Here is a 56921-nt window from a genome sequence, read left to right as displayed (position 1 = left end):
ATCCCGCCGGACTTCGCACAGCAGATCGTCGACCAGGTCACCACCTCGGCGCTCGGGCCGTTCTTCGACGAGGTCCGGGTCGATCAGCTGAAGGTCACCGACACGGGTCTCGAGTTCGCGATCAGCGGCTCGGACGTCCAGCTGACCAACGAGATGACCGGGAACGAACAATCGAGTTGCTCGGTCTGATCGATGGTCGCTCGGCTATCGGCGTTCTCCGGGCGGGTCGATGCGGTGAATCCACACCGTCGGCCCGCCGGTGAGCGTGAACTCGCCGCGGACCGGCGCGTCCCATCGGCGGACGTAGACCTCCGACATGGTGGCGTCGGCGGTCCCGGCGACCACCGGTAGATCATCCCGGCGTCCCATCTCGATCACCTCGTCGAGGAGGCCGGCCAGCGTGCCGCCGCGTCGATGTCCGGGATGCACGAGCGCGAAGAGGATCTCGATCGCGCGACCGTCGGTCACGGCGTCTTTCTGAGTCCGACGCAATTCGGTGAATCGATCGGCGAATCCGTCGAGTGCTCCGACGAAATGACGAATTCGTGCCATGAGTTCGTCGTCGACACCTCCGGCCGGACGGGTCGGATAAGAGAGTGCGATCAGCGCGATCAGGGTGCCGGTCCCGTCGAATACACCTCGGAGTCCGTGGAAATTCTCGGCGACGAGGACTTCGCCGTACCACCGATAGGCCTCGGTAGGTGCATCGTCACCGAGTAGCCACTGATACATCGGGGTTTCACGCAGACCGTTCTCGAGCAGGTCGAGTGCACTTTCCCGATCGGACTCCGTCAGCGGGCGAGAGCCGTTTCGGGCTGCCTGGATGCCTTGCGTCACCGCTACATATCAGCACATCGGCGAAACGGTGAGGTGTTCCTCCGCCGCGTTGGGGCGGTGGGCGAGACGTCGATATGTAGACTTCACAACCGCCTGGCGACCTTTCCGGTATGTGAGGCAGCAATGGATCGGCGACGATATCCGACGCCGATTTCTTCCTGTTCCGCCGTCGTAGTTCGGAGTGGTCTCGCCCGATGCCCGTCCCACCGTCGTTGAACAGAGGTCAGGTGCGAGCGCTCGTCGGCCTCGTCGGCACCGCGCTGAGGGCGTCACCGTGGGTGGTCGCGGGATTCGTCGTCTTCCAACTGGCCAGCGTGTTCACGTCGCTGGCCCAGCCGGCGCTGAACGCCGCGATCATCGACGACGGAATCCTGCGCGGCGACGTGGGGACCATCAAGGTCGTGGGGCTGCTGATGGTCGCGGTGGCCGTGGTCAACCTCGCGGTCTCGCTCGGTGCCACCTACCTCGCCTCGCATCTGTCGGCGAGCTCCGCCCGCGATCTGCGCGGCCGGGTCAACAGCCGGATCGGCATGTTCACCGACCAGCAGGTCGCCCGGCTGGGCCTGTCCAGCCTGCTGACCAGATCCACCGGCGACGTGGGACAGATCCAGGGCTTCCTGTTCATCTTCCTCACGGTCGTCGTGACCGCGCCGCTCATGCTGTTCGGTGCGCTGGTGCTCTCCCTGTCGCAGGCGTGGCAGATGGCCCCGGTGATCTTCGTGGCCGGGCTGGTCCTCGTCGCGCTGGTCGGGGTGCTCGTGCGGCGCATCGTCCCGTGGGCCGCGCGCCTGCAGCGTCGGCTCGACACCATCAATCGCGTGCTGCGCGAACAGTTGCGCGGCATACCCGTGATCAGGACGTTCCGGCAGGAGGCCCGCGAGCGCGCGCGGTTCGCGGTGGAGAACGACGAACTCACCGACGTCGCCTTGCGGCTGGGACGGACTCAGGTACTGCTCCTCCCGACCGTGACCGTGGTGTCCAATCTCGCCGGGGTCGCGGTGGCCGCCCTGGGCGCGATCTTCGTGGACCGCGGCCAGATGCAGATCGGCCAGATCGCGGCGGCGGTCGGATACCTCGGCCAGATCCTGCTCGCCGTGTCATTGCTGACCGTCATCGCCGGCGTCATCCCGCGCGCGGTCACCAGCGCGGACCGCATCGCCGAGGTCCTCGTCACCGAGGTGCTCGATTCCGGCGACGCCGAGGCCGGGGTGACGTCGTCCGCACCCGCGGTGGTCTTCGACGCCGTCTCCGTCGGCTTTCCCGGCGCCGACGCGCCCGCGGTCGACGCGATCTCGCTGACATGCGCCGCCGGCACGGTCACCGGACTCCTCGGCGGTACCGGCAGCGGGAAGTCGACATTGCTGTCGTTGCCGTTGCGCTTCGCCGACCCCGACTCGGGCGTCGTCCGGTGGGATGGCACGGACGTGACCGGCCTGGCGCCGGCGTGGGTACGTGCGCGGACCGCGTTCGTCGGGCAGGGTGCAACGCTGGTGACCGGCACGATCGCCGACAACCTGCGGATCGGTCGTCCCGACGCCACGGACGAACAACTGTGGAAAGCGCTCGAGGTGGCCGCGGCCCGTGACTTCGTCGAGGCGCGGCCCGAGGGGCTCGACGCTCGCGTCGCGCAGGAGGGCCGCAACTTCTCGGGAGGCCAGCGACAGCGCCTGGCGCTGGCCCGCGCCGTCCTCCGACGTCCCGCGCTGTACGTGCTCGACGATCCCTTCAGCGCCCTCGACGTCGACACCGAGCGCGAGGTCATCGCCAATCTGCGACGAGCCCACCCGGAGGCAACGGTGCTGATCGCGGCCCAGCGGGTCTCGTCGGTCCGGCATGCCGACGCCATCGGCGTGCTGGAGGACGGCCGTCTCGTCGCCGTCGGCACCGACGAGACCCTGCGCACCGACAGTGAGATCTACCGCGAGATCGCCTACGCCCAGGCGGTGACCGATGCCTGATACGAACCGGCGCGACGGTTCACTGCGATGGCTGATGCGGCAACTCCACCTGAGTCGGGGTCGCGCCGTCGCGATCTCGCTGTGCGCGATCGTGGCGTCGCTGGGCGCGGTCGTCGGACCGATCCTGTTCGGTGTGGTCACGAACGTGATCGTCGACGGGACGATGGGCGCGGAAGGCATGGACTGGCGGCGACTCTGGACAGTGCTCGGCGTGCAGGCGGCGATCTATGTGGCGGTCGCCTGCCTCGCGTTCACGCAGGGGCAGATGTTGACCATCGCGGTGCAGCGGTCGGTGGCGGGGTTGCGCGCGCGCATCGAGGACAAGGTCCATCGGCTCCCGCTGCGCTACTTCGAGTCGAACAACCGTGGCGTGCTCGTCAGCAAGCTCACCGCGCACACCGACAATGCCGCCACCGTGATCGCTCCGGTGCTGGTCACCGTGCCCACCAACGTGCTGACCCTTTTCGTGGTCACCGTCGTGCTGTTCGTCGTCTCGCCGCTGTTGGCGACCGTCGCGCTTGTCGCCGCGCCGGTGTCGGCAGCGGTGTCGGTCGTCATCGCGCGGCGGGCACGACCGTTCCTCGAGACCCGGTGGACCACCACGGCCGCCCTCACCGGGCACCTCGAGGAAGAGCTGAGCACGCGCCGCATGCTGCAGGCGTACAACGCCGAACCCATCGCCCGGCGTCGGTTCGACGCCCTCAACGAGAAGCTCTTCGGTTCGACGCGTTCCTCCCAGTGGGCCGCCGGCACACTCGCGCCGGTCCTCACTGCGATCAACGCCGTGGTGTTCCTGACCCTGGCGGTCCTCGGCGGCCTCATGGTCGTCGACGGAACCCTGAGTCTCGGTGCCGCCCAGGTGGCCGTGATCTTCGCCCAGCAGCTGTCCTCGGCGGTACGTGAACTCGCTGGTTTCGTGACCAAGGTGCAGTCGGGCACGGTGTCGGCGGGCAAGGTGCGCGAGGTGCTCGACGAGCCGGAGGACGGCGCGTCGGAGACCGGCGAGGTGGGGCCGGACCAGGCTGGGCGTCATCGTCGACCGCCGGAGATCGTGTTCGACGACGTCGCCTTCGCCTACGAGGAGAGCATGCCGGTGCTCGGCTCCGTGAGTTTCCGGATGGAGCCGGGTACGACGACGGCGATCGTCGGCTCGACCGGCGCGGGCAAGACGACCATCACCAACCTGCTGCAGGGCTTCTACCGTCCGACCGGCGGTTCGATCACCATCGACGGTGACGATGCCGTCGACCTCGGCCCGCAACGGGTGCGCGACGGAATGGCGGTCGTGACCCAGGAGCCATGGCTGTTCACCGGGACCGTCCGCGAGAACATCGCCTACGGGATGTCCGACGACGACGCGGTGGACCGTGCGGTCCACGACGGACATCTCGACCAGATCGTCGCGACGCTGCCCCAGGGCATCGACACCGTCATCGGCCAGGAATCGGAGAACCTCAGCGCGGGGGAGAAACAGCTCGTCACCGTAGCTCGGGCCATCGCGGCATCGCCCCGCATCCTCATCCTCGACGAGGCGACCAGCGCCGCCGACCCCCGCACCGAGCTGCTCGTGCAGCGGGCGCTGCAACGTCTGCGCGCCGACACGACGACGCTGCTGATCACCCACCGGATGGCCACGGCCGCGCTCGCGGACCAGATTGTCGTTCTCGAGGAGGGGAGGATCGTCGAATCGGGAACGCACGATGAGCTGATCAGCGCCGGCGGGGTCTATGCGCGACGATGCGGCGTCGATTCGGCATCGCGTGCCGAATGAATCGCCACAGGTCAGGGTCCTTTTGCGTGCATAACAATCCGTTTCGTGAAACGCATTGGCGTATTCGTCCCATTTGAACAAGCGCTTGACCCACTTACCGATGGAGTATGGAATCGAAACCTACCGATCGGAAAGTTACGGTGACGGAGGTTTGGCGCGATTTTGAGTCGATACGCCACCGAAACGTTGCATCAACGTTGCTAATGGCCATTGTTTTCGCGGGTTTGATGGACGATCGTCCCACTGAATTCCATTGTTCGTATTAACGCAGTGGTGTGAGCTGGACTTTTGTGACATCGGTCGATGGCGAAAGAAGTATTCGTGACAAGTCCCCGGGAATAATGGAGACATTGTCGAGACGGATATGTAATCTCTGTCTCGAGCCGCCGCACAGGTGGGAGCAGGCGCTCACATCGAATCTTTCCCCCATGAACGAAGGAGTTCCCATGAGCTTTGGAATTGGCGATGCAATCGAAGGTGCCGTCACCGACGCGATCACCGAAGCGATCCTCGGTGTGTTCACCGGCTCGCTCGAGAGCGGTTCCGACACGCCGGAGTAGTCCGACCAGTCTTTTCGAATCGCCTCACGGCCCCGGCTGTGAGGCGATTCGTGTCGAGCGGGGCCGAACAGTCGTCAGCGGGGAGTCCGGGCGGTTGAATGATCCGCGGTGCGTGTCCGCCCGGCAGCCCGACACGATACGGTCCATCTGACAAGACCCATGCCCGCCCCGGGGCCTGTCGGGGACTCGACGAGGAGGAATGCATGAACCAGCGTCTGCGCAGGTGCGGCGCCGCGATCGCGGTCGCTCTGGGCATCGGGCTCACGCTGTCGGCCACCGGCACCGCCGGCATGGCAGCCGCGGCGCCGAGTCTCGTGACCGCGGGTTCGCCCACCGAACGGGTCACCGACATCGTCGTGCATTCCGATGCGATGAACAAAGACATCCCGCTGACGGTGATCAAGCCGGCCGACGAGTCCAAGCCACGTGGGGTCCTCTATCTCCTCAACGGCGCGGGCGGCGGCGAGGACGGCGCCAACTGGCTGGCGAAGACCGACATCGTCGAGTTCACCAAGAACAAGAACCTCTACGTCGTCATCCCCAACCAGGGGCAGTTCAGCTACTACACCGACTGGGAGAAGCCCGACCCCGAGCTCGGCGTCCACAAGTGGTCGACGTTCCTGGGCAAGGAACTGCCTCCGGTCTTCGACGCGAACTTCAACACCTCCGGGCGCAACGCGATCGGTGGCATCTCCTCGTCGGGAACCTCGGTCCTGAACCTCGCGATCGAGCATCCGGGTCTTTACGAGGCAGTCGGTTCCTACAGCGGCTGCCCGACCACCGCCGACCCGTTCGGCCAGAACAGCATCCGGCTGGTCGTCGAGGTCCGCGGCGGCGGCGACGCCAGGAACATGTGGGGCCCGTACAACGGACCCGGCTGGCGTAAGCACGATCCGGTCATCAACGCCCACAAGCTGCGTGGCACCAAGCTGTACATCTCCAATGCGACCGGCCTGCCCGGGCAGTACGACAACCCGGCGTACGTGAAGAAGACCGACACCCTCGCCGATCAGATCCTGGTCGGTGGCGCCATCGAGGGCGGCACCATGACCTGCACCCTGCAGCTGGTGAACCGGCTGCAGCAGTTGAACATCCCGGCGACGGTCGACCTGCCGCCCACCGGCACCCACTCCTGGGGCTACTGGCAGGACCAGCTGCACCGCTCGTGGTCGTTCTACGAGCGGGCCCTGAACTAGTCGAAGTTCCGAACTAGTTGAAGATCACGGTCTTCCGGCCGTGAACGAGGACGCGGTCCTCGAGGTGCCAGCGCAGGCCGCGGGACAGGACCAGCGTCTCGATGTCGCGGCCCTGACGCACCATGTCGGTCACCGAGTCGCTGTGATCGACTCGGATCACGTCCTGTTCGATGATCGGTCCGGCGTCGAGTTCGGCGGTGACGTAGTGGCACGTCGCACCGACCAGCTTGACGCCCCGGGCGAATGCCTGGTGGTACGGGCGGGCGCCGATGAAGCTCGGCAGGAAGCTGTGGTGAATGTTGATCGCACGGCCGGCCCACGCTTCGCACAGTTTCGGGGGCAGGATCTGCATGAACCGTGCGAGGACCACGGCGTCGGGCTGGTAGCTGTCGACGATCCGGGCGAGTTCGGCAAAGGCATCGGCCTTGCGCTCACCGAACGGGACATGGTGGAACGGGATCTCGAAACGCGTTGCCAGCTCTTCGAGTTGGGGGTGGTTGCCGACGACGGCCCGGATGGTCGCCGGCAGCTCGCCTCGATGCGCACGACCGAGGAGGTCGATGAGGCAGTGGGTTTCCTTGCTCACCAGCAGCACGACGGACTTGGTGTCACGGGTGTCGGTGAGGCGCCACTCGGTCTCGGGGCCGAGTTCGGAGGCGACCTCTTCGGCGAAGCGCGCGCGGAGTTCGTCGGCGGTGAACGACACCTCGTCGGCGCGGATGGCCTGCCGGGTGAAGAACCAGCCGGTGTCGTCGTCGGAGTGGTACGCGGCCTCGGTGATCCAGCCCCCGACATCGGTCAGGAAGGTCGAGATGCGGGCGACGATGCCCGTGCGGTCGGGGCAGCCGAGCGTCAGCACATAGCGATGCTCGGTCTGGTCGGTGGGGGTCAGCTGTCCGCTTGTCACGACCCACAGTGTGCCAAGCTCGTCGATGTGACGAACACGGACCTGCGGCGTAGCGACGTCGCCGCCATCATCGACCACACACTTCTCAAGCCCGAGGCCACCCGCGCGGACGCGGAGGCCACCGTCGCCGAAGCCGCCCGTCTCGGCGTGTTCGCGGTGTGCCTGTCGCCGTCGATGCTCCCGATCGACACCGGTGAGCAGCGGACCTGCGTGGTCGCCGGCTTTCCCTCGGGTAAGCACCACTCGCTGGTCAAGGCCGCCGAGGCCCGGCTGGCGGTGGACTCCGGGGCGCATGAGGTCGACATGGTGATCGATGTCGGCGCGGCGGTCGACGGCCGGTTCGACGAGGTGTTCGCCGACGTCCTGACCGTGCGCGAGGCGGTCGGGGATTCGACGCTGCTCAAGGTGATCATCGAGTCCGCGGCGCTCCTGCAGCTCGCCGGTCCCGACACGGTGACCGAGGTGTGCCGCCGTGCCGAGCAGGCCGGCGCGGGAATGGTGAAGACCTCGACCGGTTTCCATCCCGCGGGCGGCGCGAGCGTCGAGGCGGTTCGCCTCATGCGCGCCGCGGTCGGCGACCGCGTCGGGGTGAAGGCGAGCGGTGGCATCCGGACGGCCGAGTTCGCCGCCGAACTCATCGCGGCGGGCGCCACCCGGCTGGGCCTGTCGTCGTCAGCGGCCGTGCTCGACGGCTTTCCCGCGTAGCACGTCGGCCATCACCAGATCGGCGTTGATCGCCGCACCGGCCGACACCCCTTCGCCCATCGCGACGGTCACCACCGCGTTGAGTGTGGTGTTGTTACCCGCCGCCCAGACGCCGGGGATCGCGGTCGCGCCCATCGGTCCGGTCTCGATGACCTCGCCCATCGGGGTTTGCGACAGCGTGCCGCCGAGTCGTTCGTAGAGGTCGCCGCGCACCGCGAATCTCGGTGCGACGACGACGGCGTCCGCCTTCAGGACCGTGCCGTCGGACAGTTCGACGCCGTCGAGGCGAGCTGTACCGGCGTCGTCCCGGGTGCGAAGCCGCTTGACGGTGTCGTCGATGATCGACACCCCGGCGGCGGCCAGGTTCGTGCGGTCCTCGTCGCCGATGGCATCCGGAGCCTGCGCGACGAGGGTGACGTCGTCGCTGAGCTGTGTGAACAGCAATGCCTGGTGGGCGGACATCGGGCTCGTCGCGAGCACCACGACCCGTGAACCGCGAGCCTCGTAGCCGTGGCAGTACGGACAGTGCAGCGCGTCGCGCCCCCAGAGTTCGGCGACGCCCGGGATCTCGGGCAACTCGTCGACGAGGCCCGTCGCCAGCAGGAGGCGTCGCGCCCGCACCGTTCCGCCGGATGCCAGCGAGAGGATGAACCGATCGCCGTCCGGGCGGGCGTCGACGACGGTGTCGGAGCGGACCTCTCCGCCATAGCCGCGGACCTCGTCGCGTCCCCTGGACAGCAGCTCTAGCGGGGAGATGCCCTCCTGACCCAGCACGTTGTGTGCACCCTCGGCCGGTGCGTTGCGCGGATCACCACTGTCGATGACGACGACGGAACGCAGGGAACGGGCCAGTGTGGTCGCGGCGCTCAACCCCGCGGAGCCCCCGCCGATGATGGCGACGTCGTGATCGCCGGCCGGCCGCGCTATCCACAGCCGGCGTCCGGCGGTGAGGGTGAGGTCGGCGCGCCGATGCAGCGACGCGGGGTCATCGGGGTCGATGAGGGAATCGAGAAGTGCCAGGTCGGAATCCGCGAGCACCTCGGCCAGCCGGTGCCGGAACTGACCGAACCAGTGGACCGCGTACCGGGCGATGGTCTCGTTGGGGCCGGTGCGTGCGATGCGGATCGTGTCGCGGTGGACGACGTCGAAGCCTGCCTCGCCGAGGGTTTCGGTCCAGTCGGCGAGCGCCTCCCATCCGGCACCGGCCGCGGCCTGGTGGCAGCGGTCCTCGAGCGTGCCCAGGGCCGAGTCGGCATCGGGCGCGAAGCGAGGGAGGCCGTCCATCTCGACGATCGCGACGACGCCGCCCGGAGCGAGCGCGGACGCGGCCTCGCGCAGGAGAGCCGCGGGGTCGGCGACATGGTGCAGCGACAACGCGGCCCAGATGACGTCGGGGGAGTGCAGCGGTGGCAGACCGTCGTCGAGGTCGGCCACCACGGTGGTGGTTCGCGACTCGAATCCGCCGGCGCGGGCCCGTTCGCCGACGCGAGTGATCATCTCCGCGGAGCTGTCGACCGCGATGAGGTGGGTTGCACCGAACCGGCGGGCGAGGGCCTCGGTGCCGGTGCCGGTTCCTGCGCCGAGGTCGACGATCCGTTGCGGTGCCCGTCCGAGATGTCGGGTGATCACGGTGGCCGCGTCGTCGATGTAGCTGCCGAGGAGTTCGGCATCGAGGTCGAGCGCCGACGCCAAGTGGTCGTGGTCATGGTCGTGTCCATGGGAGCGGGAATGCGAGTGGGTCATGGCGTCGACGGTAGCGCACCCATGCTCGATGGGCATATATTCTTGCCTATGACGCAAGAACTCGACGCGGTGGTCCGGCAGCGCATTCGTGGTCTCCGGCTGGCCAAGGGCTGGACCCTCGATGCGTTGGCCGCGCGGTGCTACCTCTCCCCGTCGACGCTGAGCCGTATCGAGACCGGTCACCGCCGGGTCGCGCTGGACCAGCTGGTCCCGATCGCACGGGCGCTGGGAACGACACTGGATCAGCTCGTGGAACCCGCCGATGACACCGACGTCGTGATCCGTCCCCAGCCGCACACCGCCGAGGGGATGACGATATGGCTGCTGTCCCGGGAGAACAGCCCGCAGGGGGTGACGGTCGCGAAGATGCGCTTCGAGCGTGAACAACCGCTCGGGGACCTGCGGGTTCACCCCGGTCGGGAATGGTTCACGGTGCTTTCCGGGACGGTGCGGCTCCTGCTCGGCGACCGCGCGATCATCGTCCCGGAGGGGGATGCGGCGGAATTCTCGACCATGATCCCGCATGCGATCTGCGCTCACGACGGCCCGGCCGAGGTGCTGTCGATCATGGACCACGCGGGCGAGCGCGCCCACATGCCGTCCGCGACGACCGCCGCCGACGATCCGCAACCGTGAGTCGTCAGCTCCGCGAACGACAACCGCAGATCGGTAGGCTTGTTCGGGTGATGACTTCTCAGGCCCCGGTGAACCGACGTGCTGTGCTCGCCGCGGCCGGGGTCGGCGTACTCGGGGTCGCGATCGCGGCGTGTACGGGTTCCGGTTCCGGCCCGGGCGACGACAAACCTGCCGAGCCGAAGGTCCAACTGACCTTCACCCCTCCGCTCGACGGTGAGGCGCCCAGTCCGATCGCCGAGATCGGCGTGCAGGCCGAGGGCGGCACGCTCAACCCGGACGTGAAGCTGACGAACCCCCGTGGGCGGGTGGTGAACGGGCGATTGTCGGAGGACCGGACGAGCTACACCATCGCCGAGCCCCTGGGATACGGCACCGAATACACCTGGAGCGGGACGGCCATCGGGACCGACGGCAAGACCGAGCCGGTCGCCGGGAGCTTCACCACCCTCGAACCGTCGAGCCAGCTGAACGTCGTGGTCAACATCGGCGATGGTCAGGAGGTTGGTATCGCCGCGCCGATCATCCTGAAGTTCAACGGAACCGTCGAGGACAAGGAAGCGGTGGAGCGGGCGCTCACCGTCACGACCACGCCGCCCACCGAGGGGTCGTGGGCGTGGCTCGGCGAGGACAACGGTTCACGTGTCCACTGGCGTCCCCGCGAGTACTGGGCACCCGGCACCAGAGTCCACATGGACGCCAAGCTGTACGGCCTCGATCACGGTGGCGGCGCCTTTGGGGCCGCGGACGTGACGAGCGACTTCTCAATCGGCCGCGCGCAGGTCGTGAGGGCCGTCGAGTCCTCGCACCGCATCGACGTGCTGCGTGACGGCGTCGAACTGATGTCGTTGCCCTGCAGCTACGGCGGCGGCGACCTCGACCGCAACGTCACCCGTTCCGGCATCCACGTGGTCACCGAGAAGTACGAAGAGTTCTTCATGAGCAACCCGGCGGCCGGTTACTTCAACATCCGGGAACGCTGGGCCGTGCGCATCTCCAACAACGGCGAGTTCATCCACGCCAACCCCGAGACGGTCAACGTCCAGGGCACGGCGAACGTCACCAACGGGTGCATCAACCTGTCCGAGGCCGACGCCGAACGTTACTTCCGGGTGGCCGTCTACGGTGACCCGGTCGAGGTCTCGGGTACGCGAATCCCGTTGTCGGAGGCCGACGGTGACATCTACGACTGGATCTTCGACTGGGAGACCTGGCAGGGCATGTCGGCGATCAAGGGTGAGGTGACGGAGTCGTCGGTGCCGGCGACGCCGAGCGGCGCCCCGACCTCCAACGTTCCCGCACCCCGCTAGCCGGTCTTGATGTTCCGGCGAGCCGACGCCTGATCGCGCGGCATGAGGACGATCTGGTCGAGGTTCACGTGCGGCGGCCGTGACGCGACGAAGCCGACGACCTCGGCGACGTCATCCGCGGTCAGCGGGGTCAGGCCCTGGTAGACGGCGTCAGCGCGTTCCTTGTCGCCCTCGAACCGCACGAGGGAGAAGTCGGTCTCGACCATGCCCGGGCAGATCTCGGTGAGACGCACCGGCTTGCCGAGGAGTTCGTATCGCAGAGTGCGGTGGGTGACCGCCTGGGCGTGCTTGGCCGAGGTGTAGCCGGAGCCGTTGTCGTAGGCCTCCAGCGCTGCGATCGAGGTGATCGCGACGATCAGTCCGTCCCCGGATGCGATCAGTGCGGGGAGGAGGGCCTTCGTGATCCGCAGGCTGCCCAGGACGTTGGTCTCCCACATCCAGCGCCAGTCGTCGAGGTTCGCGGTGGACACCGGGTCGAGGCCCTTGGCGCCGCCGGCGTTGTTCACGAGCACGTTCACGCGGTCCAGGCCTTCGACGAACGCGGCGACCGAGTCCTCGTCGGTGACGTCGAGCTGCTTTCCGGTTCCTCCGATCTCGGCGGCGAGCGCCTCGACGCGATCGACGCGTCGTGCGCCGAGCACCACGTGGTAGCCCTGCTCCGCCAGTTGGCGAGCAGTGGCGGCACCGATCCCGGAACTCGCGCCGGTGACGACGGCGATCGGTCGCTGGTCGGTGGTCTGGGCGGTGGCGTCGGTGGCGGTGTCAGGGCTCATGGGCCCACCTTACGATGCGTGCCAACCTCGCCCATGACACCGCCGGAAGCCTCGGCGTGCACTCGCGCACTGCTACATTCGTCCCATGCGTGGGGGAGTGATCCCGGCGGCGCTGCAACTGACGTCCACTCCGGCGGCCGCGGTGTTGCACGCGATCCGGGTCGGTGGGCCGGTGACCAGGGATCAGCTCGCCTCGACGACCGGGCTGTCCGCCGCGACGATCAACCGTCAGGTCCATGCGCTCGCCGCCCACGGTCTCATCACCGAACGTCCCGATCTCGTGGGGCCGAAAACCATTGGCAGGCCGAAGAACCCGCTGACCATCGACCGGGATTCGCTGTGCGTCGCGGGACTGCACATCGGTGCGCGGCGCGCGGTCCTGGTCATCGCGGATCTCGGTGGACGCACCCTGCACAGCCATGCCGTGCTCACCCCGTCGGGTGACCACCAGGAGGCGATCGAGCAACTGTGCACGCAGCTCGCCGAACTCGCCGGCCGGTTCGGCGGACGCCGTCTGCTGTGGGGCGGTGTGGCGCTCGGCGGTGCGGTGGACGCGGAGACGGGTGTGGTGGATCACCGGGTTCTCGGGTGGCACCAACTTCCGGTGGGCGAAACCCTTGCGGACCGACTCGACACCCCGGTGTCGGTGTGTGAGCACGTGGAGGCGATGGCCGCCGCGGAACTCCTGCTGGCCGGATCGCGCGACGAATCAGGCACCGGACTGTTCTTCTACGCACGCGAGACCGCCGGTATGGCAATGACTCTCGAAGGCCGGGTCCACGTCCCCGAGCGAGGGGCCGGGACCATCGCGCATCTGCCCGTGTCCGCGCCGGTGCTCGCCCCGGGACACACCCGGGTGCGGCTGCAGAACGTCATCGGCGACGCCGCCGCACAGGCGGCAGCCCACCGCCTCGGCATCGATCCGGACTCGTCGCGCATCGTCGACGAACGCGCGCGGGTCCTCGGGGAGGCGGTCGCGATGATCCGCGACGTGATCAACCCGGACACGATCGTCGTCGCCGGCGACGCGTTCTCAGCGCACCCGCACGGACTTGCCCCGGTGCAGGCGTCGTTCGACGAGGCGTCGACGCTCGACCGGCCGCTGGAGATCGCGCCGTCGAGATTCGTTGTGCACGTTCAGGAGAGCGCCGCGGTCGTGGTCGCCCTCAGCGTCATCTACGCCGATCCGATCGCCGCTGTCGCCACACTCTGAAACGGCATGTCGTTCGCGTGCGGCACCGCCGTATGTGCCGGGCGGGAAGTCATCACCTACGGTGGGGACATGACCCTGCCCCGCGATGTGTCCGCCCGACTCGAGGTGAGCATCGACGACCCGACCGAACTCGAGATGCAGATCACGGTGGCGAAGCGGCCCGGCCTGCAACTGCAGGAGGAACTCAAGATCGAGCTGGGCGGCAGTCCGGTCGCCGTGGAGGAGCTCGTCGCCGATCACGGATCGCGAATCCACCGGATGCAGCTCGACCGCGGACTGCTGACGATCGACTACACCGCCGAGATCCTCACCCCCGCGGACCCGATCCCGGTGGAGAGCACCGACCGGTCGCGATACCTGCGCCCCAGCCGATACGCCGAGTGCGACAAGTTCTTCGGATTCGTGGCCGGCCAGTTCAATCTGTCGCTGCCCGAAGAGGAGCTCCTCAACCAGGTGGTGGCCTTCGTCGAGCATCGGCTCAACTACCTGCCCGGGGCGAGCGATCCCATCGACGGTGCGGTCGACGCCCTGCTCGCCGGGGCGGGTGTGTGCCGCGACTACGCGCATCTCGTCGTGGCGCTCCTGCGGGCGCTGAACATCCCCGCCCGGCTCGTCGCCGTATACGCGCCGGGGTGCTCCCCGATGGACTTCCACGCCGTCGCCGAGGCGATCATCGACGGCGAATGGGTGGTCGTCGACGCGACGCGTCTGGCGCCGCGGCAATCGCTCGTGCGGATCGCCACCGGGCGCGACGCCGCGGACACCGCATTCCTCGACAACCACCGCGGCACGATCACGCTCAACAACTACGAGGTGACCGCGACCGTTCGCGGTGCGCTGCCCTACGACGACTCGACCGCCCGGGTCATGATCGGCTGAACCGGCTCAGGCGTCGAGCGCGGCTCGGCGTTCGGTGGCCACGTAGTCGAGGACGGCTGCGACGTCGTCGGTGTCCTCGATGCGGAATCCGGCTGCGGTGGCACCGTCGCCGACCTTGATGCCGATGTCGCCGGCCTCGGGCCGCAGGTGTGCGAAGGCTTTCTCGTCGGTCACGTCGTCGCCGAGGTAGATGACTACGTCGCAGTCGAGCCGTACCCGCAGGGTGTCGAGCGCATGCCCCTTGCTGGTCTCGATGACCGCGAGTTCGAGCACGCACTTGCCCTCGGTGGAATGCACGCCGTCCCAGGAGCCGGGGCCCGATCGTGCGCATTCGAGTGCCGTCGCGGCGTCGTCGGGATCCGCATTGCGCACGTGCAGCACGGTGCTCGCCGGTTTGGTCTCGACCGTCGAACCCGGGAAACGTGCTGAGATGTCACGCAGTTCGTCGATGAGCCGGACGAGCAGGGAGCGCGCGGCGTCGGTCACCTCGACCGCGAACCCGGTGTCGAACTCGCTGCCGTGACTCCCGACCAGCGTCACCGGTACACCCAGGCCGGAAAGGCTTGCGAGGACGGCGATTTCACGACCGGAGATGACCGCGACCTCGGTGTCGGCCAGTGCTGCGGCCGACTCGAGTGCGGTGATCGACGCCGGGTTCGGGACCGCGTCCTCCGGGCGCGACACGATCGGCGCCACGCATCCGTCGTAATCGGATGCGACGAGCAACCGGCGAGCGCGTGCGGCCGCGGTGAGGGCCGCACGCAGGTCCGCGGGAATCCCGGTGTCACTCATGCGTCGTCGAGGGAGTCGGTGACCAGGTGCACACCACGGTTCGGTTCCAGCTCGGTCTCCGAGTTCTCCCCGAGCGTGCCGAGGAAGCTGCGGGCCCACTTGTCGACGTCGTGTGCGAGCACCTGGCGGCGCAGCGCCCGCATACGGCGGCGTCCCTCGTGTTGGCTCTGGTTCACCGCGGCCGCGATGGCGTCCTTGATCCCGTCGAGATCGTACGGGTTGGCCTGATACGCCGAACGCAGTTCGGCTGCGGCACCGGTGAACTCGCTGAGTACCAGAGCGCCGCCGAGATCGCTGCGGCAGGCGACGTACTCCTTGGCCACGAGGTTCATACCGTCGCGCAGCGGTGTCACCAGCATGACGTCGGCGGCGACGAAGAAGGCGATCAGTTCGTCGCGTGGCACCGGCCGGTGCAGATACTGCACGACCGGGCGGCTCACCGTGTGGCTGTAGTTGCCGTTGATGTTGCCGACCAGCTGCTCGATGCCGGCACGCATCTGCTTGTAACTCTCGACGCGTTCCCGGCTGGGCGTGGCGAGCTGGATCATCACCGTCTCGGACGGATCGAGCCGTTCCTCGGCCAGTAGCTCCGAGATCGCCTTGAGCCGGACGTCGATGCCCTTGGTGTAGTCGAGGCGGTCGACGCCGAGCATGATCGTCTTGGGATTGCCGAGTTCGCGGCGGATCGCGGCGGCCCGATCCCGGATCTTCTTGGTCTTGGCCAACGCTGCGAGTTCACCGGAGTCGATCGAGATGGGGAACGCGCCCACGCGCACCGTGCGGAAGCCGACCTGCACCACGCCGAAACGGGAGCGGACGCCGACGGTGCCCTTGCTGGTGGCCTGGCCGGCCAGCCGGCGGGCGAGGAAGAGGAAGTTCTGTGCGCCGCCGGGGAGATGGAAACCGATCAGGTCGGCGCCCAGGAGACCTTCGACGATCTCGGTGCGCCACGGCATCTGCATGAACAGTTCCACCGGCGGGAACGGAATGTGCAGGAAGAAGCCGATCTTCACATCAGGCCGCAGCATGCGCAGCATCTTGGGGACCAGCTGCAGCTGATAGTCCTGCACCCACACGACAGCACCTTCGCCGGCCGCCCGCGACGCGGCCTCGGCGAACCGCCGGTTCACCTCGACGTAGGTGTTCCACCATTCGCGGTGGTACTCGGGTTTGACGATCACGTCGTGATAGAGCGGCCACAGGGTGGCGTTGGAGAAGCCCTCGTAGTACTCGGCGATCTCCTGGGTGGACAGCGGCACCGCGTGGATGTCGATGCCCTCGATGTCCGGGGGATTGTCATCGGAATCGGGGATGCCAGACCAACCGACCCAGGCGCCGGTGTTGGCGCGCAGGATCGGCTCGAGGGCGGTCACGAGACCGCCGGGACTCCGCTTCCAGTTGATCGTGCCGTCGGGCAGGATCTCCTTGTCGACGGGGAGACGGTTGGCGACGACGACGAACTCTGCGCCGTCGTGCGGAGCAGCCCGGTTCGGCCCCTCCCCGGACTCGTTGTCACGGATGGGGGCGGTCCCGGTTCCAGCCGGTCGCGGCGTCACCGGATCAGGCGTTCTCGCCCGGTGCGATCCCCAGCATTGCGAGCAGCATCCGGCACTCGTCGGCGTCGGTGGCGTAGGCGGCCACGACGCGGCGCGCCGAATTGGCGGTCTCGTCGGCTACCGGTTCCAGTTCTTCGTCGGCGATGTCGGTGGTCTTCGCGGGCATGTGAGTCCCCTCGTCGTGCGTGCGGTGTCGCGGTGTGGCTCGAAGCGGTGCGGGCTGGAGCGGCCGATGGGTGGCGCGCCCGATTCGCCATTCTACCCGGGTCGCGGGGGTGCTCAGAACCGCCGCGGTGGGGGCGGCCACCGACGGTTCTGACGGACCGTTCGGCCCTCGCGGGCCTCGCGCTGGGCGAGGAGGCGGCGCCGCAGACTCCAGTCGGGTCGTGGCGGGAGTTGGGGGCGGCGCAGCGACCGGGCGACGAACTCACCGAGGGTGACGCCGGCGGCGAGCGCGCAGCCGATGGCGAGGGCGTTCGCGATCCAGGTGAAGCCGCTGAGCGTCTGTTCGCTGAGGATGCCGTACAGACCGCGGTAGACCGCGAGACCCGGGAGCAGCGGGGTGATGCCCGCGACCGCGACGACGAGCGGCGGCGTCAGCGCACGACGGGCCAGGAGGCCACCGACCAGGCCGACGAAGGCCGCGGCGAAACCGTTGGCGATGACGTCGCCGATCGAGGTGAAGGTCGCCGACGCCGCGACCGCGGTGCCGATCAGGCCGCCGAGGAAGGCGACGCCGAGCGCGCGGGTCTCGGCGTAACTGGCCAGCGCGTAGGCGCAGGCGGCGAAGGCGCCCGCGGCCACTCGGACCGGCAACTCGACCGCCTCGAAGCTGGTCGAGGTGGTGATCGTGGGCAGGAAGATGCCGCCCGCCTCGAGCAGTCGGATGGCGATACCGACGCCGGCGATGATGCCGCCGGTCATGAGCAGGAGTTCGAAGAACCGGGCGACGCCGGTGATCGGAGCGCCGGTGATGGCGTCCTGCACCGAACCGACGAGCGACAGCCCCGAGAGCAGGACGACGATGCCCGCGGCGATGACCTGCGAGGGTGCGATCTCCACACCGAGTCTCTCGGCCGCGCCGAAGACGAGGGCCGCGGGGACGACGGCGATGAATCCGCCGGAGAGCTGCTGGAAGAAGACGGGCGTACCGATCCGGTTGAGGTTCCGGTTGACCAGGACGATCGCGACCGTGGTGACGAAGGCCAGCGCGGCGACCAGGTACTGACCGCCGAGCAGGACGGAGATGCCCGACGCCATCGCGCCCCACGCCACCGTCGCGACCCAGTGCGGGTACGGGTGTGGGGCGGTGATGATCTCGTCGACCATGCGGTGAGCGGTCGACGGCGTGATGCCGGAGTCGCGGATGCGCCGGACGAGCCGATCCACCTGGGCGAGTCGGGTGAAGTCCATCGAGCGGTAGTAGACCTGCTCCATCGTGGTGATCGGCGGAAGCGTCGCGCCGCGTCGCGAGCTGACGACGATCGTGTTGTAGGTGACGTCGACGTCCACGTCCTCGAGACCGTAAACACCTGCGACGAACTTGATCTGGGTCTGCGTGTCGATCGCGCCGGTCCCCGAGTCGAGCAACACGGCGCCGATCTTGGTGGCGAGGTCGAGGACCTCGGTGATCGCCGCGACGTCGAACGGTTCGATCGGCTTCCGCGGCGACACCATGATGCTGCCGGGCTCGATCGTGTCGATCGTCGCCTGCCGGGTTCCGGTGAGTCGACGAAGCGCGCGGCCGAGGAACTCGCGCACGCATGCCTCCTTGTGTCAGTCGAGCATTCGCGTTCGGTCGGGAGTCGTCGAACATCGTCGACTGCCGCTTCGATCTTGGCACCGAATCGATCTCAGATGTGAACTACCCGGACACGGCCGGTCCCACGCAGCGCTGCGAGCCCCCACCGCACTCTAGGATCGCGGCATGTCATCAGTGCAGATCAACGGTCCCCTCGACGGTCACACCCGCAGCGCGACAGTGGCCCCCGGCAGTCTTGTCTTCACCGCGGGCGCTGCGCCGATCGACGAACAGGGCGCCACCGTCGCCCCCGGGAACGTCAGCGAACAGGCACGGCAGTGCATGGCGAACCTGGAGGTGGCACTGGCGGAGGCCGGTGCGTCGCTGTCCGACGTCGCCAAGGTGACCGTCTTCGTCGCCGAACACCTGCAGGCCGACCTCGTGGTCGCCTGGGATGCGGTGACGGCGGCCTTCGGCGATCACAAGCCGGCCGGCAGTCTGCTCGGTGTCTCGGTCCTCGCCTACGACGACCAGTTGGTGGAGATCGAGGCGGTCGCCGCGATCCCGGGCTGACCGGGTCCGCTGGGGCAGGCGCATGCGCGGTGGATATACTCGCGCACGCACGCCTCCTTAGCTCAGTGGTAGAGCACTCGCCTTGTAAGCGAGCGGTCGTCAGTTCAATCCTGACAGGGGGCTCCACGAGGGCTCCGGCCCGCGGGGGGAGCCAGATGACGAACGGTCACACCGGACCCGAGAGTCGATGGCCCCGCCCGCCTGCGCGACACCGACACCGACGCCGCACGAGGTGGTGGCTGGTGGGTTTCGTCGCGGCGGTGGCCCTGCTGGGGCTGGTCGAGCAGCTGCGGCACTCGGGCGCCGGGTCCGAGGTCAAGGAATCCTCGATCGGTCAGATCGTCGCGCACACACCGGACGGCGACCGGGTGGTGTCCTTTCGGGTCATCACCCATGTCGGCGCATTCGGCCGTCCCGCCGAGAAGACGAATCACGACCTGGTCACCGTCCGGCCCGAACCGACGATGTGTGTCTATCGCCTGGAGATGGTCACCAGATGACGGCGAGTCCGGCAGCGAGCAGCGACAAGGCGCCGGCCGTCCAGAACAGCGCCCGCGGAACCGGTTCGCCGGTGCGCTTCTGACGGGCGCTGCCGATGCCCAGGATCGCGCCGAGCACGAGCAGGATCACCAGCTTGATGCCGATCTTCGGGTAGTTGAGATCGATTCCGGCGGGCCACGGTGCCGCCAGTGCCAGGCCGGTGAGCAGCGAGAGCAGGATGCCGTAGTCCATGGCCCGGGTGAAGCGGAACTCGCGGGCGACCACCTGTGCGAACCAGGCACCGAACGTCACAGCGAAGCCGACGATGTGCAGCAGAATTACGACGTTGCGTAGTACATCCATGGCCGTACTCTACCCAGCCGGTGCCCGACATTCCCGCCGCGGGGAACGCGTGCCCGGAAACGGGTTCTCGGTGCACGATGTATGGATGGAACACGACGAACCGGGTACCTCAGCCGTGGCCGAGGCGGCCTCGGCACCATCGGCCGCGGATCCGCTCGCGCGTACCGCCCTCGGCACCTACCGCGGAATCGCCGGTGAGCGCGCCGACGTGTGGCGCGGCATCCGGTACGCGAGACCTCCGCTGGGCGAACTGAGATGGCGTCGCGCCCAGCCGTTGCTCCCCAGCCGTGGCGCTGCCGACGGCGACGGAAGCTCCGAGACCGTCATCGACGCCTCCTCCTTCGGGGCCGTCTGCCCCCAGGAACTCAATCCCGCGGTCCGGCTCGGTCCGGACGTCGTGATGGACGAGGACTGTCTGTACCTCAACGTGTGGACGCCGCCGGGTGCCTCGACCCACGCACACGACGCTGTCGCGCTGCCGGTCATGGTCTGGCTCCACGGCGGGGCATATGTGCTCGGCTCCGGCAGTCAGCCCTACTACGACGGCGCGGCGCTCGCCTCCACCGGCGACGTGGTGATCGTGACGCTGAACTACCGGCTCGGTGTCCTCGGGTTCGCCGACCTCTCGTCGATCGATCCCCGCTTCGAGTCGAACGTCGGGCTCAGCGACGTCCTCACCGCGCTGGCATGGGTCCGCGACCACATCTCGGCCTTCGGCGGAGACCCCGACAAGGTGACCGTGTTCGGCGAGTCGGCGGGCGCCGGCCTCGTCACCGCGCTGCTGACGGTGCCCGCGGCCGAGGGGATGTTCGGCCGGGCCATCGCCCAGAGTTCCCCGGTGACGTCGATGTACGGCTCCGACCGGGCCGCCCGCGTCGCGCGCATGTTGCTCGACGCCGCCGGGATCGAGGACCCGGGCGACTCGGCGGAAGTGGTGAAACGACTCGAATCCCTCGACGCCGCACGGTGTTCGACGCTCACCACCGAGCTGTTCGAGAAGGTGCCCACCGAATCTCCCGGCACCATCGCCTTCGCGCCGGTCGTCGACGGCGACCTGCTGCCCGACCATCCCCTCGACGTCATCCGTAACGGCCGGGCACTGCCCGTACCGCTGATCATCGGGACCAACCGCGACGAGGCGAACCTCTTCAAGTACATGAAGTCGCCGCTCATGCCGATCACCGCCGAGGAGATCGAGCGGATGTTCGCCGGCATGCGCGAGGAGTACCCCGACATCGTGTTACCCGAACGCGCACAGGTGCTTTCGGCGTACTCGGGCCTGCGTCCCAAGGTCACCGGGCTCGGCGTGGCCCGCGACGTCGCGTTCCGCATGCCGACGCTGTGGCTCGCCGACGCCCACGCCCGCCGGGCTCCTGTCTACGTGTACCGCTACGACTGGACCACCAGGATGTTCCGGCTGCTGGGTCTCGGTGCCGCACATGCCACCGAGGTGCCCTACGTGTGGGGGAACCTGGGTTCGGGTCCGCGCGACATCACCTTCCTGCTCGGCGGACGCAAGCACGGAGAAGCCGTGTCGCAGAGGTTGATCCGCCGGTGGACATCGTTCGCGCACGGTCGCGCACCCGATACCGGATCACCCGGCGACGAGTGGCCGACCTACGACACCGGCCGCCGTCCGGTGTTGCGCATCGACGCCGAGGACCGGGTGGTCCAGAACCTCGACGGCGACCTCTGGGAGGCGTGGGGCGACGAGGTGCTCAGCTTCCGCTGACCGTTGCGTCGCAATCGCTTCGGAGGTAGGCGCGGGGCAGGTACGTCGACCGTTGTTCCTCGGTCATGGGAGTCGAGGTCCCGCAGATCCATTCGCGGGCGTCGGGCACGTCCAGGGTGTGCACGTAGACGTTGCCGGTGGTGTCGCCACCGGCGATGATCTCGTCGTCGGCGGGGAGCCGGACCGGCACCTGCCACGTCGTGGTGGTGTCGGTGGAGTCGAGCAGTGTTCCCACCGCCTGTCGATCACCGAGCGTGCCGTCGTCGGCGAGCGCGAAGCTGATCAGGTCGTGCGTGGAAGTACCGACGGCGATCCGGTTGGGCGACATCGACAGCGTGTTGGCGAACATGTCCTCGTGGCGGTCGATCAGTTCGGGTTCACCGTCGGTGTGCGTCGCCGGCAGTCGCCAGGTGGACAGGTCACGGGCCGCCACGACGAGGACCTCTCCGCCGTCGTCGAAGGCCGCCTGCGTGACGGGAGCGTCATCGGAGATCACCGTCACCGGGTCGGGGTTCCCGGACTCCAGGTCGTAGAGGTACACCCGCTTGTCGTCGGAGGTCACCGCGACGCGGGAGCCGTCGGGGCTGAAGGCGACGCTGCGGATGAGGTCGGCGGGACCGCGCAGGGAAGCGCCGATCCGCCTCGGCGAGGTGGGATCGGCGGTGTTCCACAGCGCGATCGTGGTGTCGGTGTCGCCGGTCGCGAGGACGTCGCCGGTGGGCGCGAAGGCGACCGGGAACGAGTACCGCGTCGAGACGGGCAACCGGGCCGCTGCCCGCGGGGCGTCCGGGTCGCCGATGTCCCACAGTTCCACGAGGCCGCCGTTGTTGTTGGCCGTCGCCGCGAGGGTGCCGCGTTCGTTCACCGAGACGCGCGGGTGGTCGTTGACCCGACGCTGGATGGGAGTGCGGGAGCGCAACGACATCTCGCCGTCGTCGAGGGTCCACACGTTCAGGGTGGTGTCCGAGCCGACGGTCGCGAGGATGCGCTGCGCCGGATCGGTGGCCACCCCGCTGATCGTGCCGCCGCGGTCGGGGACCGAACGGTCCGGCAACGACCAGACGTCGATCGTCCCGTCGGAACGCCCGGACACCAGGCGGTCACCGGTCGGGTCGAAGGTGGCCGAGAAGGTGCGGACCGACCCTTGCTCCGATGCGGTCTGCAGCGCCCACTGGGCCGTGGGTGAAGCCGGGTTGGTCGTGTTCCAGACCCGCACCATGCCGTCGGCGCGGGCCGAGGCGACCTGCGAACCGGTCGGGTCGAAGGCGATGGACCAGGAGCCCGCGGTCGCGGTCGGGAGAGAGGTGCTGAGCGGCCGCGGGGACAGCGGCTTGCTCACATCCCAGAGCTGCGCGTTCGGGCTGTCGCCGGTGACGGCCAGGGAGCGGCTGTCGGGACTGAACGCGACCGCGTGCGTGATGCTGGGGAACCCGGTGACGGGTTCGCCGAGCGGCGCGGGGTCCGGTCCGGTGGTCCACAGCCGCACGACGCGGTCGTCCCCGCCGCTCGCGAGCAGCCGCCCGTCGGGGCTGAAGGACAGTGTTCGTGCGGCGGCGCTGTGGCCCCGGAGCACGGCGGTCTGGAGCAGGGTCCCCGTCGGCGACACCGCGAACACGGTGATCGAACCGTCGTCCGACGACGCGGCGAGTGTCCGCCCGTCCGCGGAGAAGCGGGCCATGTAGACGGTGCCGCGGCCGAGTGATGCGGTCTCCCGCAGCGCCGGCCGGCGGGGATCGGAGAGGTCCCACATCCGGACCGCACCGTCACCGCTCGAGGAGGCCAGCAACGGTCGGTTGGGGTGGAAGGCGGTGGAGGTGACGTAGTTGCCGAAACCGTGCAGGGTCGCCACCTCGCGATACTGCGGGGTGGCGTCGGTGCTCTCCCAGACGCGGACCGTGCGGTCGCCGCTCGCCGAGGCGAGATAGCGGCCCGTCCGGTCGAACGCCAGGTCGTAGACCGGTCCGGTATGGCCGGTGACCTGCGTCGCGAGCGGGCTGGTGGCCGCGCCACGCAGATGACCGACGACCGTCGGATCGTCGGGGTAGAGCTGATGGGCGACGAGCAGGAGACGCGCGGCCAGCGACGGGTTGGAGTGCTCCATGCTGTCGATGTGGGACAGCAGGGCCGCGCGTTCGGCGGCGTTGCGCTGTTGTCGCAGGTCGTGCGCCTGCCGGAACCCGAAGACCGCGATGATCGATGCCGCGATCGCGAGGATCACGATGACCGAGACGGCGCCCAGTTGCAGCAACCGGCGGCGTCGCTGCATCGCGACCGCTGAGTCGAGGAACTCGTCGTTCTCCCGGCTCAGCAGGTGGACGTAGTTGCTGCGCAGTGCTTCGCGGTGGCTCTTGGCGTCGTCGAGTCGCGAACCGGTGTAGAGGAACGAGCGGCTGCGGCCGTTGGCCACCCACGACTGGGTGTCGGCGTCGAGTTGCTGCCACCAGACGTGGGTGTCGGAGTCGTCGGCGATCCACGTGGCGAGTCGCGGCCACGCGGTCAGCACCACGTCGTGCACGAGCATCACCGACTCCGCGGACACCGTCAGCAATCGGGCCTGCGCGAACTCGTCGATGACGGTCGAGACCTCGGGAGGGAAGCGGCTGCCGATGGTCGAGGTCGACAACGGCACCCGCAGCGCGATCCCGGCCGGACCGACGTGGACCAGCGACAGCAGGACCGCGCGGGCGAGGTCGCGCTGTTCGGGGGCGATGGCCTCCCAGGCGGCTTCCGCGGTGTCCGCGACGGCGCGTGCGATGCCGCCGGTCGCGCGATACCCGGACAGCGTCATGCGGTTGCCGGAGCGGCGTGCCCAGGTCGCCTGCAGGACGTGGGCCAGCAGCGGCAGCCGGCCGGCGCGGTCACCGACCGTCGACGCCTCGTAGAGGTCGGTGATCATCACGTCGGCGAGGCCGGCTTCGATGCGTCCGCCGGCGAGGCGAACCGGGGCGGTGATGACCTCGCGGAGCTGGGTACGCGTCATCTCCGAGACGATCACGCAGCGGTGCTGCCAGGCATCCGCCAGCACCGGGTACTTCACACACTGGCTGAAGAAGTCCGCGCGTATGCCGACCACCACGACGGTGTCGGCGGCGAGTTCCTCGACCTCGCGCATCGTCGTCGCCCGCAGTTCGTCTTCGAGCGAGAAGACGTTCTCGAACTGGTCGATGACGATGACCGCGTCGTTCTCGCCGTCGACCGGCGGCGCGATGGAGAGACCGTCCGGGATGATCTCGGCGAGACGCGGGGTCGAGATCCGCGGATCGCGGGCCAGGCCGGCACGCAGCAACGACGACTTGCCCGACCCCGACACCCCGGTGACGACGACGAGCCGGGAGGCCGGCGACAGTGGCGCGGACTCCGAGCCGGCGGCGAGGATCGTGTCGACAAGCGTGCCGACGAGGTCGTCGCGTCCGAAGTAGAGCTCACTGTCGGCGGCGGTGAGGGTCGCCAGTCCGGCGTAGGGGCGGGCGTGCTGGGCGGGCGGCTCCGGGGTCCCGGGCGCGTCCTGGCTCAGATGGCTGTCCCACAGTTCTTTCCACCGGGGAATCGTGAGGACGTCGGTGACGCCTGCGGCCACCGCGCGGGATGTCAGCCAGACGAGGAGAGGCTCGACGGTCGCGAAGTCGCGGGGGAGATGGCGGCCGTTGCGCCAGTCGCTGATCCGTTGCGCGGAGACCTTGGCCCGGGCCGCCGACGCCCGGAGGGTAGGGCGCCCCGCTTGCACGAAAAGGCGCGCGAGCGCTTCACCAAAATCCACTCACCCGACTCCACGCTCAGACCGCACGACTGATCGACCGATCCATCATGCGACAGGTGACCCCGGTGCGCCACCGTCGGAGGGCAAAGGTGGCGACGGACACGTCCGGATCCGGATTCGGATGTGTCCGGTCCGGATAGTCCGTTTGCCGCCTGACCTCGGTGTTCGCCCCTCGATCCGGAACGGGGCTGTACTCCGGACGCGGGGTGGGGTCTCCTGGGTGGGCGTTCCTGACGGGGGTCGGGAGCGTAAGGATGCGTTGGTCGCAGGACACACGGAGGTGTTCTCAGGCACTGCCCGTCGGGGGCTGTGTGTCGTCCGGCCCACGCAACCGGGCGGGTGCCGGAACACCGGGTCGATGGGGGTCGGCCGGACGCCGGCACCCGCTTCCCCTCTTCTTCCTCTCCCGGCTTCAACCGCCTCGTCGGCTCACTAGGATCGCGGCATGCCAGTGCGCCCCCGGATCACCGACACCACGCGCCGGTCCCGGCTGATGCGCCGCATGCACCTCGACGCCGCGTCGCGAGCAGGGTCCGCCGTCGACGTTGCCGCGACGATGGTCGGTCTCCACGCCACCACCCCGTCGACGGTCTACCTGTCCGCGTGGGCGCGCGTCGACGGTCTGGCCCGCGCCGACATCGACACCGCGCTCTACGACGACCGGACCCTCGTCAAACACCTCGCGATGCGCCGAACCCTCTTCGCCTTCCCCCGCGACGTCCTCGCCGAGGCGATCGGTGCGCTCGGGCCCCGGATCTCGGCCTCCGAGCGCACCAACATGCTTCGCGATCTCCGCCGCAGTCCCGACGTCGACGACCCGGAGGGCTGGATCGAGACCGCGCGGGACGCGGTCCTCACCGAACTCGCCGGCGGTGAATCGCTCACGTCGACCGAGCTCCGCGCCCGGCTGCCCGTCCTGGAGGGCTCGATCACCTTCGGCGAGGGCAAGTCGTGGGCGGGGAAGAGCCATTTCGGACCGCGAGTGCTGAACATGCTCGACGCTTCCGGAGACATCGTCCGCGGACCCAACCGATTCGACTGGCACCTGTCCCGTCCGGCGTGGACGTCGATGAAGGTGTGGCTCGGCGAGACCCCGGACGCGCCGAGTGTGCACGACGGCCACCGGGCGCTCGTCCAACGCTGGCTGCGCACCTACGGACCGGGGACCGAGACCGATCTCGTGTGGTGGCTCGGTTCCACCAAGACCGCGGTGCGAGCCGCCCTCGCCGACCTCGGCACCGTCGAGGTCGAACTGGACGGCGGCGGCGTCGGACACGTGCTGCCCGACGACCTCCCCGGCGAGGCCTATGACGAGGCCGGCGACCAGGACTGCGAACCGCAGGCGGTTCTGCTGCCCGAACTCGACCCCACCACGATGGGGTTCAAGGAGCGCGGCTTCTACCTCGGCGATCACGGTCCCGAGGTCTTCGACTCCGTCGGCAACGGCGGCCAGACCGCGTGGTGGGACGGCCGGATCGTCGGCGGCTGGTATCGCCGGGATGACAACTCGATCGCGATCCACCTGCTCGAGCCCCTGCCCGCCGACGCCCGGAGAAAGCTCGGCGCGCGGGCCGAGGAGCTCGCGGCGTGGCTCGGCGGCGGCTCCATGAAGATCGGGTACGCCGCGCCGTACATGCGGCGGCGTTGAGTCGAGGCGATGAGTTGGGCTCCGAGTCGCGGTCTGTCTCTGCAGAACACCCGTATCGATCGAAAGGCGCCGCGATGAGCGATCAACTCCCACCCGTGACCGACCACGACACCTGGGCGAAGGCCCTCGCGGAACTGCGGGTCCGCGAGAAGGCGGCCACGCGCGAACTCGACGCGATCGCGGCGCAGCGGCGGCGGCTGCCGATGGTCGAGATGCCCGACCACACCCTGACCGGACCCGACGGGCCGATCCGTCTCGTGGACGTCTTCGACGGGCGCTCCCAGCTGATCGTCTACAACCACATGTGGTCTCCCGGCGAGACCTATCAGTGCCCGGGGTGCACCGGGTACACGACGCAGTTCAGTCGACTCGACTACCTGGCCGACTACGACGCCCGGTTCGTGATCATCACCCACGGCCCGATCGAGGAGGCCCTTGCCTACAAGAAGCGCGTCGGTAACCGCATGGACTGGTACTCGTCGGCGGGCACGACGTTCTCCGCCGACGTCGGCGCGGGGCCCGGCGAGGGATTCGCGATCAACGTCTTCCTCCGCGACGGTGACAAGGTCTACCGCACGTGGCACACGACCGGCCGCGGCACCGAGCAGCTCGGGTTCACGTTCGGGCTTCTCGACGTCCTCCCGTGGGGGCGTCAGGAGGAATGGCAGGACTCACCCGACGGCTGGCCCCAGAGCCCCACGTACTCGCGCTGGCGTGACTCGGAGGCCATCGCCGCCGCCTACGGAGATCCCACCGCGTGAGGTTTCACCGATCGAACCGCAGGTCGGCACTCACAGGAACCTCCCAGTGTCCGGACAGTGAGGTCCCAGGCCCCTCTGGAACAGTGGAAGAGTGACCAGACCGGCCCAGGACGACGCAACCCGAGGAGCGAAGGTGCTCGTCGTCGACGACGAGGAGAACATCCGCGAGCTGCTGTCGGTGTCGCTGAAGTTCCAGGGATACGACGTCGAGACGGCCGCCGACGGACCGGCGGCGATCGACAGGTGCCGGAGCCGCAAGCCCGACGTGCTGATCCTCGACGTGATGATGCCGGGCATGGACGGTTTCGGACTGCTGCGCCGTCTCCGCGCGGACGGGGTCGAGGCGCCCGCCCTGTTCCTGTCGGCCCGCGACTCGGTCGAGGACAAGGTCAACGGCCTGACGATCGGCGGTGACGACTACGTCACCAAGCCGTTCAGCCTCGAAGAAGTCGTCGCCCGGTTGCAGGTGTTGCTGCGCCGCAGTGGTTTCGGCGAAGCGGAGCAGTCCTCGTCCCGGATCACCTTCGCCGACATCGAACTCGACGACGAGACGCACGAGGTCTTCAAGGCGGGGCAACCGGTCCAGCTCTCGCCGACCGAGTTCACCTTGCTGCGGTACTTCATGGTCAACGCGGGGACGGTGCTGTCCAAACCCCGCATCCTCGACCACGTCTGGAACTACGACTTCGGCGGCGAGGTCAACGTCGTGGAGTCCTATGTCTCCTACCTGCGTCGCAAACTCGACAACGGCGAGCGGCGCCTCATCCACACCCTGCGCGGCGTCGGCTATGTGATGCGCGAGCCGCGCGACTGATGGCTGCGTCCGAAGTCCGCAGGCGCGGTGTGCCACTGCGGCTCTCCCTGGTCGCTCTCACGCTTGCGCTCGTGGTCGTCGGGTTGCTGGCCTCGGGAGTGGCGGTCACGTCGTCGATGCGGCAGGACCTGATCTCGCGCACGGACGAGGGTCTCGTGAACGCCACGCGCACGTGGGCCGATCCACGCTCGCCGGCCAACGATCCGCGTCCCGGCCCGCCGGGGCCGCGTCGTCCGCCGTCGCCGTACTACGTGGAGTCGACTTTCCGGGGTCCGGCCGGCATCTCGGCGACCAACGTCTACAACCAGTTCGACCATGCGCCGAACCTCGACGGGGTCACCGGCGACAACGTCGGCCCGGTCACCGTCGGATCGGTGGAGCCGCACGGACCACGCTGGCGGGTGATCAAGCGCAGCAACATGTTCGGCACGACGACCGTGGCCACCCCGATGACCGACATCGACGCCACGATCAGTCGGCTCATCTGGTTGCAGTTCGCCATCGGTGCCATCGTCGTGGTCCTCATCGGGTTGCTCAGCTATCTGCTCGTGCGGACCAGTCTCCGGCCCCTGCGCAGGGTCGAGGAGACCGCACACGCGATCGCGGCGGGCGACCTCACGCGTCGAGTTCCGTTGGCGGCTCCCAACACCGAGGTCGGCAGTCTGTCGGTTTCGCTGAACACCATGCTCGGCCAGATCCAGCAGGCCTTCGCGACCACCGCGGCGTCGGAGCGTCAAGCCCGCGCCTCCGAGGAGGAGATGCGGCGCTTCGTCGCCGACGCGAGCCACGAACTCCGCACTCCGTTGACGTCGATCAAGGGCTTCGCCGAACTGTATTCGCAGGGCGGGGTCTCCGACGTCTCCGATGCGATGCGCCGGATCAACGACGAGGCCGGTCGGATGAACCTGCTCGTCGAGGACCTGCTGATGCTGGCACGCCTCGACGCGCAGCGCCCCCTCGCGACGGCACCCGTCGACCTGCTCGGCCTGGCCGCCGAGGCCGTCGCGTCCGCGCGCGTCGGCGCGCCCGAACGCGACATCCGGCTCGAGGTGACGACCGGTGACCATCCGCCGCTGGTCTCCGGCGACGGGCCGCGGCTGCTGCAGGTGCTCCGCAACCTGATCGGCAACGCGATCAACCACACGTCGGCCGAGGCGTCGATCACGGTCGGGGTGTCGGTCGAGGCCGACTCCGGCGGCACGTTGGAGGCGGTGCTGAGGGTCGCCGACACCGGACCGGGGCTGACCGAAGAGGATGCGCAACACGTCTTCGAGCGGTTCTACCGCGGCGACCAGTCCCGCCACCGGGGTTCCGGCGGCGGAAACGGTCTGGGGCTGTCCATCGTTGCCGCGCTGGTCGAAGCGCACGGCGGACGGGTCGGCGTCGAGTCGACGCCCGGCGAGGGCGCGACCTTCTGGGTGCGACTGCCGCTCCTCAGCTGATCAGCCGTCGCAACCTCGCGAACTCGGCCACGTCGGTGCGGAACTGGTCGAGCGTGACGAGGGTGTACATACCGTCGATCTGGCGGGTGGCCCAGAGCTGGTGGATGCGTCGGAGGTCGGATTGCCGTGATTTCCAGCCGATTCCGTCGATCACCGCGAGCACGAGCTGCGTCGGGAGACGGACCTCGGCCATCTCCTCGATCTCGCGCACGGCGTCGGTGAGCTTCGAGCCGGTCGAGTCGAATCCCTTGGCGGCCACCACGATGTCGGCGGAGTTCGGATCGCCCACGATGAGGTCGGCGGGGGCGGTGCGTCCGTTGCGGCCGACGAATCGTGATCGCGTCGTGTAATTGAGGTCGAGATCGCGTGCGATGTCCTCGATCTCGTCCTCGATGCGACGGCCCGACGCGCCGGCACGGGTCGCGGTGGCACGGGTTCCGGCGCGCGCCACGAGGATGTCGGCGAAGGTGTAGGTGCGTTCCAGCTGGGTGCGGAGCATCCGGACGAGGTCGAATTCCGCGTCGAGCCAGGTCACCAGGTCGACGGGCTGGGTGCGTGCCAGTCCGTGCCAGCCACTGGTGTCGAACCGGTCGCGCAACGCGTTCTTGAGCTTCTCCTGCGACAACCCGACCGCGAGCCCGAGCACCGGGACGTCGTTGGGATTGTCGCGTACCCACGCGGCGAGTCCGGTGATGTCGGTGTCGAGGAGACCGCCGAGACTCCCGGTGGCCTCCACGATCCGCTCGGCCTCCGGCGTGGAGGCGGTAGGGTCGACGTGAGAGGTCAACCGTCCCAACGACTTCAGATAATCCTCGAAGTCAACTGCGTCACTCATGTGCTCGGCGTCAGTCCCGTCCGATGAACAGGAACTCGCTGACGTCGCGGCGAGTGGCCGCGGCGTGCGTGCCGAAGCTGTACTTGTGGTCGATGGCGATCACCTCGACCGAGGGTTTGACCTTGCCGAGGAGGTCGACGATCCGGTCCTTGCCCGGCAACGCGTTCGACGAATACGACAGCACGATCGCGCCCGCGTCCTCGAAGTGTTCGAACGTCCGCAGCAGCGCGTCCTCGATCGTCCGCTTGTAGGCGAACGGCGTGAAGCGCTTGGGCAGCTTCTTGGTCTTGGTGTTCTCCATGATGGTCATCCCGCGCCAGTACGCGGAGAGACCCTCCAGGAAGTGATAGCGCTTGATGTAGTCGTTGTCGTCGGTGGGCGGCGCGTACGGGGGGTCGAGGTAGACGAGATCCGGCGGCGCCGACCACGGCAGGGCGAGGTCGAAGATGTCGCCCTGGACGCTCCGACTGCTGCAGCCGTTGCTGAACACCGTGCCGTTGTAGTCGGCGGCCGCGCGCAACCGGAAGTGGTCGCGCAGCGACATCGTGAGGTCGCGGCGCCCATCGGCATAGCGGGTGGAGTCGGTGAAGGTGAACACCCCGCGCGGCTGCTTGCGTGCGGCGGAGAGGACCAGCGCGGAGATGGCCAGGTCGCGGCGGTAGCCGCGCAGCGCGTCGATGTGCGACCACGCCGAGTCGAGGAATGTGCGGTCCTCGGCGGTGAAGTACAGGCCGTCGAAGGTGCGGGAGATGTAGTCGCGGTCGTCGGCGGCCGGCCCGCAGATCTGCTCGACGAGCTCCGGCTCGAGGCGGACGCTCGAATTAGCCACCGACGCACGCGTGATGACATGCGGGAAGTGGAGGAAGTCGTTGCTGAGAACCTCGAATCCTTGCGCCTTCAGCAGGTACGACACCACTCCCGACCCGGAGAAGGCGTCGACCGCCGTCGACCCGCCGATCTCGGCGAAGGTGCGTTCGAGGTGGGGGAGCAGCCGGTACTTCGACCCCATGTATCGCAACCGCGGAAAGCGCTGAGCGCGGGCCAGGACGTCGCTGGATCCGACAGGTCTGCCGGTGCTGCGTCCCGGTCGGGAGGATTCTGGCCCACTCACACCGAAAAGAATGTCATGGACCCCCGACAGCGCCGTGGAGAACACGGTTGCGTCCTCGGTGCCGAACCCCACAACATCTAGACTCGGGCCCATGGCATCGGTCTTCAGCATGATCATCAACGGCGACATCCCGGGTCGATTCGTCTGGAAGGACGGCGAAGCCGTCGCGTTCCTGACCATCGAGCCGGTCACCCCCGGCCACGTTCTGGTGGTGCCGCGCAACGAGGTCGACCACTGGGAGCAGATGGACAGCACGCTGTTCGCCCATCTCAGCGGCGTCGCACAGAAGGTCGGCCGGGCCGTCAAGGACGCCTTCGACGCTCCGCGCATCGGCCTGCTCATCGCCGGCCTCGAGGTTCCCCACGTGCACATCCACGTGTTCCAGGGACTCTCGCTCGAGACCTTCGACCTCGCCAACGCGAACAAGAACGCCAGCCCCGAGGACCTCGATGCCGCGGCCGAGAAGATCCGCGCCAGCCTGCGCTCGCTCGGCTACGGCGAGTACGTCGCCGACTGACCCTTCGATACGCCCCTCCGCGAGCTCCGGGGTTACTCAGGGAGCGGGTTTCGCCGCCCGGGGCGCAGAGGTACAAAGTCCTCTGGTGAGCCGAAACGACAACGTGTGATCGGCGGCTGAGTACCGTCATGACCGGAGGCAGTCATGACCGAGTACATGCGCAACAGCGACGCTTTCACCTGGTCGATGGAGTCCGACCCGCGCCTGCGATCGACGGTGGTGACGGTCATCCTGCTCGACCGCACACCGGACTGGGATGCGATGCGCAGCCGGTTCGAGACGATCAGCGCCGACCTGCCGATGTTCCGCGAGCGCGTCGTGTACTCGCCGCTGTCGGCGCCGCCGAGGTGGGTCCCGTACCAGGATTTCGATCTCGACTTCCACATTCGCCGGGTCGGGGCACCCGCTCCGGCCACCTTCGACACCGTGCTGGAGATGGCGCGGATCGCGGCGATGGAGGACTTCGACCGTGCCCGGCCGTTGTGGAAGGCGACGCTTGTGGACGGGCTGGCCGACGGCGGTGCCGCGGTCGTCTGCAAGTTCCACCACGCGCTGACCGACGGGGTGGGGGCCATCGAGATCGCGATGCGGCTCTTCGACCTGACCGAGGAATCCGACCATCCGCCGGGCACGCCCGCCGCCATCACGCCGCCGAACGGTGAAGCCTGGTGGCGGGACTACCTGGACTCGATGCGATTCGACGCCGAGCGCGCCTCGAACACCGTGATGGAAGTCGTGAAATCGGTACCGGGCTTGGCGTTCAACACGATTCGCCATCCGATCGCGACCGCCGGTGACGCCGTCGAGACAGCTGCATCGGTGTTCCGCACCGTCCGGCCCGTCAACGAGACGGGATCGCCGCTGATGACGGAACGCTCGTTGGTGCGGCATCTCGACGTCCACGAGGTTCCGCTGCAGCAACTGCGCGACGCCGGGCACCGTGGTGGAGGCTCACTCAACGACGCCTTCGTCGCGGGCGTCGCCGGAGGGCTCCGTCTGTACCACGAGAAACACGGCGTCGAAGTCGGTGACCTCCATCTGTGTATGCCGGTGAACCTGCGGACCGAGGAGGACGCCCCAGGCGGCAACCGGATCACCTTGATGCGGTTCGACGTGCCGGTCGCCGAAGTCGATCCGGCGCAACGGATCGCTCGAATCCACCGGCGGACCTCACGTGTCCGCGACGAGCGCTCGTTGCCGTACACCCAGCTCATCGCCGGCACCATGAACCTGATGCCGCGCTGGTACATCGGTTCGGTCCTGCGTCACGTCGACTTCCTGTGCAGTGACGTGCCGGGTATTCCGGTGCCGCTCTACCTCGGCGGCGCCCGGATGACCGCCCAGTACGCCTTCGGTCCCACGATCGGGGCCGCGGTCAACGTCACCCTGCTCAGCTACATCGACACGTGTGAGCTGGGGATCGATGTCGACACCGGCGCCATCGCCGATGTCGACGTCTTCCACTCGTGCCTCGTCGACGGGTTCGACGAGGTGCTCTCGCTCGCCCGACCTGCTCCCTGAGGAACGAGCACGCGAGCGTCTCGAAGGGTCAGACCGTCCGGTGGATCAGCAGCGGTAGGACGGCACCGGCCCCGGCCTCACGGAGTGCCGCGGCGGCGAGGGTGATCGGCCAGCCCGAGCTGTTGGCGTCGACGACGAGCATCACGTTCTGTCCGGCGACCTCGGGTGGATCGCCGAGGTGGTCGCGCCAGTAGGCGGCCTCGACTGCTCCGGTGGCATCGGTCGGCGGATCGCCCAGGTGGACGGGGAAGGTTCCGCCGCCCCGTTTCCCGACCGTGCGCAGATGTTCGGCGAGCGTCTCGGCCAGATTGGTGCCGGTCAGGCGGAGCGACACGATGACGTCGGCGCGGATACCCGTCTCGCGGACCCAGGAGGACAGCGTCGCGACGGCGGCATCGCCGAGTTCGGCCAGTGCGCGTTCGTCGCCGTTGCGGGCGGCGGCCAGCACCTCCACCCATTCGGGGGCGTCGGCGTGTGCGAGGACGCGACCCGGCTGGGCGAGGAGGTCTGCGGGAATCCTTCCGCGACGACCGAATTCGCCGCCCGGCCACATCTTCCGCGGATCGAGGGTCGACGCCTTGCGGCGTAGCGTCGACGTGACGGTGCGCACCACCTCCGCATCGACGGAGTCGGGGAGTCCCTCACTCAGCGCGCCGCGGCAGACCGAGCAGCGACCGCAGTCGGCGGCCTGTGGGTCGTCGAGCGATTCGGTCAGCAGTCGCATCAGACAGGTGCGCCCGGCGATGTAGGAGCGCATGATGTCGGCCTCGCGGCGACGGACCGCGAGCACGCCGTCGTAGTGTGCGGCGTCGTAGGTCCAGGGTTTGCCGGTGGCAACCCAGCCGTCGGGGGTGCGGTCGGTGATGCCGTCGACGGCGAGTTGCTTGAGCATCAACTCGATTCGCGTACGGCGGAAGCGGGTGGCGGCCTCGAGCTGGATGGGCGACTGCGGTTCGTCGGCGGCCTCCAGTGCTGCCAGCAGATCGCGCATCTTGTCGGGATCGGGAATCGTCGCGGTGGCGAAGTGATCCCAGATCCGGTCGTCGGTCTGCGAGGCCAGCAACATCACGACGGCGTCGTCCAGGGCACGCCCGGCACGACCCACCTGCTGGTAGTAGGAAACCGGCGACGGCGGCGAACCGACGTGTACGACGAAGCCCAGGTCCGGCTTGTCGTAGCCCATCCCGAGGGCTGACGTCGCGACGAGCGCCTTGACCTTGTTGTGCAGCAACGCATCTTCGAGTTCGTGCCGGCGGTCGGCGTCGAGCTGGCCGGTATAGGCGGCGACCTCGACCGAATCGCCGTGTACCGCGCGGATGGCCTCGACGAGCCGGTCGGCGTCGGCGACGGTGAGGACGTAGACGATGCCCGAACCCGGGAGATGGGGGAGCGCCTGCGCCACCCAGCCGTAGCGCTGGACGGGTGAGAGTCCGTCGAGAACGTTGAGATGCAACGACTTCCGGGCGAGCGGCCCGCGGAGGACGAGTGTCGGTGCGTCGGAACCGGCGTCGAGCTGGGCGGCGACGTCCTCGGTGACGCGCGCGTTGGCGGTCGCGGTGGTGGCCAGGACCGGCGTAGTCGGGTTGACCGAGCGGAGCACGTCGGCCACGCGTCGGTAGTCGGGCCGAAAGTCGTGACCCCAGTCGGAGACGGCGTGCGCCTCGTCGATCACCAGGAGTCCGAGGTTGCCGGCCAGTGCGTCGAGCACACGTCGTCCGAAGCCGGGATTGGCGAGGCGTTCCGGCGAGACGAGCAGGACGTCGAGATCACCCGCCCGCAACTGCGCCTCGATCGCCGACCACTCGTCGACGTTCGACGAGTTCAGCGTCGCCGCGGACAGGCCGCCGCGAGCCGCTGCGGCCACCTGGTCACGCATGAGGGACAGCAGCGGGGAGACGATCAGCGTCGGCCCGCCACCGCCGGCACGGATGATCGCGGTGGCCGACCAGTAGACGGCCGACTTGCCCCATCCGGTCGCCTGGACCACCAGAACCCGCGCGCCGGGTGTGCCGGGATCGCCCCCGGCCAGGGCGGTCACCGCGCGGAGCTGGTCCTCGCGCAGCCGGGCGCCCTCACCGGCCAGGCTGGTGATGACGCGGTTGGCGGCGGTCAGCTGGTCAGGGGTGAGGGTTGCGGCCATGAGCCCCAATGTAGTGGCGACGGCCGACAGTGGAGATCGACGGTTCACAGGAACCCTGCAGCCGGGTTCCAGAGTGGTTCGAGGGTGCGAGCCGATCGTGGTCCTCATGATCCCGCAAGCACCGCCGGACCGGAGGGCGCAGGTGTACACGCTCGCCGACAGTTCGGTGTCCACCCCGGTCCTCGACATCGTCGTTCCCGTCTACAACGAACAGACCGACCTCGCGTCGTCGATACACCGGCTCGCGGACCATCTGCGCCGGCACGTGCCGTATCCGGCGCGCATCACCGTCGCCGACAACGCCAGTACCGACGACACCCTCGCGATCGCCGTCGGTCTCGTCGACGAACTCGAGGGCGTCCGCGTCGTTCATCTCGACGAGAAGGGCCGTGGTCGTGCGCTGAACGCGGTCTGGCAGCGCAGCGACGCCGAGATCGTCGCCTACTGCGACGTCGACCTCTCCACCGACCTCAATGCGCTGATGCCGCTCATCGCCCCGCTGGTGTCGGGTCATTCCGACATCGCGATCGGCACCCGGCTCAGCCGGTCGTCGCGCGTCGTGCGCGGACCCAAGCGGGAGTTCATCTCGCGCTCCTACAACCTCATCCTCCGAACCGCCATGGGCGCCAGGTTCTCCGACGCCCAGTGTGGGTTCAAGGCGATGCGCACCGACATCGCCCGCGAGCTGCTGCCGTTCGTCGTCGACACCGGCTGGTTCTTCGACACCGAACTGCTCGTCCTCGCCGAGCAGATCGGGCTGCGGATCGCGGAGGTCCCGGTCGACTGGGTCGACGACCCGGACAGCACCGTCGACATCGTGCCCACCGCACTCGCCGATCTGAAGGGTTGTGCGCGAGTTGGTCTCGCGCTGGCGATGGGACGGTTGCCGATCGCGCAGCTCCGCGCCTCCATCGGTCGCGACCGGGCGGCGGGCCCCCAGATCGACGGTGTGCCGAAGGGTTTGGTGGGCCAGCTCGCGCGGTTCTGTGTAGTGGGCGTCGCGTCGACGATCGCCTTCGCGGTGCTGTTCCTGGCGTTGCATTCGTTCCTGGGAGCGCAGGTGTCGAACCTGGTCGCCCTCGCGATCACCGCCGTCCTGAACACCGCAGCCAACCGCCGGTTCAGCTTCGGCGTCCGCGGGCGCGACAACGCACTCCGCCACCAGTTGTTCGGTCTCGGGGTGTTCCTCTTCGGCTGGCTGGTCACCGCCGGCTCCCTGTTGTTCCTGCACACCGTCGCGCCGGACGCGACCAAACACATCGAACTGATCATCCTGGTGGTCGCGAACCTGGTGGCCACGCTCACCCGGTTCGTCGGTCTCCGCTGGGTGTTCCGCAAGACCCCGGAGGTTGTCGCATGACGACACTGACCATCGACCCACCCCTCGACTCCGCTCCGCCGACGCATGCACACGCGAAGAACGTGCTGTGGGAACGTCTCTCACTGGCCACGCTGCTGATCGGTACCGGTGTCCTCTATCTGTGGAATCTCTCGATCAACGGTTGGGCGAACTCCTTCTACTCGGCGGCCATCCAGGCAGGTTCGCAATCCTGGAAGGCCTGGTTCTTCGGGTCGAGCGACATGGCCAACTCGATCACCGTCGACAAACCACCTGCCTCGCTGTGGATTCCGGGCATCAGTGCGCGGATCTTCGGGGTCAACTCCTGGTCGATTCTGGTGCCCGAGGTGCTAATGGGCGTCGCATCGGTCGCGTTGCTGTACCTGATCACGCGAAAATACTTCGGCCACTGGGCCGGAATCCTCGCCGGCGCGGTACTGGCGCTGACGCCGGTCGCGGCGTTGATGTTCCGCTTTGACAACCCCGAGGCGCTGCTGATCCTGCTGATGATCGCGGCCGTCTGGTCGCTGATGAAGGCGGTCGACGACGGCCGGTGGCGGTGGCTGATCCTCACCGGTGTGTTCATCGGGTTCGGATTCCTCACCAAGCAGCTGCAGGTGATGCTGATCGTGCCGGCGCTGTCGATCACCTATCTGGCCTTCGGTCCGCGTGGTTGGTTGCGCCGGCTGGGTCAGTTGTTCGCCGCGCTCGGAGCGATGATCGTGAGCGCCGGCTGGTGGATACTCGCCGTCGAACTCTGGCCGGCGTCCTCGCGGCCGTACATCGGTGGTTCGCAGAACAATTCGATCCTTGAGCTGACTCTCGGCTACAACGGGTTCGGCCGACTCAACGGCAACGAGACCGGGGCCGTGGTCCCCGGCCGTTCCGGTATGGGCGAGGTGGGTGGCCCCGGCGGTGGCCCGTGGGGTGAGACCGGATGGCTGCGGATGTTCGAACCTGCGCAGGGCGGTCAGATCGCGTGGCTCATCCCGACCGGGCTCCTACTCGCCGTTGTCGCGGCAGTCCTGATCGGCGGCGCGAGACGGACCGACCCGCGTCGCGCCTACCTCGCGGTATGGGGAATGTGGCTACTGGTCACGATGGGTGTCTTCAGCTTCATGGCCGGGATCTTCCACCAGTACTACACCGCAGCCCTCGCCCCGGCGGTCGCTGCTCTCGTCGCCGGTGGTGGGGCGGTCTGCTGGAGCCACCGCGGCCGACTGTGGGTCCGGATCGCTCTCGGCGCATCCGTGTGGATCGCGGCCGGCTGGGGCTTCGTCCTGCTGAACCGCACTCCCGACTTCGTGCCGTGGCTGCGCGTCGTGGTCCTCGTCGTCGGCGTGGTCGCCGGTGCCGCGATGGTCTTCGCGAACGTCCGCGGTGTCGCAGCGGCAGCAGTGACCGGTGCGATCCTCGCCGGACTCGCCGGTCCGGTCGCGTACACGATCGACACGGTGACGACCGAGAAGAGCGGATCGATCATCACCGCCGGCCCGCGGGTCGAGGGCGAGTTCGGCCCTGGTGGACGCGGAGGCCCCGGCCAGGGGATGCCCGGCAGTCGCGGCGGCGACGGCCCCGGTGGCCTGCTGCGCGGCTCGACCCCCACTGCCGCGGTCGTCGAGAAGCTGAACGCCGACGCGGACCAGTACACGTGGGTGGCCGCGGCGGTCGGGTCGATGTCCGCCTCGGGCTACCAGCTCGAGAGCGGCCATTCGGTGATGCCGATCGGCGGGTTCAACGGCAGCGATCCGTCGCCGACCCTCGCCGAGTTCCAGAAACTGGTCGCCGAGAAGAAGATCCACTGGTTCCTCGGCGGTGGTGGCGGGCCCGGTATGGGCGGGGACCCGATGGGCGTCGATTCCGAACGCCCGGCGTCGTCGATCAGTGCGTGGGTGCAGGAGAACTTCACCGCTGTGACGGTCGACGGGGTCACGATGTACGACCTGACCCAGCAGACCGGCTGATGCGCTCACCGGCGCGTGACGCGGGCCGTGTACGCAGTCGTTTAGAGTCATGGTCGTGCGAGTACTCGTGATCGGCTCGGGCGGCCGCGAACATGCCCTTCTCATCGGCCTCAAGAACGATCCGTCGGTCACCGACCTGCATGTCGCTCCCGGCAACGCCGGCACCTCGGCGATCGCCACCAACCACGCCGTCGACGTGGTCTCGGGTGAGGCGGTCGTCGCCCTGGCGCAGAAGCTGGAGGCCGACCTCGTGGTCATCGGACCCGAGGTGCCCCTGGTCCTCGGCGTCGCCGATGCGTTGCGCGCGGCCGGTATCGCAACCTTCGGCCCCAGCGCGCAGGCCGCGCAGATCGAGGGTTCCAAGGCTTTCGCCAAGGACGTGATGGCCGCTGCGGGCGTCAAGACCGCGCACGCGGAGATCGTTGACAACCCCGCTCACCTCGACGCCGCCCTCGACCGCTTCGGACCCACCTGGGTCGTCAAGGACGACGGCCTCGCCGCGGGTAAGGGCGTCGTCGTCACGCCCGACCGCGAGGTCGCCCGCGACCACGCCGCCGAGTGCCTGGAGAGCGGACACCCCGTCCTGCTGGAGAGCTTCCTCGACGGACCCGAGGTGTCACTGTTCTGCCTCGTCGACGGCGAGACCGTGGTGCCGCTGCTGCCCGCGCAGGACCACAAGCGCGTCGGCGACAACGACGCCGGACCCAACACGGGCGGCATGGGTGCCTACACCCCGCTGCCGTGGCTGCCCGCGGAGATGACCGAGCGCATCGTCGAGGAGGTCGTCAAACCCGTTGCGGCCGAGATGGTGAAGCGCGGATTCCCGTTCTCGGGTCTCCTGTACGCCGGTCTCGCGATCGGCAAGGACGGGCCCGCGGTCGTCGAATTCAACTGTCGCTTCGGCGATCCCGAGACCCAGGCGGTCCTCGCACTGCTGAAGTCGCCGCTCGGTGCGGCGCTCAACGCCACCGCCACCGGCACGCTGGCCGACCTGCCGGCGCTCGAATGGCACGACGGCGCTGCGGTCACCGTGGTCGTCGCCGCCGAGAACTACCCCGGCAAGCCGCGCACCGGTGACGTCATCACCGGCGCCGACGCCGAGGGCGTGTTGCACGCGGGCACGTCCAGGAACGCCGACGGTGCGATCGTCTCCGCCGGAGGTCGCGTGCTGGCCGTCGTGGGTACCGGCGCCGACCTCGCCGAGGCCCGTGCCCAGGCCTACGCCCGGATCGAGAAGATCAAGCTGCCAGGCTCGCGTTACCGCACCGACATCGGCCGCAACGCCCTCGAGGGCAAGATCAGCATCTAGTGGCAGACCCGGGCGGGTCGGGAGCTCAGTCCGCGAGATTGCGGCCGAGAAACTCGATCTGCTCGGGGAGCACGCTGCGCCAGTACCGGTTGGTGTGCCCACCGGCTGCAGTGCCGAAGGCGGCCGGCGGGTGAAGGCCCGCGGCCCACTGGCGGGTGTAGGTGTAGAACTGGTCGCTCGAACCGATGTTGATGAGCAGCGGGATCTTCGCGAAGCTCGGCTGCGCGCCGAACAGCGAGTTGGCCTGGTAGTCGGCGAGGCCGTCGAAGGCGCGCGGGGGGAAGTTGCGCGGATCGGCCCACATCGCGGGCGAGCTGACCGCCACCGCGGCGACGCGCGGCGCACCGAGCATCGACGCCAGACGCAGCGCGCCGTATCCGCCCATCGACCATCCGAAGAGACCGATGCGGTCGGTGGACAGGTTGAGCCGTGGGTCGTTCGCGAGCATCGGCAGGAACTCGTCGAGGATCATCGCGCCACCGTCGGTGCCGTCGGCCCGTCGGTGGTAGTAGTTGCGGCCCACGTCGGCGGCGGCCAGCGCGAACGGGGCGTTGCCGTTGTCCACGTACTGCTGCATCACGGTCTGCATCTCGAGTTTCGACCCGAAGATGGTCTTCTCGTTGGTGTTCAGCGCGTGCAGCACGACGACGACGGGCAGCTTGCCGGTCACGCCGTTGGGTCGGGCGACCGCCCAGCGGGTGTCGCGGCCGCCCATGCGGGCGGACTTGAAGCTGCCGGTGATCAGCGGGGGGCCACTGGTGACCGGGGGCGGCGAGGTCTCGATCGGCAGCTCGTCGTCGGCGGCACGGCCTTCGAGGTTGCGCGGCTGCACCGACGCCGACGGTGCCTTGTCCGAGCATGCGGCCAGTCCGAGCGCGGCGGCCCCGACGCCGGCGGCGAGCACGGCACGACGGCCCACGCGCGGAAGGTCGCGGTCGGCTGCATCGGAGAATCGGGATCGCACGCTCGTCATCGAAGCAACAGGGTAATCGCGGACCCCGGGCTCGACGCAACGTCGAGTCGGCCGACTCGCCGCCGCTGTGAGAAATCTGTCTCGGACTTGACGTTCAGTCGAGCGACGCGATGGCCTTCTGCAGGAGTTCGGCTGCTCCGGACGCCACGTCGGGCAGGCCCGGGGCGTCGGTCACCGCGACCATGATGTCGGGGTTCATCGCCTCGACGATGACGGTCCCGGCGTTGTCGGTGTCGTCGCGCACCACCACATTGCAGGGGAGCAGCAGGCCGATCTGCCTCTCGATCCCGAGCGCGCGATGGGCGAACTGCGGATTGCAGGCCCCGAGGATGAGGTAGTTCTCCATGTCCTCGTCGAGCTTCTTCTTGAGCGTCGCCTTCACGTCGATCTCGGTGAGCACGCCGAATCCGACATCGCTGAGCGCTTCCCGCGTCCGCGCGACCGCGTCGTCGAAGTCCGTCTTCAGGGTCGTCTGGTAACCGAGTTTCATGATCACTCCTCTCGTGGTGCTCCTCGCGTGCGTCAGGCGAGCGCCAGGAACAACTTTTCCATCTGATCGATCGTCATCGGCTCCGAGTCCTTGGACTGTTCACCGGTTATGCATTCGCGGAGGCCGGTCGCGACGATCTTGAAACCGGCACGATCCAGTGCACTCGACACCGCCGCGAGTTGGGTCACGACGTCCTTGCAGTCGCGTCCCTGTTCGATCATCGAGATCACGCCCGCGAGCTGTCCATGGGCGCGGCGTAGCCGATTGAGCACGACGCCGATCGATTCTTCGTCGCCGACCATGACGACCTCCTTGTGGTTCTGCACGCGTGTGGTTCTGCACGCGTGGACTTGCCCGACAAACGTCGATCATACCCCTTGGGGTATGAGGAGCGGTCTGGTCCGGTCGGCATCTGCGTGGCGAAGTCGGCGAAGGTCGGCCGCGGAGGCGATCCTCGTGTCCGATGACCGACTGGCACCTGCCCTGAACAGGGCATTCACCACGCGTGTCAGGGTCTTATACGGGAAATCGACTGTGCTTGTATCGCTTTGAGCAAAAGCAATACGGCGGTACGGATGCCTTTGGCAGCATGAACCACATGATGACGTCGGCGGCGACACCCAAGGGTGCGCGACGGCGGTCTCGCTTGATCGAGGCCGCCGGCGAGCTGCTGCTCGAAGGCGGCTTCGACGCCGTGCGTCATCGTGCGGTGGCCGAACGTGCCCAGTTGCCGCTGGCGTCGACGACGTACTACTTCGCCTCCCTCGACGACCTGATGGCCGAGGCGGCAGCCAGCCTCTGCAGCCACGACGCGGAGGCAGTCACCGAGCGCTGCAACGCACTTCCGCGTCGACGCCGCGGGAAGACCGCGACCTCGACCGCCCTCGCCGAGGTCGTCGTCGGCGACGACACGATCCAGCAACTGTCGGCCCGTTACGAGATGATCGCGCTGTCGGCGCGGTACCCGATGCTGCGCGAGGTGGTGAGCGACAGGTGGCAGACGCTGTCCATGTGTCACCTCGACGTCCTCGCCAAGTCCGGCCGGGTTGCCGACCCCGCCCACATCGCCCAGCTGATCGGGATCGAGGACGGCGCCATCGTCGGCGCACTCGGACAGAACGGTGTCCGGCCCATCGACGCGGTACGCGACGCCCTGTTCGAGGTGATCGACGTCCTGGCACCGCGGGCGTGACAGCAGCGAAAGAAAGGGATCGGATGTCGGGGGATTCGATGAGTAGGCGCCGTACCCGCGCGGGTGTCGTCGCCGCGTTCCTGTCCATGCTCTTCGGGGTCACGATGCTTGTCGCCCCCAGCGCGCAGGCCGCTCCGGCCGGTCGCGTCGACGCGGGGGTCCCGTTGTCGTCGGTGGTCTACGGAACCGGCTGCACCTACCCCGTGACCGTCCCGGTCAACTCGTCGGGTTGGGTCGAGTTCTGGGAGGTCAAGCCGGGTCTTCCGGCTCGATTCATCGGCCGCGATCTCCCCTCGGGTGCCCTTGCCTCGGTCACCTGGGTGCCCCGTCGGATCGGTGACAAGTACCTCTACGCCGTCCAGAACGGCAAGGCCTCGCAGCCCACCCTCGTGAAGGTGCGACAGGGCTACGGGTCCAACGGCACCTGCTTCGCGTTCTGAGCGGCGTGTGGGTCGGCAGGTGGAGGAATTCGGGATCCGCTCCTGAGCGACCTACACTGAGCGGGTGTCGAAGCCCGTCATCGCCAACGTCCTGGCCAGCCGCTATGCCTCCACCGACCTCGCCGAGCTGTGGTCGGCCACCACCAAGATCGCCCTCGAACGGCGACTGTGGATCGCGGTATTGAAGGCGCAGGCCGACCTCGGGATCGACGTCCCGGCCGACGCCATCGCCGACTATGAGCGCGTTGTCGACCAGGTAGACCTCGCCTCGATCGCCGACCGCGAGCGCGTCACCCGCCACGACGTCAAGGCTCGCATCGAGGAGTTCAACGCCCTCGCCGGTCACGAGCAGATCCACAAGGGCATGACCAGCCGCGACCTCACCGAGAACGTCGAGCAGCTGCAGATCCTCCGTTCCCTCGAGCACGTGCACGCCCATGGCGTCGCCGTCCTGGCCCGCATCGTCGAACGTGCCGCCCAGTACTCCTCGGTCGTGATGGCCGGCCGCAGCCATAACGTCGCCGCGCAGGCGACGACCCTCGGCAAGCGTTTCGCCTCGGCCGCCGACGAACTCATGATCGCGCTCACCCGACTTCGTGAGCTGATCGACCGCTACCCGCTGCGTGGCATCAAGGGCCCCATGGGCACCTCGCAGGACATGCTCGACCTCCTCGGCGGCGACGCCACCAAGCTCGCCGACCTCGAGGCGCGCGTCGCCGACCACCTCGGTTTCGCGCGGTCGTTCACCTCGGTCGGTCAGATCTACCCGCGGTCCCTCGACCACGACGTGGTGTCCGCGCTGGTCCAGGTCGCGGCCGCACCGTCGTCGCTGGCCACCACGATCCGGCTCATGGCCGGCCACGAGCTGGTGACCGAGGGCTTCCAGCCCGGCCAGGTCGGCAGCTCGGCGATGCCGCACAAGATGAACACCCGCAGCTGTGAGCGCGTGAACGGTCTCGCCGTGGTCCTGCGCGGCTACGGCTCGATGGCCGCCGAACTCGCCGGCGCCCAGTGGAACGAAGGCGACGTCTTCTGCTCGGTGGTCCGCCGCGTCGCGCTGCCCGATGCCTTCTTCGCCATCGACGGTCTGATGGAGACCTTCCTGACCGTCCTCGCCGAGTTCGGCGCCTACCCTGCGGTCATCGCCAACGAGCTCGACCGCTACCTGCCGTTCCTCGCGACCACCAAGGTGCTGATGGCGTCGGTGCGTGCGGGCGTGGGTCGCGAGACCGCGCACGAGGCGATCAAGGAGAACGCCGTCGCGGTGGCGCTGGCCATGCGCGAGGAGGGTCGCGAACCCGATCTGCTCGACCGCCTCGCCGCCGACGACCGCATCCCGCTCGACCGGGCCCAGCTCGAGGAGCTCCTCGCCGACAAGACGGTGTTCGTCGGAGCGGCCGAACAGCAGGTTGGCGACGTCATCGCCGCGGCGGAGAAGATCATCGGCCAGTACCCGGAGGCCGCGGCTTACGCACCCGCGCCCATCCTCTGAGGGTCACTCCGGCGCGGAGGCGTCGGCGTGCCCGAGCTTCCAGTCGGGGAGCGCGACGTCGCGCACCAGGCGCTTGAGTTCGGGTGCCCCGGGGAATCCGCCGTCGCGTTTGCGCTCCCAGATCTGCGTGCGGTCGACGTCGATGTGGAACACGCCGCCGGTCCCGGGGACCAGCGTCACCGAGCCGATCTCGGTGCCGAAGGTGTTGAGCAGCTCCGATGCCATCCACGACGCCCGCAGCAGCCAGTTGCACTGGGTGCAGTAGGTGATGGTGATGTGCGGTGCGGTCATCGGTCAAGAATGTCAGAGGCTGCCGCCCCCGGCCGACCGGTGACCCTCTAGGGTCGAGTCCATGCGTCCTGAACTGCAGTCCTACCGGCATCTGGCGTCGGGGAAGGTCCGTGAGATCTACGAGATCGACGCCGACACCCTGCTGTTGGTGGCCTCCGACCGGATCTCGGCCTACGACCACATCTTGAGTCCCGCGATCCCCGACAAGGGACGCATCCTGACAGCGATGAGCTTCTTCTGGTTCGACGAGCTCGGCGTTCCCAACCACCTCGCCGGCGGTCCCACCGACGAACGCATCCCGGGCGAGGTCGTCGGCCGCTCGATGGTGGTGAAGCGCCTACCGATGGTGCAGGTCGAATGTGTGGCGCGCGGCTACCTGACGGGTTCGGGTCTGCTCGACTATCAGGCGACCGGTGCGGTGTGCGGCGTCGAACTGCCTGCGGGTCTGTCGGAGGCCTCCAAGCTGCCCGAGCCGATCTTCACCCCGGCCACCAAGGCCGAGCAGGGTGAACACGACGAGAACATCAGCTTCGAGCGCGTCGTCGAACAGGAGGGTGCCGAGCTGGCCGGGGCGCTGCGGTCGGCGACCCTCGACATCTACGGTCGCGGTGCTGCGGTGGCTGCCGACCGCGGGATCATCCTCGCCGACACCAAGTTCGAGTTCGGTCGCGGCCCCGACGGTGAGCTCGTGCTCGCCGACGAGGTTCTGACCCCCGACTCGTCGCGCTACTGGGAGGCCGCGACCTACGCGGCCGGCAAGGTCCAGCCCAGCTTCGACAAGCAGATCGTCCGGAACTGGCTCACCAGCGCCGAATCCGGTTGGGACCGTGCCTCCGATGTCGCTCCGCCATCGCTGCCCGACGACGTCGTCGAGAAGACGCGCCAGCGGTACATCGATGCCTACGAATGGATTTCGCAGAAGTCCTTCGCCGACTGGCCCACCACGGAGGTGGCCTCGTGACCGACGAGCGAAACACCGCGACACCGCCGGTCGCCAAGAAGGTCCCGAAGGAACGCACCCACCACGGCGACACCTTCGTCGACGACTACGAATGGTTGCGCGACAAGGACGATCCGGAGGTGACCGCCTACCTCGAGGCGCAGAACGCGTTCACCGAGGCGCACACCGGTCACCTGTCGGATCTGCGCAAGCAGATCTTCGACGAGATCAAGAGCCGCACCAAGGAAACCGACATGTCGGTGCCCGTCCGACGTGGACGCTTCTGGTACTACGCCAGAACGCAAGAGGGCAAACAGTATTCGATGTCCTGCCGGTGCCCGATCGCCGGCGACGACGACTGGACCGCGCCGAAGGTCGACGACGGTGTGACGCTGCCCGGTGAGGAGGTCCTGCTCGACAGCAACGTCGAGGCCGAGGGACACGACTTCTTCAGCCTCGGTGCGCTCACCGTCAGCGACGACGGCAACTGGCTGGCCTACAGCACCGACGTCGTCGGCGACGAGCGATACACGCTGCGCATCAAGGACCTTCGTACCGGTCAGGTCCTCGACGACGTCGTCACCGACACCTCGGGTAGCGCGGTGTGGTCGGCCGACGCCCGCCACGTCTTCTATTCGACGGTCGACGCCGCATGGCGGCCGGACACGGTGTGGCGACACGACATCGGTGCGGGCACCGAGGACGTCAAGGTCTTCCACGAACCCGACGAGCGGTTCTGGGTCGGCATGGGCACCACCCGCAGCGACAAATACCTCGTCATCGGAGTCGGCTCCAAGATCACCTCGGAGAGCTACGTTCTCGAAGCCGACAACCCGACCGGTGAGTTCCGCAGCGTCGTGCCGCGCGTCGACGGCGTCGAGTACAGCGTCGAACATGCCGTCATCGGCGGCGACGACTACTTCGTCATCGTGCACAACGAGGTCGTGGACGGTCAGAAGGCGGAGAACTTCGCCATCGACATCGCGCCGGTGGACAGCCCCGCGGACCGGCGTCCGCTGATCGCACACGATCCGGCCCGCCGCGTCGAGGACCTCGACGCCTTCGCCGACTACCTGGTGCTGTCATACCGGCGAGAGGCGCTGCCGCGCCTGGCCATTGCGGACCTCCGCCGGATCGACGGCATCCCCGCCGAATCCGACTTCCACGAGGTCGACTTCGATCAGGAACTGAGCACGGCCGGGCTCGGCGGCAACCCCGAGTGGTGGTCACCGAAGCTGCGCATCGGCTACGGCAGCTTCATCGAACCCGCGGAGTTGTTCGAACTCGACGTCGCCACCGGCGAACGCACCCTGCTGAAGCGGCAACCGGTGCTCGGCGGCTACGACCCCGCCGACTACGTCCAGTCCCGTGAGTGGGCGGTCGCCGACGACGGCACCCGGATCCCGCTGTCGGTGGTGCGCCGCAAGGAGACCGACGCAGCGAAGCCTGCCCCGCTGCTGCTGTACGGGTACGGCTCGTACGAGGCCAGCATCGATCCCTATTTCTCGGTGTCCCGGCTGTCCATGCTCGATCGCGGCATGGTCTTCGTCCTCGCCCACATCCGTGGCGGCGGCGAGATGGGTCGCTACTGGTACGAGAACGGCAAGGACCTCAGCAAGAAGAACACCTTCACCGACTTCGTCGCGGCCGGACACCATCTCGTCGAGACGGGATGGACGACGCCGCAGCAGATGGTCGCCGAGGGCGGTTCGGCCGGCGGTCTTCTGATGGGTGCGGTGGCCAACCTCGCGCCGGAGCTGTTCAACGGCATCCTGGCGTCGGTGCCGTTCGTCGACGCGCTGAACTCGATCCTCGACCCGTCGCTGCCGCTGACGGTCATCGAATGGGACGAGTGGGGCGACCCGCTGCACGACCCGAAGGTCTACGAGTACATGAAGACCTACACGCCGTACGAGAACGTCGACGCGAAGCCGTATCCGCCGATCCTCGCGTTGACCTCCCTCAACGACACCCGGGTGCTGTACACCGAGGCGGCGAAATGGGTGGCGCGGCTCCAGGAGAAGTCGACGTCGGGCAACCCGATACTGCTGAAGACCGAGATGAGCGCCGGTCACGGCGGCGTCAGCGGACGCTACAAGCAGTGGGAGGAAGTCGCCTTCGAGATCGCCTGGATACTGCAGCAGTCGGGCGCGCTGGAGAGCTGACCTCGACACCGAAGAGCCCCACCACCCTCGCGGGCGGTGGGGCTCTTCCGGTTTGGACCCGGAGGTCGATCAGTGCATCATGATCGGACCGCGATCCATGTCCTCTTCGACGAGAGGGGACGCGATCTTCTTGCGCGGCAGGAAGAATGCCGGGATCACGGTGAGGCAGATCAGCACGACCGAGATCACGAAGGTGTTGGAGAACACGTCGGCGGCGGTGTCGAAGAACGACTCCGGCAACGGGTTCGGGACACCCGGGGGTAGCGGCTTGTCGGAGGTGTTCGCCATGATCGCGAGACCGGCCTCCGGCTTGCCGGCCAGGCTGCTGGCGAGGATCACCGAGATCACCGCGGTGCCGATCGAGGTGGCCGTCTGCTGGATGGCGTTCATCAACGTCGAACCGTCCGGCACCTGGGCGTTGCTCAGGGTGGCGAGCGCCGCGGACATGATCGGCATCATCGTCATACCCATACCGAGGCCCTGGACGAACAGCGAACCGCAGATCAGCCAGTACGAGGTGTCCGAGCCGAGCATGGTGAACGCGGTCATGCCGAGGAGGATCAACACGATGCCCGCGAGTACGAACTTGCCGGGGCCCATCCTGTCGGTGAGTTTGCCGGCGATCGGCATCGTCAGCATGGCGCCGAGACCCTGCGGGGCGAGCAGCAGACCCGCGGTCAATGTCGACTCGCCGCGCACACCGATGAAGTACTGCGGGAACAGCAGTGCGGCACCGAAGAACGCGATCATGAACAGCACCATCGTGGCGACCGCGATGCTCAGCGTCTTGTTCTTGAACAGACGCAGGTCGAGCAGCGGCTTCTTCGCGCGCAGCGCATGGACGATGAACGCGACGATGAGAAGTGCGCCGATGATCGTCGGGATCAGCACCGAACCGGTGACGAAGGTGCGGTGTTCGGCGCTCGACGAGATGCCGAACAGGAACAGCGCCAGACCCGGCGACAACAGCAGCAACCCGACGAAGTCGATCGAGGACCGCTTGGTCTCGGCGTCGTCGCGCAGGACGATCCAGGCGAAGACGAAGGCGATGATGCCGATCGGGACGTTGATCAGGAAGATCCAGTGCCAGCTGAGCTGCTCGATGAGCACGCCGCCGAGGATCGGACCCGAGATCGGGCCCAGGAGCATCGGGATACCGAGGACGGCCATCACCGAACCGACGCGTTCGGGACCCGCCGCCTTGGTCAGCATCATCATGCCGATCGGCATCAGCAGACCACCGCCGAGGCCCTGGACCACGCGGAACGCGACCAGCATGCCGATGTTCGGTGCGAAGGCACAGAGGATCGAACCGAGGGTGAACAGGACCAGCGAGGTCAGGTACACCTTCTTGGTGCCGAAACGCGACGCGGCCCAGCTGGCCAGCGGGATCACGGCGGCGAGGGCGAGGGTGTAACCGGTCGCGGTCCACGCGGCACCCGCGGCGTCGGTGTTGAACTCCTGCTGGAAGGTGTTCTGGGCGACGCCGACCACGGTGACGTCGAGGATCGACATGATCGCGCCGAGTACGACCACACCGGCGACCAGCAGGACGTTCTTGTCCAGCTTGGTGTCTGGTGGACCTTCGTGGAGATGGCCTCCGGTGGAGGATGTCATGCGGTGTTTGTCCTATCGGTCGGGATGCGACTGAGAAGTAGGTGTCGGGAGGTGTTCGCGGTCAACGGGTGGCCAGATTGCAGAAGTGGTCGACGCCGTCGTCGACGATGGGTCGCAGCGCCGAACACAGGTTGTCCCGGAGTTCGGCGGGGAGGCCGGCCACGAACCGTCGCACGGTGTCGTGTTGCAGTGCCAGGTGTGTCTCGAGGTAGCGCATGCCGTCGTCGGTGAGCGAGACGCGCTTGATGCGACGGTCTGCCGAGTCCTCACGACGATCGGCGAGACCGGAGCTGACCAGCTTGTCGACCGTCCGGCCCGCGGCCGCGAGGGACAACTGGACCTGGTCGGCGATGGCGTTGACCGGCATCGGCCCGTCGTGGCTGCCGAGCGCACAGAGCACGCGGAGCTGGGAGAAGGTGATGTCGGTGGCGGCGAGACTCTCCATGGTTTCCGGCCGGCCGAGGTCGAGCAGACGGTCGAGGAATGCGACGAGCGCCGCCGAAGCGGACTCGATCGACTTGTCGGCGCTCGATGCGCTCAAGAGTTCCTCGGACACCCGGAAATAGTAACTCCGACGCAACTATTGCAGAAACGCAATAGGTGTGAGATCGCACATGAGCTGCGAGATGGTGTGATCCCCGTCTCAGGCGCAGGGGTGTGCAGCCGATCACAGCCTTTCGGGGACGGGCTAATCTCTCCCCATGGGCAACATCAAGGACATCCCGGTCACCTCTCTCGACGGCTCCGACGTCTCGCTGAAGGACTTCGGCGGACCGCTGCTGATCGTCAACGTCGCCAGCAAGTGCGGCCTCACCCCGCAGTACGAAGGCCTCGAGCAGCTCGCGAAGACCTACGGCGACAAGGGCCTGACCGTCGTGGGCGTGCCGTGCAACCAGTTCATGGGCCAGGAGCCGGGCACCGCCGAGGAGATCGCGACCTTCTGCTCGACCACCTACGGCGTCACCTTCCCGCTGCTCGAGAAGACCGATGTGAACGGCGACGCCCGCCATCCGCTGTACGCCGAGCTGACCCAGGCCGCCGACGCCGACGGCGAGGCCGGTGACATCCAGTGGAACTTCGAGAAGTTCCTCGTGAACGCCGACGGCGAGGTCGTCAACCGATTCCGTCCTCGCACCGAGCCGACCGATCCGACCGTCGTCGCCGCAATCGAATCCGTGCTCTGAGTCGATTTGGGGGCACCCGGTAAGCTGACCAGGCGAGAACTGATCAGCAGAGATTGAGGAGCGGTGCCATGGCGCGAGTGGTGGTCGACGTGATGCCCAAAGCCGAGATTCTCGACCCGCAGGGGCAGGCCATCGTCGGCGCACTGGGTCGGCTCGGATTCACCGGGATCGGCGACGTCCGTCAGGGCAAGCGCTTCGAGCTCGAGGTCGACGACACCGTCGACGATGTGACGCTGGAGCGGATCGCCGAAGAGTTGTTGACCAACACGGTGATCGAGAACTTCAACGTCTCCCGGGTCTCGGAGTAGGCGGCATGACAGCTCGTATCGGTGTCATCACCTTCCCGGGCACCCTCGACGACGTCGACGCCGCCCGTGCGGTCCGGCTCTCCGGCGCCGAACCTGTCGCGCTGTGGCACGGCGACGCCGACCTGAAGGGCGTCGACGCGGTCATCGTGCCGGGCGGCTTCTCCTACGGCGACTACCTCCGTGCCGGTGCCATCGCGCGCTTCGCGCCGGTGATGGGGTCGGTCGTCGAGGCGGCGGGCAAGGGCATGCCGGTCCTGGGAATCTGCAACGGATTCCAGGTCCTGTGCGAGGCCGGGCTCCTGCCGGGCGCGTTGACCCGCAACGAGGGTCTGCACTTCATCTGCCGCGACGAGTGGCTGCGCGTCGAGAACAACACGACCGCGTGGACGACGCGTTTCGAGCGCGGCGCGGAGATCCTGATCCCGCTGAAGTCCGGCGAGGGCCGCTACGTGGCGTCGGAGCGCAAGCTCGAGGAACTCGAGGGCGAGGGTCTGATCGTGTTCACCTACCCGGAGCGCAATCCCAACGGGTCGGCACTCGACATCGCCGGTATCTCCAGCCCGAACGGCCGGATCGTCGGTCTCATGCCGCATCCCGAGCACGCGACCGAGGCCCTGACCGGCCCGAGCGACGACGGGCTCGGCCTGTTCTACTCGGTGATCGACTCGGTCCTCGCCTCGGTGTGAGTGCGTCCGGATGAGCGACGCAACGCCGAAGATCCCGACGAGTGCGTCGGCGACCGGGCTCGGTGACTTCATCGACGCCTCGCCGTCGCCGTTCCATGTCTGCGCCACGGTCGCCCGCGAGCTCGAGAATGCTGGATACACAAGGCTTTTCGAGGAGCAGGCGTGGCCGGCTGCGGCCGGCGCGGCGTCGTCGAAGTCCTATGTGATCCGCGGCGGCTCGATCATCGCCTGGGAGACCGGCGACGGTCCCGCCTTCCGCATCGTCGGCGGCCACACCGACAGCCCCAACCTCCGGTTGAAGCAGCATCCCGACCGCACGTCGGCCGGGGTGGCCATGATCGCGCTCGAACCCTACGGCGGCGCCTGGCTCAACTCCTGGCTCGACCGAGATCTCGGTCTGTCCGGTCGGCTCGCCTATCGGGCGGGTGATCGGGTGGCGCACACTCTCGTCCACGTGACCGAGGCGGTGGTGCGGGTGCCGCAGCTGGCGATCCACCTGTCGGAGGACCGCAAGGGCGTATCACCCGATCCGCAGCGGCACGTCAACGGTCTCTGGGGTCTCGACGACGCCACCCCGGACGTTCTCGGCTGGGTCGCGGAGTACGCGGGCCTCGACCCAGACACCCTGTTGGGCTGGGAACTGATGACCCACGACGTCGCGCCGTCGGCGGTGATCGGTGCGGCCGAGAACCTGCTCAGCGCACCGCGTCTGGACAACCAGGGCACCTGCTACGCCGGACTCCGCGCACTGCTCGACGGCTCGTCGTCGGCGCATACGCGAGTGCTGGCACTGTTCGACCACGAAGAGGTCGGTAGCGGCTCCGAGCGTGGTGCCGCATCGGACTTCCTGGCCTCGATCTGCGAGCGGATCGTGTTGTCGCGCGGCGGTTCCCGCTCCGACTATCTGCAAGCGATGGCCGGGAGCGTGTGCCTGTCCGGCGACATGGCGCATGCGACGCACCCGAACTATCCGGAACGCCACGAGCCCGGCCATCGCATCTCGATCGGCGGCGGCCCGGTGCTCAAGGTGAACCAGAATCTTCGTTACGCCTCGGATGCGTTGGGAGAAGCCATCTTCGCGGTGGCGTGCGACGATGCGGGCGTGCCGATGCAGCGATACGTCCACCGCGCGGATCTGCCCTGCGGCTCGACGATCGGACCGATCACCGCGACCCGCACGGGCCTCACCACGATCGACGTCGGCGCGCCGCAGCTCGCGATGCACTCCGCGCGCGAACTGATGGGTGCCGCCGACGTGCCGATGTATTCCGCTGCGTTGCAAGCCTTCTTGGCTCGGAACTGAATCAGTAGGAGCGGGCGAACCCGAGCACGTTGTTCACGTACTCCATGGAGTTGTTGTAGCGCAGGATCGCGGTGGTCAGCGACGCCGGGTTGCGCAGGTCGAGACCCTCGTCGCACAGGTAGCGACCGGTGGTCAGCGCGGCGTCGAAGATGTTCTGCGGGTCCGCTTTGCCGTCACCGTTGCCGTCTGCGGCGTAGGCCTTCCAGGTGGACGGCAGGAACTGCATGGGGCCGACCGCGCGGTCGTAGGCCGCGTCGCCGTCGAGCTCACCGCCGTCGGTGTCGCTGATGACCTCGTTGCCGCCGAGCGAGCCGTCGAGGACGGGGCCGAAGATGGCGCTGCGCAGCACGCCGTCGGGATTGACGTTGCCCTGGTCGGCGTGGTGGGACTCGACCTTGCCGATGCCGGCGATGACCTTCCAGTCGATGCCGCAGCGCGGGGTGGTGTCGGCGAGGGTGCTCGCGGCCTTCTTGTAGGCGTCGTAGTTGGTCACGGGGACCGCGCCGGAGGTGACGCTCGCCGGGCGGATGACCGGGGCGGGTGCCGGCGTCGGGGCCGGGGCGATCGGATGCGCCCGCGCGGCGGGGGTGAGCGCGGGGGCCGCGGTGGCCGTCACGCCCGTGGAGAGGCTGCTGGGCTCCGGGGCGGCTGTCGGGTGCGACAGCTCGGCTCCTGCGGTGGCCGCGCCCGCCAGGACTCCGACGGGGAGGAGGGCCGTGGCCCACAGCGGTGTGCGTGTTTTCTTCCGTGGCTTGGAATGCTTACCCAAAACTTACTGACCTCACGTGTACTGCTCGTGGTTCGTGCTCTCGGAACCGAGCCGACCGTACACGTGGTCGTGAGCAAAGCGTTATCTTCCCGTGACCAACAAGGGTATGGACAGCGGGTCAGGTTTGTGTCTTCGCAGGTAGTCGGGGGCAGCCGGTCTCCGATGTGAGACGGCCCACACGCGCCTCAGTTCGGACGCAGAACGGACATCGTGGAACCCTCGCTGAGCACGATGTAACCCTCGACGACCTTGATCAATCCGGGCGAACCGACGCCCTGTTCCCAGGCCACTCTGTTCTCAGGTGTCAGGGCAGTCAGCTGCCCCTGGTTCGACAGGATCATGGTGGTGCCCGTCGATCCGATGCAGGCCGGATTGGCCAGGATAGGCTGCTCCGGACCGGGCGGCGGACCGCTGCCGATGTGATCGCCGTCGGCGAGCGCGTACGTCGTCCGCGACCCGTCGAGGCGTCCGAAGTTCACCAGTGAGCCGCAGGCAATGGCGCCCGACTTCGACAGTTCGCGGTCGCTGATCCGCCACAGTGCGCCCTGACGAGCCGGATCGCGCACCTCGTACTCGCCGCGATCGGCGAAGATGCGGTTGGAGGCGGTCAGCAGCGGCAGCGTCGACGGCCCGGATTCGACCTGCAGGCCCTCCGAGTCGTCGACGGGGTCGGGGTCGACGCGTCCGTTGATCGTGGCGTACGTGGTGACACGCTCGGCGTTGTAGTCCTGGTGCTCGACGGTGACGCCCGTCGGATAGAGGGCGATGTCGCACTGGTCGCAGGCGATGCGGTTGTCGCCGTTCGTCGGGTTGACCAGGAACTGGCTGGCGTCGGCGGTCTTGACGACGACGATGTCGCCGGTGACCTCGATGTCGACGATCGGTGCCGCGAAGGTGCGTGCCCAGATGGTCTTGCCGGCCGGCGTGTTCAACGAGAGCTGGTGACCGACCCGGTTGACCCGTAGGAAGTTGTTGCCGAGTCCCACGACCTTCTTGGTGTCGAGGTATCGGGCCGTCTGCGTCGGGACCCCGGCGTCGTCGACGAGATAGAAGCCGTCGTCGAGCGGGGTGCCGAGTTGGACGGCGCACCCCACCTGGCCGGCCTCGTTGAAGGCGCAGTCGCCCTGGCCGGCGTTGACCGGGGAGTCCCAGAGGAGACGGCCGTTGCGGCGGTCCACCATCGTGAACGAGCGGCCCAGGCCCGACGGGTAGGCGATGAGCCAGCCCTCGTCGGAGGTGTCGACGACCTGAATGGTCACCTCGTCGCGATAGTCGGGGAGATCCTCGTGGCCGACGATGGTCCAGGCGATGGACGGCGCACGGTGGTAGTCGCGCAATTCCCCGTACGCGTAGTCGGTGTCGTCCGCCTGGTGTTCACCGCTGGAGAGCACCACGCCGGCGGTGATGAGCATCGCTGCGCAGAGGATCAGTACGACCGTCCCGATGCCGAACGGCAGGCGCGCGGAGAGCGCCCGGGCGCGGGAGCGTGAGGACATGGCTAAGAGTGAACCATGGCGTTTCCGCGGGCCACGAGGTGCACTGTTCTCTATGGACCCACTGCAGGATGTACTGGTGACCCTCACGGTCGTGACCACGGGACTCAGCGCCGGTGTGCTGGCAGGTTTCGGCTACGCCGTGATCCCCGGACTGACCCGCGCCGGCGCCGACGTCGCGGTCGTGGCGATGCAACGAATGAACACTGCCATCCTCAATCCGCTGTTCGCGGTCATCTTCGGCGGTGGCGTCGTGTTCGGTGCCCTCGGTACCTGGGCCGCATGGAATGACGGGCTGCGCTGGTGGGTCCTCGCCGCAACCCTCCTCACGCTGTTCGGCATCGTCATCACCATGACGGTGAACGTCCCGGCCAACAACCGCCTCGATGCCGCCGCCGATGTCCACGGCACGGAGGCAGACCGGGTCTGGGCCGAATTCACGTCAGTGTGGATGCCGTGGAACATCGTTCGATCGGTGCTCACCACCGCTGCGGTCGTCGTCCTGGTGGTCGGGTTGCTCGTGGGTTAGAACGGGGGCGGGCCGTCCGCGGCCTCGCGGCGTTCGCGCTCCCGCTGGTTGCGGGCACGCTCCGCCCGCCGGCGTGCGTGCTTGTGCGCGAGCCGGTTGCTGGTGGGCGGGGTGTCGTCCCCGGTGATGACCCGTGGGGTCGGTGGGGCTTGGGGTGGCTGTTCGTAGC

General features: G+C 68.1%; 52 protein-coding genes, 1 tRNA gene and 1 pseudogene (1 of these 54 running past the window's edge). 32 read left to right on the top strand and 22 right to left on the bottom strand.

Translation table 11 applies throughout. The features are described from left to right. On the top strand, nt 1-189 hold the 3' portion of the coding sequence (locus BJF87_RS05610; protein WP_035752027.1) for a hypothetical protein. 990 nt of this gene lie to the left of the window's left edge; 189 of the gene's 1179 nt are visible here — the last part of the coding sequence; its start codon lies beyond the left edge, outside the window; it ends in the stop codon at nt 187-189. Nucleotides 190-204: 15 nt separating this feature from the next. On the opposite strand, the gene BJF87_RS05605 is transcribed toward BJF87_RS05610, so the two are convergent. Further along, a complete protein-coding gene (locus BJF87_RS05605) occupies nt 205-837 on the bottom strand; it encodes a hypothetical protein (RefSeq protein ID WP_075862800.1) in 633 nt (210 codons plus the stop codon). A gap of 194 nt (nt 838-1031) precedes the next feature. Between BJF87_RS05605 and BJF87_RS05600 the strand changes: the two genes are divergently transcribed. The 3 genes from BJF87_RS05600 to BJF87_RS05590 all read left to right on the top strand — a co-directional run bounded on the left by BJF87_RS05600 (nt 1032) and on the right by BJF87_RS05590 (nt 6322). Then, nucleotides 1032-2795 (top strand): ABC transporter ATP-binding protein, encoded by a 1764-nt coding sequence (locus tag BJF87_RS05600; RefSeq protein WP_035752024.1) that lies wholly within the window; start codon nt 1032-1034, stop codon nt 2793-2795. Further along, on the top strand, nt 2788-4566 hold the full coding sequence (locus tag BJF87_RS05595) for an ABC transporter ATP-binding protein (protein ID WP_075862799.1): 1779 nt from the start codon (nt 2788-2790) through the stop codon (nt 4564-4566). Before BJF87_RS05600 ends, BJF87_RS05595 begins: the two co-directional genes overlap by 8 nt. A gap of 763 nt (nt 4567-5329) precedes the next feature. Beyond that, nucleotides 5330-6322 (top strand): alpha/beta hydrolase family protein, encoded by a 993-nt coding sequence (locus tag BJF87_RS05590; RefSeq protein ID WP_035752022.1) that lies wholly within the window; start codon nt 5330-5332, stop codon nt 6320-6322. A 13-nt stretch (nt 6323-6335) separates the two neighbouring features. On the opposite strand, the gene purU is transcribed toward BJF87_RS05590, so the two are convergent. Beyond that, complete coding sequence (gene purU, locus BJF87_RS05585) at nt 6336-7229, bottom strand: formyltetrahydrofolate deformylase (protein WP_035752119.1); 894 nt, start codon at nt 7227-7229, stop codon at nt 6336-6338. Here purU and deoC point away from each other — a divergent pair. Further along, nucleotides 7188-7934, top strand: coding sequence for a deoxyribose-phosphate aldolase (gene deoC, locus BJF87_RS05580; RefSeq protein ID WP_035752116.1), 747 nt, complete (start codon nt 7188-7190; stop codon nt 7932-7934). The two genes, purU and deoC, sit on opposite strands and share 42 nt — an antisense overlap. Here deoC and BJF87_RS27070 read toward each other — a convergent pair. Next, nucleotides 7902-9677, bottom strand: coding sequence for an FAD-dependent oxidoreductase (locus BJF87_RS27070; RefSeq protein WP_316042958.1), 1776 nt, complete (start codon nt 9675-9677; stop codon nt 7902-7904). The two genes, deoC and BJF87_RS27070, sit on opposite strands and share 33 nt — an antisense overlap. A 48-nt stretch (nt 9678-9725) precedes the next feature. Between BJF87_RS27070 and BJF87_RS05570 the strand changes: the two genes are divergently transcribed. Next, complete coding sequence (locus BJF87_RS05570; RefSeq protein WP_005200248.1) at nt 9726-10313, top strand: helix-turn-helix domain-containing protein; 588 nt, start codon at nt 9726-9728, stop codon at nt 10311-10313. Nucleotides 10314-10363: 50 nt separating this feature from the next. Further along, complete coding sequence (locus tag BJF87_RS05565; RefSeq protein ID WP_035752020.1) at nt 10364-11620, top strand: Ig-like domain-containing protein; 1257 nt, start codon at nt 10364-10366, stop codon at nt 11618-11620. On the opposite strand, the gene BJF87_RS05560 is transcribed toward BJF87_RS05565, so the two are convergent. Further along, entirely contained in the window at nt 11617-12393 is a 777-nt protein-coding gene (locus BJF87_RS05560) for an SDR family NAD(P)-dependent oxidoreductase (protein ID WP_035752019.1), read from the bottom strand. The genes BJF87_RS05565 and BJF87_RS05560 overlap by 4 nt on opposite strands. An 85-nt stretch (nt 12394-12478) precedes the next feature. Between BJF87_RS05560 and BJF87_RS05555 the strand changes: the two genes are divergently transcribed. Both BJF87_RS05555 and BJF87_RS05550 read left to right on the top strand, forming a co-directional pair. Next, nucleotides 12479-13606, top strand: a complete 1128-nt coding sequence (locus BJF87_RS05555; protein WP_075862797.1) for an ROK family transcriptional regulator — start codon at nt 12479-12481, stop codon at nt 13604-13606. Between the two features lie 69 nt (nt 13607-13675). After that, a complete protein-coding gene (locus BJF87_RS05550; RefSeq protein WP_075862806.1) occupies nt 13676-14485 on the top strand; it encodes a transglutaminase family protein in 810 nt (269 codons plus the stop codon). A 6-nt stretch (nt 14486-14491) separates the two neighbouring features. On the opposite strand, the gene otsB is transcribed toward BJF87_RS05550, so the two are convergent. From otsB to BJF87_RS05535, 4 genes are all read right to left on the bottom strand, one after another. Then, on the bottom strand, nt 14492-15277 hold the full coding sequence (otsB, locus tag BJF87_RS05545) for a trehalose-phosphatase (RefSeq protein WP_075862796.1): 786 nt from the start codon (nt 15275-15277) through the stop codon (nt 14492-14494). Continuing rightward, nucleotides 15274-16833 carry a trehalose-6-phosphate synthase gene (locus BJF87_RS05540; protein ID WP_187346469.1) on the bottom strand — a complete coding sequence of 520 codons (1560 nt, stop codon included), beginning with the start codon at nt 16831-16833 and terminating at the stop codon, nt 15274-15276. The genes otsB and BJF87_RS05540 overlap by 4 nt, the downstream gene beginning before the upstream one ends. Nucleotides 16834-16837: 4 nt before the next feature. Next, nucleotides 16838-16999, bottom strand: a complete 162-nt coding sequence (locus BJF87_RS26245; RefSeq protein WP_005200235.1) for a hypothetical protein — start codon at nt 16997-16999, stop codon at nt 16838-16840. A gap of 113 nt (nt 17000-17112) precedes the next feature. Then, complete coding sequence (locus BJF87_RS05535; RefSeq protein ID WP_006358362.1) at nt 17113-18594, bottom strand: threonine/serine exporter ThrE family protein; 1482 nt, start codon at nt 18592-18594, stop codon at nt 17113-17115. Between the two features lie 166 nt (nt 18595-18760). On the opposite strand from BJF87_RS05535, the gene BJF87_RS05530 reads away from it, so the two are divergent. The 3 genes from BJF87_RS05530 (at nt 18761) to BJF87_RS05520 (ending at nt 19647) form a co-directional block, all read left to right on the top strand. Beyond that, nucleotides 18761-19147 (top strand): RidA family protein, encoded by a 387-nt coding sequence (locus BJF87_RS05530; RefSeq protein ID WP_006358363.1) that lies wholly within the window; start codon nt 18761-18763, stop codon nt 19145-19147. Nucleotides 19148-19198: 51 nt separating this feature from the next. Then, nucleotides 19199-19273 (top strand) — tRNA-Thr (locus BJF87_RS05525). A gap of 116 nt (nt 19274-19389) precedes the next feature. Then, nucleotides 19390-19647, top strand: coding sequence for a hypothetical protein (locus BJF87_RS05520; RefSeq protein WP_006358364.1), 258 nt, complete (start codon nt 19390-19392; stop codon nt 19645-19647). On the opposite strand, the gene BJF87_RS05515 is transcribed toward BJF87_RS05520, so the two are convergent. Continuing rightward, nucleotides 19637-19990, bottom strand: coding sequence for a hypothetical protein (locus BJF87_RS05515; protein ID WP_006358365.1), 354 nt, complete (start codon nt 19988-19990; stop codon nt 19637-19639). The two genes, BJF87_RS05520 and BJF87_RS05515, sit on opposite strands and share 11 nt — an antisense overlap. An 85-nt stretch (nt 19991-20075) precedes the next feature. Here BJF87_RS05515 and BJF87_RS05510 point away from each other — a divergent pair, with 85 nt between their 5' ends. Further along, a complete protein-coding gene (locus BJF87_RS05510) occupies nt 20076-21722 on the top strand; it encodes a carboxylesterase/lipase family protein (RefSeq protein WP_139319424.1) in 1647 nt (548 codons plus the stop codon). Here the strand turns inward: BJF87_RS05510 and BJF87_RS05505 are convergent. Continuing rightward, the gene (locus BJF87_RS05505; protein WP_035752009.1) at nt 21709-25479 is read right to left on the bottom strand and encodes a WD40 repeat domain-containing protein; all 3771 of its coding nucleotides are present in this window, start codon (nt 25477-25479) and stop codon (nt 21709-21711) included. The genes BJF87_RS05510 and BJF87_RS05505 overlap by 14 nt on opposite strands. 445 nt (nt 25480-25924) lie before the next feature. On the opposite strand from BJF87_RS05505, the gene BJF87_RS05500 reads away from it, so the two are divergent. The 4 genes from BJF87_RS05500 (at nt 25925) to BJF87_RS05485 (ending at nt 30144) form a co-directional block, all read left to right on the top strand. Continuing rightward, nucleotides 25925-27127 carry a winged helix DNA-binding domain-containing protein gene (locus tag BJF87_RS05500; protein WP_035752006.1) on the top strand — a complete coding sequence of 401 codons (1203 nt, stop codon included), beginning with the start codon at nt 25925-25927 and terminating at the stop codon, nt 27125-27127. 74 nt (nt 27128-27201) lie between these two features. Then, the gene (locus BJF87_RS05495; RefSeq protein WP_075862795.1) at nt 27202-27888 is read left to right on the top strand and encodes a DUF899 family protein; all 687 of its coding nucleotides are present in this window, start codon (nt 27202-27204) and stop codon (nt 27886-27888) included. 91 nt (nt 27889-27979) lie between these two features. After that, nucleotides 27980-28702, top strand: a complete 723-nt coding sequence (locus BJF87_RS05490) for a response regulator transcription factor (protein WP_035752003.1) — start codon at nt 27980-27982, stop codon at nt 28700-28702. Then, nucleotides 28702-30144 (top strand): cell wall metabolism sensor histidine kinase WalK, encoded by a 1443-nt coding sequence (locus BJF87_RS05485; RefSeq protein ID WP_075862794.1) that lies wholly within the window; start codon nt 28702-28704, stop codon nt 30142-30144. Before BJF87_RS05490 ends, BJF87_RS05485 begins: the two co-directional genes overlap by 1 nt. On the opposite strand, the gene BJF87_RS05480 is transcribed toward BJF87_RS05485, so the two are convergent. Beyond that, nucleotides 30137-30979 carry a hypothetical protein gene (locus BJF87_RS05480; protein WP_075862793.1) on the bottom strand — a complete coding sequence of 281 codons (843 nt, stop codon included), beginning with the start codon at nt 30977-30979 and terminating at the stop codon, nt 30137-30139. The two genes, BJF87_RS05485 and BJF87_RS05480, sit on opposite strands and share 8 nt — an antisense overlap. Nucleotides 30980-30989: 10 nt before the next feature. Next, entirely contained in the window at nt 30990-31988 is a 999-nt protein-coding gene (locus BJF87_RS05475) for a DNA adenine methylase (RefSeq protein ID WP_035751997.1), read from the bottom strand. Between the two features lie 193 nt (nt 31989-32181). On the opposite strand from BJF87_RS05475, the gene BJF87_RS05470 reads away from it, so the two are divergent. Both BJF87_RS05470 and BJF87_RS05465 read left to right on the top strand, forming a co-directional pair. After that, complete coding sequence (locus BJF87_RS05470; protein WP_006358375.1) at nt 32182-32607, top strand: HIT family protein; 426 nt, start codon at nt 32182-32184, stop codon at nt 32605-32607. A 144-nt stretch (nt 32608-32751) separates the two neighbouring features. Next, nucleotides 32752-34128, top strand: coding sequence for a wax ester/triacylglycerol synthase domain-containing protein (locus BJF87_RS05465; protein WP_075862792.1), 1377 nt, complete (start codon nt 32752-32754; stop codon nt 34126-34128). 28 nt (nt 34129-34156) lie between these two features. On the opposite strand, the gene BJF87_RS05460 is transcribed toward BJF87_RS05465, so the two are convergent. Beyond that, nucleotides 34157-36268, bottom strand: coding sequence for an ATP-dependent DNA helicase RecQ (locus BJF87_RS05460; RefSeq protein WP_075862791.1), 2112 nt, complete (start codon nt 36266-36268; stop codon nt 34157-34159). A gap of 106 nt (nt 36269-36374) precedes the next feature. Between BJF87_RS05460 and BJF87_RS05455 the strand changes: the two genes are divergently transcribed. The 3 genes from BJF87_RS05455 to purD are packed head-to-tail and all read left to right on the top strand — an operon-like array spanning nt 36375 to nt 40880. Next, nucleotides 36375-37628, top strand: a complete 1254-nt coding sequence (locus BJF87_RS05455) for a bifunctional glycosyltransferase family 2/GtrA family protein (RefSeq protein ID WP_075862803.1) — start codon at nt 36375-36377, stop codon at nt 37626-37628. Next, complete coding sequence (locus BJF87_RS05450; protein ID WP_075862790.1) at nt 37625-39571, top strand: glycosyltransferase family 39 protein; 1947 nt, start codon at nt 37625-37627, stop codon at nt 39569-39571. Before BJF87_RS05455 ends, BJF87_RS05450 begins: the two co-directional genes overlap by 4 nt. Nucleotides 39572-39626: 55 nt before the next feature. After that, nucleotides 39627-40880: a phosphoribosylamine--glycine ligase gene (purD, locus tag BJF87_RS05445; RefSeq protein WP_187346468.1), complete on the top strand. Its 1254-nt coding sequence runs from the start codon at nt 39627-39629 to the stop codon at nt 40878-40880. A gap of 25 nt (nt 40881-40905) precedes the next feature. On the opposite strand, the gene BJF87_RS05440 is transcribed toward purD, so the two are convergent. From BJF87_RS05440 to BJF87_RS05430, 3 genes are all read right to left on the bottom strand, one after another. Continuing rightward, complete coding sequence (locus tag BJF87_RS05440) at nt 40906-41853, bottom strand: alpha/beta hydrolase family protein (RefSeq protein WP_075862788.1); 948 nt, start codon at nt 41851-41853, stop codon at nt 40906-40908. Nucleotides 41854-41947: 94 nt separating this feature from the next. Then, nucleotides 41948-42343, bottom strand: coding sequence for a DUF302 domain-containing protein (locus BJF87_RS05435; RefSeq protein ID WP_035752099.1), 396 nt, complete (start codon nt 42341-42343; stop codon nt 41948-41950). 32 nt (nt 42344-42375) lie between these two features. Continuing rightward, nucleotides 42376-42645 carry a metal-sensitive transcriptional regulator gene (locus tag BJF87_RS05430; protein WP_005201272.1) on the bottom strand — a complete coding sequence of 90 codons (270 nt, stop codon included), beginning with the start codon at nt 42643-42645 and terminating at the stop codon, nt 42376-42378. Nucleotides 42646-42944: 299 nt separating this feature from the next. On the opposite strand from BJF87_RS05430, the gene BJF87_RS05425 reads away from it, so the two are divergent. The 3 genes from BJF87_RS05425 (at nt 42945) to purB (ending at nt 45467) form a co-directional block, all read left to right on the top strand. Beyond that, nucleotides 42945-43535 (top strand): TetR/AcrR family transcriptional regulator, encoded by a 591-nt coding sequence (locus BJF87_RS05425; RefSeq protein ID WP_187346470.1) that lies wholly within the window; start codon nt 42945-42947, stop codon nt 43533-43535. A 38-nt stretch (nt 43536-43573) separates the two neighbouring features. Then, nucleotides 43574-43975, top strand: a complete 402-nt coding sequence (locus BJF87_RS05420; RefSeq protein ID WP_035752093.1) for a hypothetical protein — start codon at nt 43574-43576, stop codon at nt 43973-43975. A 64-nt stretch (nt 43976-44039) separates the two neighbouring features. Beyond that, the gene (gene purB / locus BJF87_RS05415) at nt 44040-45467 is read left to right on the top strand and encodes an adenylosuccinate lyase (protein WP_075862787.1); all 1428 of its coding nucleotides are present in this window, start codon (nt 44040-44042) and stop codon (nt 45465-45467) included. A gap of 3 nt (nt 45468-45470) precedes the next feature. Here the strand turns inward: purB and BJF87_RS05410 are convergent, their stop codons facing one another. Continuing rightward, nucleotides 45471-45758, bottom strand: a complete 288-nt coding sequence (locus BJF87_RS05410; protein ID WP_075862786.1) for a SelT/SelW/SelH family protein — start codon at nt 45756-45758, stop codon at nt 45471-45473. Nucleotides 45759-45819: 61 nt separating this feature from the next. Between BJF87_RS05410 and BJF87_RS05405 the strand changes: the two genes are divergently transcribed. Next, complete coding sequence (locus BJF87_RS05405) at nt 45820-46719, top strand: phosphoribosylaminoimidazolesuccinocarboxamide synthase (protein WP_075862785.1); 900 nt, start codon at nt 45820-45822, stop codon at nt 46717-46719. Then, the gene (locus tag BJF87_RS05400; protein WP_075862784.1) at nt 46716-48863 is read left to right on the top strand and encodes a S9 family peptidase; all 2148 of its coding nucleotides are present in this window, start codon (nt 46716-46718) and stop codon (nt 48861-48863) included. Before BJF87_RS05405 ends, BJF87_RS05400 begins: the two co-directional genes overlap by 4 nt. A gap of 69 nt (nt 48864-48932) precedes the next feature. On the opposite strand, the gene BJF87_RS05395 is transcribed toward BJF87_RS05400, so the two are convergent. Both BJF87_RS05395 and BJF87_RS05390 read right to left on the bottom strand, forming a co-directional pair. After that, complete coding sequence (locus tag BJF87_RS05395; protein WP_075862783.1) at nt 48933-50480, bottom strand: DHA2 family efflux MFS transporter permease subunit; 1548 nt, start codon at nt 50478-50480, stop codon at nt 48933-48935. A gap of 61 nt (nt 50481-50541) precedes the next feature. Continuing rightward, nucleotides 50542-51036 carry a MarR family winged helix-turn-helix transcriptional regulator gene (locus BJF87_RS05390; protein WP_075862782.1) on the bottom strand — a complete coding sequence of 165 codons (495 nt, stop codon included), beginning with the start codon at nt 51034-51036 and terminating at the stop codon, nt 50542-50544. Between the two features lie 145 nt (nt 51037-51181). Between BJF87_RS05390 and BJF87_RS05385 the strand changes: the two genes are divergently transcribed. From BJF87_RS05385 to BJF87_RS05370, 4 genes are all read left to right on the top strand, one after another. Next, nucleotides 51182-51664 carry a glutathione peroxidase gene (locus BJF87_RS05385; protein ID WP_006867195.1) on the top strand — a complete coding sequence of 161 codons (483 nt, stop codon included), beginning with the start codon at nt 51182-51184 and terminating at the stop codon, nt 51662-51664. Between the two features lie 68 nt (nt 51665-51732). Then, nucleotides 51733-51972: a phosphoribosylformylglycinamidine synthase subunit PurS gene (gene purS / locus BJF87_RS05380; protein WP_005201292.1), complete on the top strand. Its 240-nt coding sequence runs from the start codon at nt 51733-51735 to the stop codon at nt 51970-51972. Nucleotides 51973-51977: 5 nt separating this feature from the next. Beyond that, nucleotides 51978-52658, top strand: coding sequence for a phosphoribosylformylglycinamidine synthase subunit PurQ (gene purQ / locus BJF87_RS05375; protein WP_075862781.1), 681 nt, complete (start codon nt 51978-51980; stop codon nt 52656-52658). A 10-nt stretch (nt 52659-52668) separates the two neighbouring features. After that, entirely contained in the window at nt 52669-53961 is a 1293-nt protein-coding gene (locus BJF87_RS05370; protein ID WP_075862780.1) for a M18 family aminopeptidase, read from the top strand. Between the two features lies 1 nt (nt 53962). On the opposite strand, the gene BJF87_RS05365 is transcribed toward BJF87_RS05370, so the two are convergent. Continuing rightward, nucleotides 53963-54730: a lytic transglycosylase domain-containing protein gene (locus tag BJF87_RS05365; protein ID WP_075862779.1), complete on the bottom strand. Its 768-nt coding sequence runs from the start codon at nt 54728-54730 to the stop codon at nt 53963-53965. A gap of 185 nt (nt 54731-54915) precedes the next feature. Beyond that, complete coding sequence (locus BJF87_RS05360; RefSeq protein ID WP_075862778.1) at nt 54916-56226, bottom strand: PQQ-binding-like beta-propeller repeat protein; 1311 nt, start codon at nt 56224-56226, stop codon at nt 54916-54918. A gap of 52 nt (nt 56227-56278) precedes the next feature. Between BJF87_RS05360 and BJF87_RS05355 the strand changes: the two genes are divergently transcribed. After that, complete coding sequence (locus tag BJF87_RS05355) at nt 56279-56752, top strand: DUF1772 domain-containing protein (protein ID WP_075862777.1); 474 nt, start codon at nt 56279-56281, stop codon at nt 56750-56752. Here the strand turns inward: BJF87_RS05355 and BJF87_RS26595 are convergent. After that, a pseudogene (locus BJF87_RS26595) lies at nt 56749-56921 on the bottom strand (HNH endonuclease); the annotation flags it as partial. The gene BJF87_RS05355 and the pseudogene BJF87_RS26595 overlap by 4 nt on opposite strands.

The organism is Gordonia sp. CNJ-863 (assembly GCF_001942325.1).
GTDB lineage: Bacteria > Actinomycetota > Actinomycetes > Mycobacteriales > Mycobacteriaceae > Gordonia > Gordonia alkanivorans.
The sequence above is the reverse complement of the archived record's forward strand: the minus strand, read 5'-3'. Positions and strand labels throughout refer to the sequence as shown.

Coding starts and splice junctions, on each gene's coding strand:
- BJF87_RS05600 (WP_035752024.1), top strand. CDS start 1,032: ATGCCCGTCCCACCGTCGTTGAACAGAGGTCAGGTGCGAGCGCTCGTC.
- BJF87_RS05595 (WP_075862799.1), top strand. CDS start 2,788: ATGCCTGATACGAACCGGCGCGACGGTTCACTGCGATGGCTGATGCGG.
- BJF87_RS05590 (WP_035752022.1), top strand. CDS start 5,330: ATGAACCAGCGTCTGCGCAGGTGCGGCGCCGCGATCGCGGTCGCTCTG.
- deoC (WP_035752116.1), top strand. CDS start 7,188: ATGCTCGGTCTGGTCGGTGGGGGTCAGCTGTCCGCTTGTCACGACCCA.
- BJF87_RS27070 (WP_316042958.1), bottom strand. CDS start 9,677: ATGACCCACTCGCATTCCCGCTCCCATGGACACGACCATGACCACGAC.
- BJF87_RS05570 (WP_005200248.1), top strand. CDS start 9,726: ATGACGCAAGAACTCGACGCGGTGGTCCGGCAGCGCATTCGTGGTCTC.
- BJF87_RS05565 (WP_035752020.1), top strand. CDS start 10,364: ATGACTTCTCAGGCCCCGGTGAACCGACGTGCTGTGCTCGCCGCGGCC.
- BJF87_RS05560 (WP_035752019.1), bottom strand. CDS start 12,393: ATGAGCCCTGACACCGCCACCGACGCCACCGCCCAGACCACCGACCAG.
- BJF87_RS05555 (WP_075862797.1), top strand. CDS start 12,479: ATGCGTGGGGGAGTGATCCCGGCGGCGCTGCAACTGACGTCCACTCCG.
- BJF87_RS05550 (WP_075862806.1), top strand. CDS start 13,676: ATGACCCTGCCCCGCGATGTGTCCGCCCGACTCGAGGTGAGCATCGAC.
- otsB (WP_075862796.1), bottom strand. CDS start 15,277: ATGAGTGACACCGGGATTCCCGCGGACCTGCGTGCGGCCCTCACCGCG.
- BJF87_RS26245 (WP_005200235.1), bottom strand. CDS start 16,999: ATGCCCGCGAAGACCACCGACATCGCCGACGAAGAACTGGAACCGGTA.
- BJF87_RS05530 (WP_006358363.1), top strand. CDS start 18,761: ATGTCATCAGTGCAGATCAACGGTCCCCTCGACGGTCACACCCGCAGC.
- BJF87_RS05515 (WP_006358365.1), bottom strand. CDS start 19,990: ATGGATGTACTACGCAACGTCGTAATTCTGCTGCACATCGTCGGCTTC.
- BJF87_RS05510 (WP_139319424.1), top strand. CDS start 20,076: ATGGAACACGACGAACCGGGTACCTCAGCCGTGGCCGAGGCGGCCTCG.
- BJF87_RS05500 (WP_035752006.1), top strand. CDS start 25,925: ATGCCAGTGCGCCCCCGGATCACCGACACCACGCGCCGGTCCCGGCTG.
- BJF87_RS05495 (WP_075862795.1), top strand. CDS start 27,202: ATGAGCGATCAACTCCCACCCGTGACCGACCACGACACCTGGGCGAAG.
- BJF87_RS05485 (WP_075862794.1), top strand. CDS start 28,702: ATGGCTGCGTCCGAAGTCCGCAGGCGCGGTGTGCCACTGCGGCTCTCC.
- BJF87_RS05480 (WP_075862793.1), bottom strand. CDS start 30,979: ATGAGTGACGCAGTTGACTTCGAGGATTATCTGAAGTCGTTGGGACGG.
- BJF87_RS05475 (WP_035751997.1), bottom strand. CDS start 31,988: ATGGGGTCGAAGTACCGGCTGCTCCCCCACCTCGAACGCACCTTCGCC.
- BJF87_RS05470 (WP_006358375.1), top strand. CDS start 32,182: ATGGCATCGGTCTTCAGCATGATCATCAACGGCGACATCCCGGGTCGA.
- BJF87_RS05465 (WP_075862792.1), top strand. CDS start 32,752: ATGACCGAGTACATGCGCAACAGCGACGCTTTCACCTGGTCGATGGAG.
- BJF87_RS05460 (WP_075862791.1), bottom strand. CDS start 36,268: ATGGCCGCAACCCTCACCCCTGACCAGCTGACCGCCGCCAACCGCGTC.
- BJF87_RS05455 (WP_075862803.1), top strand. CDS start 36,375: ATGATCCCGCAAGCACCGCCGGACCGGAGGGCGCAGGTGTACACGCTC.
- BJF87_RS05450 (WP_075862790.1), top strand. CDS start 37,625: ATGACGACACTGACCATCGACCCACCCCTCGACTCCGCTCCGCCGACG.
- BJF87_RS05440 (WP_075862788.1), bottom strand. CDS start 41,853: ATGACGAGCGTGCGATCCCGATTCTCCGATGCAGCCGACCGCGACCTT.
- BJF87_RS05435 (WP_035752099.1), bottom strand. CDS start 42,343: ATGAAACTCGGTTACCAGACGACCCTGAAGACGGACTTCGACGACGCG.
- BJF87_RS05430 (WP_005201272.1), bottom strand. CDS start 42,645: ATGGTCGGCGACGAAGAATCGATCGGCGTCGTGCTCAATCGGCTACGC.
- BJF87_RS05425 (WP_187346470.1), top strand. CDS start 42,945: ATGACGTCGGCGGCGACACCCAAGGGTGCGCGACGGCGGTCTCGCTTG.
- BJF87_RS05420 (WP_035752093.1), top strand. CDS start 43,574: ATGAGTAGGCGCCGTACCCGCGCGGGTGTCGTCGCCGCGTTCCTGTCC.
- BJF87_RS05410 (WP_075862786.1), bottom strand. CDS start 45,758: ATGACCGCACCGCACATCACCATCACCTACTGCACCCAGTGCAACTGG.
- BJF87_RS05405 (WP_075862785.1), top strand. CDS start 45,820: ATGCGTCCTGAACTGCAGTCCTACCGGCATCTGGCGTCGGGGAAGGTC.
- BJF87_RS05395 (WP_075862783.1), bottom strand. CDS start 50,480: ATGACATCCTCCACCGGAGGCCATCTCCACGAAGGTCCACCAGACACC.
- BJF87_RS05385 (WP_006867195.1), top strand. CDS start 51,182: ATGGGCAACATCAAGGACATCCCGGTCACCTCTCTCGACGGCTCCGAC.
- purS (WP_005201292.1), top strand. CDS start 51,733: ATGGCGCGAGTGGTGGTCGACGTGATGCCCAAAGCCGAGATTCTCGAC.
- purQ (WP_075862781.1), top strand. CDS start 51,978: ATGACAGCTCGTATCGGTGTCATCACCTTCCCGGGCACCCTCGACGAC.
- BJF87_RS05370 (WP_075862780.1), top strand. CDS start 52,669: ATGAGCGACGCAACGCCGAAGATCCCGACGAGTGCGTCGGCGACCGGG.
- BJF87_RS05360 (WP_075862778.1), bottom strand. CDS start 56,226: ATGTCCTCACGCTCCCGCGCCCGGGCGCTCTCCGCGCGCCTGCCGTTC.
- BJF87_RS05355 (WP_075862777.1), top strand. CDS start 56,279: ATGGACCCACTGCAGGATGTACTGGTGACCCTCACGGTCGTGACCACG.